The organism is Oceanobacillus aidingensis, assembly GCF_042654105.1.
GTDB lineage: Bacteria > Bacillota > Bacilli > Bacillales > Amphibacillaceae > Oceanobacillus > Oceanobacillus oncorhynchi.
On sequence record NZ_JBHSFT010000041.1, the window covers coordinates 1 to 42,057 of the forward strand.

General features: G+C 39.6%; 31 protein-coding genes. 8 read left to right on the plus strand and 23 right to left on the minus strand.

The features are described 5' to 3' along the window. Positions 1-379 precede the first annotated feature (379 nt). A complete protein-coding gene (locus ACFO3P_RS15195; RefSeq protein ID WP_226895124.1) occupies positions 380-1,495 on the plus strand; it encodes a nitric oxide synthase oxygenase in 1,116 nt (371 codons plus the stop codon). A gap of 108 nt (positions 1,496-1,603) precedes the next feature. On the opposite strand, the gene ACFO3P_RS15200 is transcribed toward ACFO3P_RS15195, so the two are convergent. The 10 genes from ACFO3P_RS15200 to ACFO3P_RS15245 all read right to left on the minus strand — a co-directional run bounded on the left by ACFO3P_RS15200 (position 1,604) and on the right by ACFO3P_RS15245 (position 17,350). After that, positions 1,604-2,419: a flagellin N-terminal helical domain-containing protein gene (locus ACFO3P_RS15200; protein ID WP_193064860.1), complete on the minus strand. Its 816-nt coding sequence runs from the start codon at positions 2,417-2,419 to the stop codon at positions 1,604-1,606. Positions 2,420-2,637: 218 nt separating this feature from the next. Continuing rightward, positions 2,638-3,951 carry a Na+/H+ antiporter family protein gene (locus ACFO3P_RS15205; RefSeq protein WP_193064861.1) on the minus strand — a complete coding sequence of 438 codons (1,314 nt, stop codon included), beginning with the start codon at positions 3,949-3,951 and terminating at the stop codon, positions 2,638-2,640. Between the two features lie 300 nt (positions 3,952-4,251). Then, positions 4,252-5,775 (minus strand): histidine ammonia-lyase, encoded by a 1,524-nt coding sequence (hutH, locus tag ACFO3P_RS15210; protein WP_193064862.1) that lies wholly within the window; start codon positions 5,773-5,775, stop codon positions 4,252-4,254. Between the two features lie 156 nt (positions 5,776-5,931). Continuing rightward, positions 5,932-6,369 carry a hut operon transcriptional regulator HutP gene (gene hutP / locus ACFO3P_RS15215; protein ID WP_042529899.1) on the minus strand — a complete coding sequence of 146 codons (438 nt, stop codon included), beginning with the start codon at positions 6,367-6,369 and terminating at the stop codon, positions 5,932-5,934. A 217-nt stretch (positions 6,370-6,586) separates the two neighbouring features. Then, positions 6,587-7,924: a YjiH family protein gene (locus ACFO3P_RS15220; protein WP_052484903.1), complete on the minus strand. Its 1,338-nt coding sequence runs from the start codon at positions 7,922-7,924 to the stop codon at positions 6,587-6,589. A gap of 392 nt (positions 7,925-8,316) precedes the next feature. Continuing rightward, positions 8,317-9,315 (minus strand): agmatinase family protein, encoded by a 999-nt coding sequence (locus ACFO3P_RS15225; protein WP_193064864.1) that lies wholly within the window; start codon positions 9,313-9,315, stop codon positions 8,317-8,319. Next, complete coding sequence (gene hutI / locus ACFO3P_RS15230; protein WP_226895131.1) at positions 9,312-10,541, minus strand: imidazolonepropionase; 1,230 nt, start codon at positions 10,539-10,541, stop codon at positions 9,312-9,314. Before hutI ends, ACFO3P_RS15225 begins: the two co-directional genes overlap by 4 nt. A gap of 147 nt (positions 10,542-10,688) precedes the next feature. Next, the gene (gene hutU, locus ACFO3P_RS15235) at positions 10,689-12,356 is read right to left on the minus strand and encodes a urocanate hydratase (protein WP_256705043.1); all 1,668 of its coding nucleotides are present in this window, start codon (positions 12,354-12,356) and stop codon (positions 10,689-10,691) included. 212 nt (positions 12,357-12,568) lie between these two features. Beyond that, complete coding sequence (locus tag ACFO3P_RS15240; RefSeq protein WP_193064867.1) at positions 12,569-13,852, minus strand: helix-turn-helix transcriptional regulator; 1,284 nt, start codon at positions 13,850-13,852, stop codon at positions 12,569-12,571. Between the two features lie 507 nt (positions 13,853-14,359). Then, entirely contained in the window at positions 14,360-17,350 is a 2,991-nt protein-coding gene (locus tag ACFO3P_RS15245; protein WP_289585350.1) for a leucine-rich repeat domain-containing protein, read from the minus strand. A 583-nt stretch (positions 17,351-17,933) separates the two neighbouring features. Between ACFO3P_RS15245 and ACFO3P_RS15250 the strand changes: the two genes are divergently transcribed. Then, positions 17,934-18,251: a LysR family transcriptional regulator substrate-binding protein gene (locus ACFO3P_RS15250; RefSeq protein ID WP_354005238.1), complete on the plus strand. Its 318-nt coding sequence runs from the start codon at positions 17,934-17,936 to the stop codon at positions 18,249-18,251. A gap of 278 nt (positions 18,252-18,529) precedes the next feature. Here ACFO3P_RS15250 and ACFO3P_RS15255 read toward each other — a convergent pair whose 3' ends face one another. Both ACFO3P_RS15255 and hag read right to left on the minus strand, forming a co-directional pair. Beyond that, positions 18,530-21,070, minus strand: coding sequence for a YheC/YheD family protein (locus ACFO3P_RS15255; RefSeq protein WP_289585351.1), 2,541 nt, complete (start codon positions 21,068-21,070; stop codon positions 18,530-18,532). A 137-nt stretch (positions 21,071-21,207) separates the two neighbouring features. Continuing rightward, on the minus strand, positions 21,208-22,017 hold the full coding sequence (gene hag / locus ACFO3P_RS15260; protein ID WP_289585352.1) for a flagellin Hag: 810 nt from the start codon (positions 22,015-22,017) through the stop codon (positions 21,208-21,210). Positions 22,018-22,446: 429 nt separating this feature from the next. On the opposite strand from hag, the gene ACFO3P_RS15265 reads away from it, so the two are divergent. Further along, positions 22,447-22,617: an aspartyl-phosphate phosphatase Spo0E family protein gene (locus ACFO3P_RS15265; RefSeq protein WP_289585353.1), complete on the plus strand. Its 171-nt coding sequence runs from the start codon at positions 22,447-22,449 to the stop codon at positions 22,615-22,617. 709 nt (positions 22,618-23,326) lie between these two features. Here ACFO3P_RS15265 and ACFO3P_RS15270 read toward each other — a convergent pair. The 5 genes from ACFO3P_RS15270 to ACFO3P_RS15290 all read right to left on the minus strand — a co-directional run bounded on the left by ACFO3P_RS15270 (position 23,327) and on the right by ACFO3P_RS15290 (position 32,584). Then, positions 23,327-25,300 (minus strand): methyl-accepting chemotaxis protein, encoded by a 1,974-nt coding sequence (locus ACFO3P_RS15270; protein ID WP_289585354.1) that lies wholly within the window; start codon positions 25,298-25,300, stop codon positions 23,327-23,329. 340 nt (positions 25,301-25,640) lie between these two features. Then, entirely contained in the window at positions 25,641-26,114 is a 474-nt protein-coding gene (locus tag ACFO3P_RS15275) for a DUF4365 domain-containing protein (protein ID WP_289585355.1), read from the minus strand. Between the two features lie 97 nt (positions 26,115-26,211). Further along, positions 26,212-28,185 carry a methyl-accepting chemotaxis protein gene (locus ACFO3P_RS15280; protein ID WP_289585356.1) on the minus strand — a complete coding sequence of 658 codons (1,974 nt, stop codon included), beginning with the start codon at positions 28,183-28,185 and terminating at the stop codon, positions 26,212-26,214. 237 nt (positions 28,186-28,422) lie between these two features. Next, on the minus strand, positions 28,423-30,384 hold the full coding sequence (locus tag ACFO3P_RS15285; RefSeq protein WP_042529885.1) for a methyl-accepting chemotaxis protein: 1,962 nt from the start codon (positions 30,382-30,384) through the stop codon (positions 28,423-28,425). Between the two features lie 229 nt (positions 30,385-30,613). Continuing rightward, a complete protein-coding gene (locus ACFO3P_RS15290; protein ID WP_289585357.1) occupies positions 30,614-32,584 on the minus strand; it encodes a methyl-accepting chemotaxis protein in 1,971 nt (656 codons plus the stop codon). A 469-nt stretch (positions 32,585-33,053) separates the two neighbouring features. Here ACFO3P_RS15290 and ACFO3P_RS15295 point away from each other — a divergent pair, with 469 nt between their 5' ends. Further along, on the plus strand, positions 33,054-33,305 hold the full coding sequence (locus tag ACFO3P_RS15295) for a GlsB/YeaQ/YmgE family stress response membrane protein (RefSeq protein WP_042529881.1): 252 nt from the start codon (positions 33,054-33,056) through the stop codon (positions 33,303-33,305). A gap of 98 nt (positions 33,306-33,403) precedes the next feature. After that, the gene (locus tag ACFO3P_RS15300) at positions 33,404-33,772 is read left to right on the plus strand and encodes a hypothetical protein (RefSeq protein ID WP_042529879.1); all 369 of its coding nucleotides are present in this window, start codon (positions 33,404-33,406) and stop codon (positions 33,770-33,772) included. Between the two features lie 61 nt (positions 33,773-33,833). On the opposite strand, the gene ACFO3P_RS15305 is transcribed toward ACFO3P_RS15300, so the two are convergent. Then, complete coding sequence (locus ACFO3P_RS15305; protein ID WP_289585358.1) at positions 33,834-34,574, minus strand: tyrosine-protein phosphatase; 741 nt, start codon at positions 34,572-34,574, stop codon at positions 33,834-33,836. 28 nt (positions 34,575-34,602) lie between these two features. Further along, a complete protein-coding gene (locus ACFO3P_RS15310; protein ID WP_042529877.1) occupies positions 34,603-35,010 on the minus strand; it encodes a secondary thiamine-phosphate synthase enzyme YjbQ in 408 nt (135 codons plus the stop codon). Positions 35,011-35,213: 203 nt separating this feature from the next. Between ACFO3P_RS15310 and ACFO3P_RS15315 the strand changes: the two genes are divergently transcribed. Both ACFO3P_RS15315 and ytvI read left to right on the plus strand, forming a co-directional pair. Further along, positions 35,214-36,539 carry an alpha/beta hydrolase gene (locus ACFO3P_RS15315; RefSeq protein ID WP_289585359.1) on the plus strand — a complete coding sequence of 442 codons (1,326 nt, stop codon included), beginning with the start codon at positions 35,214-35,216 and terminating at the stop codon, positions 36,537-36,539. Positions 36,540-36,645: 106 nt separating this feature from the next. Continuing rightward, positions 36,646-37,740 carry a sporulation integral membrane protein YtvI gene (ytvI, locus tag ACFO3P_RS15320; protein ID WP_042529875.1) on the plus strand — a complete coding sequence of 365 codons (1,095 nt, stop codon included), beginning with the start codon at positions 36,646-36,648 and terminating at the stop codon, positions 37,738-37,740. A gap of 107 nt (positions 37,741-37,847) precedes the next feature. Here the strand turns inward: ytvI and ACFO3P_RS15325 are convergent, their stop codons facing one another. The 3 genes from ACFO3P_RS15325 to ACFO3P_RS15335 form a co-directional block, all read right to left on the minus strand. Next, on the minus strand, positions 37,848-38,693 hold the full coding sequence (locus tag ACFO3P_RS15325) for a Cof-type HAD-IIB family hydrolase (RefSeq protein WP_289585360.1): 846 nt from the start codon (positions 38,691-38,693) through the stop codon (positions 37,848-37,850). Positions 38,694-38,789: 96 nt separating this feature from the next. Next, positions 38,790-40,145, minus strand: coding sequence for a tripartite tricarboxylate transporter permease (locus tag ACFO3P_RS15330; RefSeq protein WP_042529870.1), 1,356 nt, complete (start codon positions 40,143-40,145; stop codon positions 38,790-38,792). Positions 40,146-40,168: 23 nt separating this feature from the next. Then, on the minus strand, positions 40,169-40,612 hold the full coding sequence (locus tag ACFO3P_RS15335) for a hypothetical protein (RefSeq protein ID WP_042529868.1): 444 nt from the start codon (positions 40,610-40,612) through the stop codon (positions 40,169-40,171). A 486-nt stretch (positions 40,613-41,098) separates the two neighbouring features. Here ACFO3P_RS15335 and ACFO3P_RS15340 point away from each other — a divergent pair, with 486 nt between their 5' ends. Next, on the plus strand, positions 41,099-41,464 hold the full coding sequence (locus ACFO3P_RS15340) for a GNAT family N-acetyltransferase (protein ID WP_289585374.1): 366 nt from the start codon (positions 41,099-41,101) through the stop codon (positions 41,462-41,464). An 83-nt stretch (positions 41,465-41,547) separates the two neighbouring features. Here ACFO3P_RS15340 and ACFO3P_RS15345 read toward each other — a convergent pair. Continuing rightward, positions 41,548-42,057, minus strand: a 510-nt coding sequence (locus ACFO3P_RS15345; RefSeq protein ID WP_379542508.1) for a 3D domain-containing protein, incomplete at its 5' end; no start/stop codon positions are given.

Genomic DNA, 42,057 nt, shown 5'->3' on the forward strand with positions numbered 1-42,057 from the left:
TGTTTTTTCATGTTTAAAATCTGTGTCAAGCAACCTACTACAGTAGCTACAAGTACTTGAGCTTATTGATTTTATTAAGTTTTTCTAGGTGCGAAAGTTGAGTTAAACCTAAATTAATTTTTCAATTATCGTATCATTTTTTGACAAAATCCCATAAAATACAGCGTATATTCTATTAATAATGATTTAACCATCCAGCAAATCAGTACGCACATTTTTAAAAAAGGTAACTACAATTTACTTTATCATGTGACAGACAATTGAACAAAGGTCTTTACTCCTCTTTTCATTTGTCGAATAACATAGAAATTCGTCTTACTCTTCGCTACAATGGAAAAGAAAGCATACGATCCATTGTGAACAGCTGGAGGTCATTCCGTTGAATAAAGATGAAATGCAGCAGGAAGCGGCACGTTTCCTGACAACCTACTATACAGAAACTGGTGCTCCTGCAGAAAAATCAGCAGAACGAATTAAAGAAGTTACAGCCGAGATAAATGCACATGGCACTTATACCCAAACCTATGAGGAAATGGTGTATGGAGTAAAGCTCGCCTGGCGAAATTCAAACCGCTGTATCGGCAGATTGTTCTGGGAACGCATCGACGTGGCAGATGCCAGACAGGCAACAACAGAAGAAGAGATATTCGAATTCCTGTTCAGTCATTTAAAAAACGCCTTTAATCAAGGTAGAATCAAACCCTACATCACCATCTTCCCTGCCTCCTCAGCCAAGGAAGAAACCGTGAAAATCTGGAATCATCAGCTGCTGCGCTATGCAGGCTATGAAACAGAAGAAGGAATTATCGGTGATTCCGATTCCCTGGAATTCACCCAAATATGTGAGCGGCTGGGCTGGCAGGGGGAAGGAACACATTTCGATATTTTGCCGCTTGTTATTCAAATCGGTGCTCATCCCCCTGTCTGGAGAACCATTCCCGAGGCATTCATCCCTGAGATTCCTATGGAACATCCAGAATATGAAGCGGTAGCAGACCTGAATTTGAAATGGTATGCCCTCCCGATTATTTCAGATATGCGTCTGGAAATCGGCGGGCTGCATTACATATCTGCTCCCTTCAACGGCTGGTATATGGGAACAGAAATCGGCGCCAGAAACTTTGCAGATGAGCACCGCTATAATTTACTGCCAAAAATAGCTGAAATCATGGGGTTATCGACAAAACATGCCAGTAATTTATGGCAGGACCGTGCCCTGATTGAATTGAATGAAATGGTGCTCCACTCCTTTAAAAAACAAGGTGTATCCATTGTCGACCATCACACCGCTGCATCCCAGTTCCGCATTTTCGAAAAGCAGGAAGCAAAAGCCGAACGGGAGGTAACCGGAAAATGGACCTGGCTTATTCCTCCTGTCTCCCCGGCAACCACGCATGTCTGGCATCAGCCCTACAGCAATGAGCTGAAAAAGCCAAATTTCTTTTATCAGGATAAGGCTTATCGGCAAGGAAAAGGCTGCCCGTTTCATGGGTAGAGATAAAGTGTTCTTACTTTTAGTGAGAGCGCTTTTTATTTAATTTTTCACTATATCTATGTTTCTCATAGACTGCAAAGATATTTTTTCAGGTTCTCATTTTTAAAATTAATTCTGTAAAAGCTGCAATATCATCCCCGGCTGCTGGTTTGCCTGAGCCAGCATAGCCATGGCAACCTGTGCCAACAGGCTGTGCTTGGTATAAAGCATCATCTCTTTTGCAATATCCGCATCCCGAATCCGCGATTCTGCCTGTGTCAGGTTGGTTACTGTATTGGAGAGGTTATTGATCGTATGCTCCAGCCGGCTCTGTACAGCTCCAAGACTGGAACGCTGTGAGGATGCCTTCTCTATCGCTTCATCTAAAATCCCGATGGCTGTATCTGCGCCTTCTTGTGTCGTAATATCGATTTCATCTATACCCAGCGCAGCTGCCCGTACATCGCCAATTGAAATTTCAATATATTGCCCCGCATTGGCACCAATCTGCAAGCGTTTATTGGTAAAGGAACCGTCTAATAGAGACTGTGTATTAAATTTGGTATCCCGTCCAATCTGCGATAACCCTTCCCGGAGCTGATTCATCTCATCCTGCATGATTTTCCGGTCCGATTCCGAATACGTTCCATTCGCTGACTTCACACTCAGCTCCCGCATCCGCTGCAATATCGCATGCGTTTCATTCACCGCACCCTCCGCCGTTTGCAATAGCGAGATGCCATCCTGCGCATTCCGAATGGCCATATTCAATCCGCGAATCTGCGCACGCATTTTCTCGGAAATAGCCAGCCCTGCCGGATCATCTGCAGCACTGTTAATCCGCTTGCCCGTTGCGATACGAAGCATTGATTTCTGAGCCATGGCAAAATGATTGTTCATATTATTGTAAATCGTAAACGCCATTACATTATTGTTGAGACGCATCGATAATAACTCCACCTTTCCTAAGGTGTATCTTACTTGTTATTAGGTATATCGGTTGATTGGGCGGGTAAGTGAAGTGATTGAGGAGTTTTTTTATTATTTTGGGTTGATTTTAAAGAATTTAAAAAGAGTCCTAATTGGGATGTAAGATTCAACCTCAAAAGGACTCTTTTTAGATACAAAAACTGGTCAAAGAAATTCATCTGGAAAATTTCATTTTATAAAATTACTGCTGCAATTACTCCGCATATAAATAATGGAATATTATAATGCAAAAATGTAGGGACACACGTATCCCATATATGATTATGCCTTCCATCAGCATTTAACCCGGCAGTTGGTCCAAGCGTACTGTCAGAAGCAGGTGATCCCGCATCTCCTAGAGCACCTGCTGTTCCAATAAGTGCTGCAGTTGCCAACGGGGATAAACCAGCGGCTGCACAAATCGGGACATATAATGCTGCCAGAATAGGAATTGTGCCAAATGATGTACCAATTCCCATTGTGATAAACAATCCAACCACCAACATCGTCGTAGCAATCAGAAACGATGATGTGCCAACCATGGAAATTGCCTGTTCAACAAGCTGTTCAATGCCTCCCGTTTCCTGTAGCACAGTCGCATAACCGGAAGCAACCAGCATAATAAATGCTATCATCCCCATCATTCCAATACCTTTTTGGACCACTTTTTCATTCTCGTTCATCTTTATTACTCTCGTTGCAAACAGGATAATAATTCCAGCTAATGCACCAAGAATAAGTGATTCCGTCATAAGCTGTGTTACCAATGCTGCGATAATCGCGATAATTGTCATCCATTGATAAAAACCCCAATTTCCTTTTTCTTCTGTGTACGCAACTTCTATATTTGCTTCATCCGGCTGGCTTTCCTTAGGCAGATGATCTTTACGGTACGTGATAAAAATAGCTACCAATAATCCGACTACCATTCCCGCTCCGGGTATTAACATAGAAATCGTTACCTCATTCAAGGTAATGGGCATGTTATTTGCGATCATTTCATCTCGAATAATCCCTTGAAATATTAATCCGAAACCTACTGGTATTGTCATATAAGGAGCTTTAAGTCCAAAAGTTAATGCAGCAGCAACTGCCCGTCTATCTAATTTCAATTTATTAAACAGACCTAACAATGGCGGAATTAAAATAGGTATAAAAGCAATGTGTACAGGTACGATATTTTGTGACAAACAAGCAATTACAGCAAGACTCAAAACAAGTGCCATTTTTTTACCTCTAAAAAGTGTTAACATCTTATTTACCAGGATTGTAGTAATCCCTGATAAACCAATCATTACAGCAAATATTCCCAGTAGAACATAGCTTAATGCTGTGTTTGACTGTCCCCCCATGCCCGACACCATCAGTTCCGCTGCTTCACCCAAACTCATTCCAGACATTAAACCAGCCGTTAAAGCAGCAAGAATAATGGCAAACAAAACATTGACACGAAATAAACTTACCACTACCATCACAAGCACACTGACTAAAACTGCATTTGTAAGCATCTCCTAACTCCCCCTTTATTTTTCAATCTTTTATGAGGTATCACACGAGTTAAAATAATCTCGATGATAACACTGCCGTTTTCATAAAACGAAACTTCATTTAGTGGGAGTTTTTCTTTTCTCCCACTGAATGATTAGTTGAGTAATTCAGGGAGTTAGCACCCGTTATCTCCGGCCTAAATAAATTTATTCCCTCTCCTTTATTTGGAGCCGAGAGTTTCACGGGCGCTTCTCCATGATAAATATGAAGAGGCAGCTTTATACCCTTCATAAAAACTGATAAATACTGCCTCTTTTTCTTTATTTAATAGAAATTTCTTTTTTTAAAAAGTTATTGTTATGATACAGCGGGTGCAATGTCTGATTAAGCTTCTCTATATCCTCTGAAAAAACTCTGTCTTCGGTAATGCTCGGGACAACATGACGCATCTTCTCCCATTTTTTCTTTAATTTTGGCGACAGATTTTCCACGCCTTGATATTCCGCTGCCTGCAGGGAACAAATACATTCAATCGCCAACACACGCCGGGCATTCTGTATCATCATTCCTGCATGTCTTGATGCCGTCGTCCCCATACTAACATGATCCTCCTGATTGGCAGAGGAAGGAATGGAATCCACGCTTGCAGGATGCGCTAAGGTTTTATTTTCCGAGACAAGGGATGCCGCAGCATATTGCATAATCATTGCTCCCGATTGCAAACCGGGTTCTGAGCTTAAAAAGGCAGGTAAATCATTTAGCTGTGGATTCACTAACCGTTCAGTACGGCGCTCTGATATATTCGCTAATTCTGCTACTGCAATTTTTAAAAAGTCCATTGCAAATGCGATTGGCTGACCATGAAAATTCCCGCCTGAAATAACCACCTCTCCTTCATCAAAGATAAGCGGATTATCCGTAGCTGCATTCATCTCAATCTCTAGTTTTTCCTTCACGTAATCAAGTGCTTGCCAGGACGCACCATGTACTTGGGGAATACAACGCAAAGAATACGCGTCTTGTACCCGCTTTTCACCCTGTCTTGTAATCAGTTTGCTTCCGTCTAACCATCCCCGCATTCTTTTTGCCACATCTATTTGCTGCGGGTATCCCCTCGCTTCATGTATTGCTGGATGAAAAGCATCTACAATTCCTTCCAGCCCCTCCATTGTCATTGCAGCAATCCATTCACTATCAAAAGCAAGCTGTTCCGCTTCAATATAATTAACTATCCCCATAGCAACCATTGCCTGCGTTCCATTGATAAGTGCCAACCCTTCTTTAGCCTGCAATGTAATCGGACGAATTCCTTTTTCAGAAAAAACGGAAGCTGAATCAATTACGTTTCCGGACTCACCATAGACTTTTCCCTCTCCAATTAAAACAAGTGCTAAATGAGCCAATGGCGCCAAATCGCCAGATGCCCCTAAAGATCCCTGTTGTGGAATGACTGGATGGATTCTTTTATTAATTAATTCAGCTAGTAATTCCACCAACACTCCACGAACACCTGAAAATCCTTTTAGTAAAGCATTCAATCGAAGTACCATCATGGCACGTGATACAATTTCCGGAAAAGGTTCACCAATCCCGCATGCATGGGAACGGATTAAATTTAATTGTAAATTTTCAACATCTTTTTGATTGATAATCACGTCACTAAATTTTCCAAAGCCTGTATTAATTCCATATACCGTTTCTCTATTTGCTACAATTTGTTCAACAGCACATCTGCTATCATGAACTTCCTCCATGCTTTTTTCGGAAATGGATACTTTTTCATTATCGAGCAAAATTCTTTTTAGTTGTTCAATCGTTAAAGTATGGCCTGTTAATTCAATCATTGTTTCTTCCTCCTTCTTAACGGATTTTCTATGGTCCGCTACACTATTGACTTTCTCTAAAAAAACAGCAAAAAGAGGCGATAACGGCATACTGAAGTAAGCCATCATCACCTCCTAACGTCTCGTTACTATAGGTCATGATTTCGTATTTATTTGTTAAATATGATTAATTCCAAGACCAACCGCTTCATGTTCCAATCCTTTTATAGGTGCTCCAATTGTCCCGTAAAAGGCGACGGCAATCCATTCTCCTTCTTTTTCCTCTTTATACGGTTTCCCGCGTACAACAGCAAAGCGAAGACCTACTGTCCGCATTGTCTCTCCAATCGCCAGTTGTCCTCTGGTTATCCCTTCAAGCGCCTCAACAATTGTATGATATAATGCGTGGGTTTCTCGATAAACCCCTTCTTCAATTAATCCGCTTCTCTTAACTGCTGTTTCCACTGCGGAAATAACCTTCTGCATATTCATGGACCCGACTTTTCCAAGGCATGTATCCACCTCGTCAAACATGGATTCAAAGGAGCTGTATTCACTTTCATCTAACATAGCAAGCAGTGTGGCAATTTTACCAATGCGAATTTTTTGCGGCATGTAAGCGCTCCCTTTTATCTCAAAAATAAAACTTTTTACTAATAGCTATTTTGATTATAATCTGAATAGTGGTAATAGTCAATTATTTTTCTGGCATTTTATATAAAATGAAAAAGAATTTTATATGCCAACCTGTTATATTTATTATATGATCACTTTTCTTTTTTGATAACCTGTCAAAAACAACAACATTGTATGAAAGGGAATAGCTTTCTCCTTATAGTAATAAATATCCAACCGGTGCAGCAATTAAAATAGTTAATACAACTCTTTCAAACCATATTACAATTAGTTTTGGAATACTAATTGGGATGTCTGTTGATAAAATAACTGGCACAACAGCTGAAAAAAAGATGATAGAAGAAATACATACCACAGCTATTACATATTTCGTTATTAAAACTGCTTCCGTCACCATTAAAGCAGGTAAAAACATTTCTACAATTCCCATGGAAACGGCTTTTGCTGCTAATAAAGGTTCAGGTAATTGCACTAACCATGTGAAAGGGTAAAAGATATAGCCAACAATATCAAAGATCGGTGTATATTCGGCTAACACAAGTCCTAGTAGTCCAATAGACATAATGGATGGTAGAATTGCCATCGTCATTACCATTCCATCCTTTAAATTCATTTTAATATTTTCAAATAAACTGGGAGCATTATCAGCAACTTTCATCGCTTGTTCCCACGCTACCTTTATGCGATTTTCTGTAATTATTTCCTCATATTGAGGTTTAGCCCCATCGTAGTATTCATTACTCATTTTATTCAGCGGCCATAATCGTACGGTAATTGCCGTTACTAAAAATGTGATGACAAGTGTTGACCAAAAATACAGATTCCAAATACCCATTAAATCTAATGTATTAGCAACAACTACCATAAACGTTACAGAAACAGTAGAGAATCCAGTTGCGATAATGGAAGCCTCTTTTACTGAATACTTCCCTTCTTTGAACACACGATTAGTTATTAGTAATCCAATTGAATAACTGCCAACAAATGAAGCAACTGCATCAATCGCAGAACGGCCGGGAGTTTTCCAAACAGGTCTCATAATTCTTTGCATTAATACCCCAATAAATTCAAGGAGTCCATAACTTACTATAAGTGCAAGGAATACTGCACCAATGGGAACTAGAATGCCAACAGGTGTAACTAGACTATTGAATATGAAAGGTCCCATATCTGGATTAAATAACCATGCTGGCCCAATATTAAAAACAATCATTAGTGCAGCAACTAATCCTAAAAGCTTAAAAAAAGATAGAACTGTATTTACGTTCCCTTTATTCCATGTACCTCTAATAAACGGATAAACGGCACCGAGAGCAATAACAATTAATAAGTAATAAGGTACAAACGCGGGAAAAGTATTTCGAATGAAAGTAACCATATGATCCAGCATAATAGAAGCGTTTCCGTTAATCGTTATGGGTATAAAAAACATAAATCCACCTATCAAACTGTAAATGCTAAATTTGACAATATTTTTCCGATTATTTTTATGATCATTATCAACATCATATTTAGTCGTTTGAATCTCACTCATTTGACACCCAACCTTTTTTATTTGAATTTACTCTATTAGTAATACATTCCCATAACAGAAACATTTATCGCAGTATTACTGGCTGGGACGGAGGCTGCGATTACTTCCCCCATCGAAGGGCTTTGTAATACTCCCACTTCAAGAAATGAAAGAGATATGTTATTTCTAAGTGGGAGATAGAACAGCCAGTAACAGCCTGGCTCGTTCCAGCCTGCAGAAGGTAGGTCACAAAGGCATCTGAGACAACTATTTTGCGAGGTTATGACAAGTAATCAACCTCATTCCCACGACGTCATGAACTTAGTCCTTATTCCTTTAATCTACAGTGGTAAATGAAATCCCCCACTGAAAGAAGTTTCACTTTATCACCATTGGCTTAGTTATTGCGTTAACTATCCTTTATTTCTCCTCTTACAATACCCTGTTAAAAACGACAACATCGTATGAACGGCATTTTTCACCGTAATTTGCGCTATATCTTTTCTCGGATCCAGACACACAATATCCATGGCTTTGACTTTCGGATGTTCTCCTGCAAGCTGAACAGCATCAAATAATTCTTCTGTGTACATTCCGCCTGGAGCTGCAGCAGGTGTTCCAGGTCCATGTACAATATCTAATACGTCCATATCCACCGTTAAATAAATTGTATCTACTTGTTGATTCAACTGTTCTAATGCATGCGCAATAACTTGCTGTATTCCTTCTTTACGCGCTTGTTTCATAGTCGTATAACGAATCCCATTTTGATCTGCAACATCTTTTAGTTCTTTAGCGTTAAAGAAACCATGCAGCCCAATGGTGTGAATATGCTCTCCTTTAACCGTCCCACTCTCAATGATATTTCGAATCGGGGTGCCATTTGCCGGTCCAAATATTTTCAGATCACGTAAATCAAAATGGGAGTCAATTTGTAAAATTCCAATTGTCTCCTCAGGATGCGTCTTTTTCCATCCCTTTACCAGCATAGCCGTGATGGAGTGATCACCGCCCATCGTAATCGGCAAAGTATGCGGGTGATGACTTCTTATCGCTGCCATTGCCTCTTCAATATTTTGGTGGGAAGAAGCGATGTCTGTTACATGCTGCTTCACATCTCCTAAATCAACTGCCTTTAACGCCGCCAAATCTATATTTTCATCCAGATTGTACGTTCCAAAGGATTTCCACGCTTGCCGCATCGCATCTGGATTTTCACTGGCTGCCGATGTACTGATAGAGGATTTAGAAAGCGGAACACCAAGAATCGTCACATCATAAGGAGACCAGTCCACCTCGGTATCTCCAATCGTTTCAATCCATTCATGAACCTTTAAATCTATTGTTTGCTCTGTCTGTTTGGACCATATCATGTTGGGCTTATGGAGCATTGGGTAAGGATAATGGCTCATTGTAACCGCCCCTCCACTACAAGCTGCTTCCCGGATTTTATAACCGTATCCACATGATTCATGCCATATTGATACGATAAAGTTAAATAATTAGGAACATCAAAAATCGTAATATCTGCCTTTTTCCCTGCTTCCAGGCTCCCTGCTTCACCCGCACATCCAATAGCATGCGCTGCATTAATCGTCGTCGCAGTCAATACTTCTTCTGGTGTCATATTCATCTTCAAGCAGCCTAAATTCATGATGAAAGGCAAGGAAATCGTTGGAGAAGACCCAGGATTTTGGTCTGTTGACAATGCAACAGCAACCCCTGCATCAATCATCTTCCTCGCTGGAGCAAATTCTGCCATTAAGAAAAACGCTGTACCCGGCAATAGAACACCGACAACTTCCTTTTCCGCCATCGCTTTAATCCCTGCATCGGAGGCTTTCAGAAGATGATCCGCCGAAATGGCACCCACTTCTGCCGCTAATTCCGCTCCAGCATATGGTTCAATCTCATCGGCATGAATCTTAGGGGTAAGTCCATACTGTTTACCAGCTTCCAGTACACGCTTGGATTGTTCTGGTGTAAATACACCGCGCTCACAAAATACATCATTAAATGTAGCCAGTTTTCTTTCGGCTACTTCCGGAATCATTTCCTCTACGACACGTGTAACAAACGCTTCCGGATTCCTTTTTTCATCCAGCGGCACCGCATGTGCTCCCATAAATGTAGAAACAATATCTATTGGGTGGTTTTGGCGCAGCTGCTCTGCCACTTTCAGCTGTTTTAATTCATGTTCAAGCGTTAATCCATAACCGCTCTTTGCTTCAACGGTGGTAACACCATGTAATAAAAACTTATCTAAACGTTTTTTTGACGCTTCATATAATGTTTCATAGCTGGCAGCTTGTGTAGCACGGGTTGTAGCATGAATCCCACCGCCAGATTCCATAATCTCCATATAGGTTTTTCCTTTTAAACGCATAGCATATTCATTTTCACGTGTTCCCGCATGAACAAGATGCGTATGTGGATCAATCAAACCAGGTGTGACAGTTTTGCCCGATGCATCAATTTCAGTTACAGAATCAAGTTGCCCTTGGTATTTTTCGCGCATTTCTGCGTCTGTACCTACCTCAACAATTTTGCCATCTTCTATCCAGATACTCCCATGTTCCAAAATTGTTATGTCGGACATCGCCTCTTTTTTGGCAGGCTTATCAGAATGCCCGGCCATGGTAACTACTTGGTTTGCATTTGAAATAAACAGCTTTTGTGTCAATGTTTTTCCCTCCTGAAGTTACATTCTATCTATTTACTAGTACCATTGAAAATAGCACTCCCCAGTAGAAGAACTGCTTTTCCCTGGGAGTTGCTATCCACATTATTGATCTTTTAACATCGGAATATTTACGTTCTTCTTGCGGGCTGTTTCCTGGGCTAACGCATATCCAGCATCCGCATGACGGACAACTCCCATTCCTGGATCTGTTGTTAACACACGATCCAGCCGTTTTTCTGCATCCTTTGTTCCATCCGCTACAATGACCATGCCGGCATGAAGGGAATATCCCATTCCTACCCCGCCACCATGATGGACACTGACCCAGCTTGCTCCACCAACACTATTGATCAGAGCGTTTAAAATCGGCCAATCCGCAACTGCATCACTTCCGTCCTTCATCGCTTCTGTTTCCCGATTCGGCGAAGCAACAGAACCGGAATCGAGATGATCACGACCGATAACGATTGGAGCACTTATTTCACCACTGGCAACCATTTCATTAATAATTTTCCCAAAACGGGCGCGTTCTCCATAGCCAAGCCAGCAAATACGTGAAGGCAACCCTTGGAAACTCACCTTTTCACGTGCCATACGTATCCAGTTGCATAAATGCTTATTATCACTAAACTCCCGCAAAATAACTTCATCTGTTTTATAAATATCTTCTGGTTCTCCTGATAATGCTACCCAGCGAAAAGGCCCTTTCCCCTCACAAAATTGCGGACGAATATAAGCTGGAACAAAACCAGGAAAATCAAAGGCATTCTCCACTCCTTCGTCTTTTGCTACTTGACGGATATTATTTCCATAATCAAAGGTAACAGCCCCCTGTTTTTGCATTTCCAGCATTGCTTCAACATGCTTTGCCATGCTTGCTTTGGAAAGCTTCATATATGCTGCTTCATCTTTTCCTCGTAAATCAGCAGCTTTCTCCAGACTAAACCCTTCAGGAATATAACCATTTAACGGATCATGTGCCGAGGTTTGATCTGTTAACACATCTGGGATGAGCCCTTTTTCAATCATTTTCGGTAACAATTCTGCAGCATTTCCCAACAAGCCAATAGATAACGCTTTCTTTTCTGAACGGGCTTCATTAGCAAGACGAATGGCTTCATCCAAATCATCGGTATACGTGTCTAAATACTTCGTTTCAATTCGGCGATTAATTCGATGCTGATCTACTTCAATCGCGATACAAACTCCGCCATTCAAAGTTACCGCCAACGGCTGCGCACCACCCATTCCACCGAGACCCGCCGTCACTGAAATAGTTCCAGCCAAATCGCCATGAAAATGCTGCTTGGCACATTCGGCAAATGTTTCATAGGTTCCTTGAAGAATCCCCTGGCTTCCAATATAAATCCAGCTTCCTGCTGTCATTTGTCCATACATCATTAATCCTTTTTGATCCAGCTCATGAAAGTGGTCCCAATTTGCCCAAGCCGGTACAAGATTTGAATTGGCAATTAAAACTTTCGGTGCATCTTTATGAGAAGGTAAAACCGCTACGGGCTTACCAGACTGAATTAATAATGTCTCATCCTCTTCTAAAGCTTTTAAGGAAGCAACAATCGCTTCATAACACTCCCAGTTTCTTGCTGCTTTTCCTATTCCTCCATAAACGACTAATTCATCCGGGTTTTCTGCTACATCCGGATGCAAATTGTTATTTAACATACGTAATGCTGCCTCTTGAATCCATCCTTTTGTATTTAATTCTGTACCTCTGTATTGCTTTACTTCTTTTGATTTCGTCTCTTTCATCACACATTCACTCCTCGTTGAAGTCTTCTGATAATTCTTATTTTATCAATGAAGAGAAGTGGAATATAGATAATGGAATTTCGAAATACAATAAAAATTTTAGGTAACTATAAATCATTTTATAAAACGCTTTCATTTTATAGAAAAAATATTAGATTGTTATAAAAATATATGATTATTAACTACTTTTCATTACATTAAGATTTTCGCACTTATCGTAATCTCCATTCACGAGGAGTGAGCCCCGTATATGATTTGAACACACGACTAAAATAATTCGGATTACGAAATCCAACAGAGACTGCAATATTTTGAATGGACTCGTCCGTTGATCCAAGCAGTTCTTTTGCTTTTTGCAATCGGATATAAATCAGCATTTCACGAAATGATTGATGATACTTTTTGGTTAGGATGTGACTTAAATGGGATGGACTGCGACCAACATGTTCTGCTACTTCTGTCAACGAAAGAGTTGCATAATTATAATGATTTTCCATGTAGCTAATAGCTGACTCGACAACATCTGCCTTCGCATACATCTGTTGCTCTTTAACCGTTTGAAACAAATAATGAATAAATAGAATCAACTCTTGAACAATACGATATAGAACCGGACCATATAAGATAATCTCAAATACCTTCTTATAATAAACTTCACTATCTTGATTTGTTATCCCTTTGCGAAACATAAAACGACGTACCTGTGCCAATATACTCGTTAAACGTGTACGAAGCAGTCCTGGTTCAAGATAAGGAGATTGCATATCAAAAAATTCCTCATACAACCATGTCTTTAACTTATCTCCCTGTCCCTCATCTAGCATAAAAATCAAATTCCTTTGTTCTTCCATTGTTAGAAAAGGATCTATCTCCACCCAATCTTGTGCGTCTTCTGCAAGCAGCACTTGCTCGTAACCAATAAAAAATGTTGTTTCCATCATACGAATTAGTTTCATATAAATTTGAAAAAGTGAATCTTCACTCCCCGTATGTACAACTATCACAATAGAACCTGCTTCTACGTGTTTCCATTCTCTTAAAAATCTCTGTGCTTGTTTTAACGGTTCTGGGAAATCATGGCGGAATACAAGAATAATGCAATTATGAGTTGAGAATACTGATGGTTTATAATCAAAATCAAATTGATTAATAAAAGCCCGTAAATCATTCAGTGTTTCTCGATGTTCAGCCTCTAATAAGTAGACTGGGTAATGGAAGGGTACGTAATCATCTATAAATAAAGATTCATATCGAATAACCTGTTCAAATTCAATTTCTGTATTTTTCTTACGAATGGCTGTTAGGTTACCAACTGCTTGTTGTATGGCACGTTTCATACGTGAAGGCGATAGTGGCTTCACCCACAAATCAACTGCCTTTATAGACATCGCTTGCATAGCTCGTTCAAAAGTCGCCTCTGCAGTAATCGCTATCACCTGCCCTGAATACCTGTAAATAAAGGTTTTTACTACTTCCCACTTATTCTCTGGTATCATATCTAATTCAACACATAGAATATCAGGAAGTTCATTTTCGAGATTTGTTAGAACATCGGTTATTTGGTCAGTTAAGCTAATATTTGTTATTGGGAATGAATATTTAGATAGTAACCAACGAATGCCTTGAAGTTCTTCTTTATCACGATCGGCTAATAGTAGTTTGTAAATGTTAAAAACCTCCCCTCGTGATTCACATATTCTTATTGTATTATAAGTGTTTGTTATTGAATATAGTTTTACGATTCTATTAAACATGTGTAAAAAAATGAATTATAAACAAAAAATGGAAGTATTTCTATGGTATTAAAAAATTGTCTCCAACATAGAATTACTGTTAATCATTTCAGGTGGGCTTTTGAACATCATCTATAAATATCATTATTGGAGAAATTTATATAATATTTAAGAATAATTTCGTCCACTCTTAAAATGATAAATTAGTGAAAAAAGCTACTCTCATTCCTGAAATTTTGCAAGGGAGAGAGAGTAGCTTCTTTCGTCTTACTATCCGTTATTTATTCTGTTTCTGTATGCATAAAAAATCAACATATAGCTACCAGCGAAAAGGAATATCGCTCCAGCCAAGAACCAATTATACGCATTGGTTGATGTATTTGGCAGCTTTTCCGCTGTCGTTTCCCCGCGTACATCACTTTGGCTTTCCTCAGCGGTGGAATTGTTTCCAGATTCTCCGCTGCCTCCTGTTGTTCCAACTGCATTTGGAGCGGCATTATTTGCTTCTCCATTGCCGCCTTCTGCTTCGGTGGGAGTTGGCGTAGCATCTTCTGGGTTTCCAGTTCCTTCTTCGTTTTCTACTGGAGTTGGAGTTTCATTTTCTGAATTTCCGGTTCCTTCTTCATTTTCTTCCGGATTTGGAGTTTCCTCTTCTGCACCTTCGTTTTCTCCATCGTCGCCTTCTGGAACTGGAGTATTATTTTCTTGTTCCTCATTTCCTCCTTCATTGTCTTCAGGGGCCGGCGTATCCCCATTTGTTTCTCCGTTTTCATCTCCGCTTCCTTCAGAGTTTGGTGTATTGCCTTTCCCTTCTGGATCGATGTAATCATCATCTGGGTCAGGTGTTTCTGTTTCGTCTTCTTCATCACCCTCTGTAGAGTAATAGCCGACTATAGCACCATTATCACGTAAATATTGGATTGTATCATCATCGTTGAAATTATTTCCATACAGAGAAATATACATATCCTTTAAGGATAACTCTTTTAGTGGAGTAATATCATTAATTGCATTATCATCCAAATGTAAAGTCTCTAAATTTTTTAGATCCGATAAAGGAGTGAGGTCTTCAATCGCATTATTATCTAAATCTAAATAAGATAGATTTCTCAAATTTTCCAACGGCGTTATGTCGCTGACATCGTTATCCCATAAAGTTAACTCTTCTAAATTTACTAAGTTGGATAAAGGCGTTAAATCGCTAATGCCGTTCGATATCAATTTTAACTCTCGTAAATTCTCTGCATACTGTAATCCTTCCAGAGAGGTTATGGATTCCGAATCGGTTCCATATGCGGTTAATTCCGTAAGCTTAGCCATGTCTTCCTCCGTAATCGGCCGACCTTCTACACCTAATTCTTCAGCAATTGCTGCTTCTAATACCCCATCTTCAAAATATACCTCTGGTGATTCCTCTTCCCAGTCGTAATTAATGGTAGCACCATTATCCCGTAAGTATTGAATGGTCTCTTCGTCATCGAAATAATTCCCGTATAAAGAAATATACATGTCCATCAAGGATAATTCCTGCAACGGGGTAATATCTTCAATTTCATTATAAGACAGATATAAAGTCTCTAAACTGGTTAGATTAGTTAAAGGTGCGAGGTCTTCTATATAATTCTCATCCAAGTCTAAATAAGATAAGTTTTCCAAGCTGCTTAGAGGTGTCAGATCGCTAATAGCGTTATCCCAAAGAGTTAAGCTTTCTAAATTCTTCAAACCTGACAAAGGTGTTAAATCGCTAATATTGTTTCCCATCAAATCTAAAGTCATCAAATTTTCTGCATATTGTAATCCCTCTAAAGAAGTGATTGGACCAAAGTCAGAGTCATAATCATTAGCATATAAATCAGTTAGTTTTGCCATGTCTGACTCCGTAATCGCTCGACCTTCAATTCCTAACGTATTTGCAACTGCTTCTTCCAATACTTCGTCCTCAAAATAAACCTCAGGTGAATCGGTATCGTTATAATAACCTACTGAAGCACCATTATCCCGTAAATATTGGATCGCAGCTTCATCGTCGATATGATTCCCATACAAAGAGATATACATGTCTGCCAAGGTTAATTCTTGCAACGGGGTAATATCTTCAATCGCATTATTATCCAAATATAAAGTCATTAAGTTTTTGAGATTGGCCAAGGGCGTAAGATCTTCAATATTATTATCATCCAAATCTAAATAAGATAAATTTTCCAAGCCACTTATAGGTGTCAGGTCGCTAATATCATTATCCCATAAAGATAAATCAACTAAATTCGTCGCATATTGTAAACCTTCCAGAGAGGTAATTCGTTCAGAATCATAACCATTGGCATATAAATTGGGCAGTTTTGTCATATCCGCCTCAGTAATAGCCCGACCATCTATTCCCAATTCTTCCGCAATCGCTTTTTCCAACACCGCATCCTCAAAATAAACCTCCCGCGAATCAATACCAAACTCCCCGCTCTCCTCTTCGGCTCCTTCTTCATCTGATTCCGAGCCATTTACAACATCGTCACCATCATCTTGTGAATCCCCGCCATCATCCTGCGCCGGGTTACCATCCAAATTTAAATTCTCTAAGTTTGGCAAATCCGATAAGGACGAAATATCCTCTATAAACGTATAGGCCAGGTCTAGATCCCTTAACTTTTCCAAATTTGCTAAAGGAGCAACATCATTAATAGGATTTCCAAACAAATTCAAACTCTCTACATTCCCCAGATTGGATAAAGGCGCCAGGTCATTAACCGAGCTGTAAGCCAAATCTAAAGACTGTAAATTCCCCAAGTTAGATAGCGGAGAAATATCATTGAGATCATGCATCGGCAAATGTAATCTTTCCAAATTCTTCGCAGATTGCAGCCCTTCAAGAGAACGTATCGATGCAGCACCAACTGCTCCCTGCTTCTCCAATTCTACTAATTGCTCCATATCAGCTTCTGTAATCGGCTGCCCTGCTTCTTTCCCTAATTCTTCCGTAACCGCTTCCGCCAATACGTCATCTGTAATATAAACCTCCCGCGAATCTAACTCTTCCGCATCATCGGATTGATCTTCCTCTGTCCCCTCATCATCCTCCGAATCCTTCAAAGAAAGAAGAGCTTGTGTCGGCATTTCAACCGCATCTAGTTCGTTTGAATCATTTTGCGTATCTACAAAACGTTCACTGTCTTTTTCCGCGCTTACTGTCTGTAACGGTATTGCCCATGTGAAAATTGTAAAAACAGCGGCGATAAAAAAGACACCCCATTTGTACTTTCTATGCATTTTTCGGTTCTCCTTCTTATGTATTTTAATAGATTTACAGCATACGCCGATTCGTATGGAGTAAGATATACTTCCCCTTCCTGTCTGGCAGGGAAATCCGGAACATCCACCTCTTTCCTTTAGTATAAAAAATATAGTCTGAATAAAACAATAAAACAGAACAAATAAACTAAGTCTATTATACCATGATTTGAAGACTATGGAATGGAAACATTTATAGGATGTATGTTTTTCCGGAGACTTTATATCCTATAACGTTTCCCATGTTTAAGACAGGAGTTATCTGGATCACCTAGAGACACTTGTTAAAATACGGAGCAAAAAAAAAGCCGCAAAATATAATTCTACGACAGTTTTCCTTTCAACCCTGCATGATAGAGTTGTTATTTCTAAATATGATAAAGAAGAAGAGGATACATATTTTAATCAAAAATGATACATTGGACTAGCTAAATAAATTAATCGTCGTAATGATAACCGGCACTACAAAAACATCAATTAAGAAGGCACCGCACCTACCAAAAGAATCACCCTCTTCAATCTAAAACTTCACTTACGATAGAAAAAACAGTACCTGCCCTTCATTTTATGCAAAGAGGGATATCAAACACGGATTGATATCATAAAGGCTTTTCAAGACGCAAGTATCCATCCTAATATTCAATTCGAAATTGAATGCTTTGAAACAGCTTATCACCTTGTGGAAAGCGGCCTTGGAATTACCATTGTTCCGGAAAACTATGTCAATGCATCCAACCATCCAAATGTGCATATCAAAAAGCTGGAAGGCCCGATGTTAAAAAGAAATGTATATCTTGTTAAAAATCGTTCGAGATATCTACCGCCTGTGATTCATAAGTCTATAGAGACTATTTGTGCGTTTCATGAGGGGGGATTTTAAATTCTGAATAGGCATAGTAAGAGTCAATGAAATCGGGTCCAATAATCTGCAAGAATCATTTCTTCCAGCCCATCAATAAATATAATTAATAATTAGCGAGAATTTACGTACATTTATTTTTTATTGGTTATAAGTTAATAATATACGAGAGTATACTTTTATAGTTTTTTGCCTTCACAAAAAAACTGTTGCACAATCAGTTCCCTGATTGTGCAACGGTTCTTACTTATCATACGTAATTGATTATCTACTTACACTTGCTTAAACCTTTAAATTACTTACTCAATATCTGTTGATATATCTGAATCTATAGCAATCATTCTTTTCTGCTTTTCAAACTCCGCTAAATAAACACTATAAGGTATCGCATGTTTAGCTACTTCAAATTCATAATAAATAATTCCTGGTTTATTAACGTTAACTTCAATCAAGTAAACAGTAGAATTTTTTTCTATTGCTAAATCCAATGCTAACTCACTTAATTCATTCTTATATAAATCTTCAAAACTAGCAGCAATGTTTAAAGATATTTTCTCTATTTTTTGCTTTAACTTTGAATCATTATCATTGAAATTTCTATTTAAAAATCCCTCTAATCCACCAATATAGCCCCCGTTTCCAGTACTTGAAATGGTAGCATAATTAATACCAATTCTAGGATAACTATTAGTAAAAGACCATTCACCGTTACCATCTTTCATCATATGGACTCTTATATCAAATGGATTTCCTTCTTTCGTTCTAGTTTCTATATATCTTTGAACAATAAACGTATCTTTTCTTATCATACTTCTTAAATAATCTGATAAAGAAAATTCACTATGATAAGTTTCTTTATCTCCATCCACTACAAAGTATTTATTCATTTTAATTTTTTGAATAAGATGCACTCCTTTAGCAAAGGAGCCTATTTCTGGTTTAACAATAACTGTCCCATATTTCTCAATAAAACGAAATATATCTCTTACTTTACCAACCTTTTGATACGGAATAATTACATCGTCAACTGATTTAGCTTTCGTTAACTTATCATAAACCTCCAGCTTACTGATTGAATTCCCATAAAATTCATTGGTAAAAGGAATTCCTTCTAATTCTTCATATATGGTATTATGCCCTTTTACTCCTCTTAATCTGAGACGGTCATAAATGACATCTGGATAATTTACTACTTTCGAAATCCATTCTTTATCTTCATAAAAATATCCTTTGATAAACATTTCATCATAATCTATATCCTTCGGCGAAAAGTAAAAGAAGTCAACATCTTCATATTTGGCTACATATGCACATGCAATAGCCAGCTCATTTTCTCCTTGTTCCGGTACAAGCATGCCAATACTTGTTTTTTTACTTAACTCGGCCCAAGGTAAATTGGTATTTCTAGCATTAAATTGTCCCTTACTAGTTAACCGCTGCGAGCTATTGGTTAAATAAATTCCATTTTCTGCAATATACTTTGCATACCCAATAGTATTCACTGCCCGTTCTTTCTCATGATAGGTAGATTGTGGTCCCATATTCACTTCATGCAGCCAGAAACGTCCTGTTTTATCAATGGTTATATCTAACCCTAGTTCATCAAGTACTAATCCATATATTTTATCTAAATGCTGTGTTAAATCAAATGATAGTTGCTTTAAATCTTTGTTATACTGTTTTCCTTTTTCTCCAAATTCATGTATTAAAAAAGCCTCTAAATCATCTGTTTTACCACCGCGGCTAATATTGCTTAAAATACTCTTTTTATTTCCAATACGCGGATATATCTTTGTGATTTGCCATTTCCCTTCTGCATTTTTTTGAACATGCGATCGAATATCAAATGGCTCTTCATTTTTAGTCCGAGCTTCGACATATTGTTGGACCATATAATGACGACCTTTACGCAAAGCAATTTCATATATCCAGTTTTTTAATTCCGCTTGATTAAATCTGCGCTCCTTTGTATCATCTTGAACAATATAATGATTTTTATATTTTTTAACAAAGTAAATTTCTAATCCTCTTCTCCCTACAATAGGTTTTAACACAGCTTTTCCATTCTCATTTACAAAGTCTATTACAATGGATTCATCTGTAACCATTTTGAAAGGCACCAATAAATCAGCAAACGTCAAATACTGCAGCATTTTCTTAGGTAAATGTAATTTATTCTCCACACCAAAACTTGTAAATGGTAATTTTCTTCTCAATTTTCTTTCTGTTAGTGATTGTCTTATCCTTGGAGTAATTCCAACATTATGAATAACATCAGGAAAAGAATGGGAAACTTTTTCCCACGAATTATTTATGTACATATCTCCTTTTATTTCTTCTGTTTCAAAGTTAACATCTTCCGAAGAAAAAAATAACAATTTGGCATCTTGTTTTTCCGCTTCTACTACAAGTGCCTTAATTCTAGATTCTGGATAGCTTTTTCTTGGATTGTTCGGGTCAAGATAAACACCAATTGTTATTTTCTGATTAGAATGATCGCCATTACTTTCTTGAAAAGCCTTTTTTAATTTTCTTAATTGCGGCTGTAAAGAGAAGCGGGTTATTTCGGATACTTTTGAAAAATTGTTTTTCTCCATTTCTCGTGCAATGAATAATAATGGCTTATTGATTTTCTCTGTTTCTATATCGTCTATCTTTATTTCAGCTCTATTAAGTAAATTTTCAATTGCGGTTGCTCCTTCTACAATAGAATTGAATATAAATATACTTTGATGGAGTTCTTTTTCTTTGATTAATTTAGAAAAATGCTCGGTTGCTTCTAATAAGGTATCAATAATATTTTTTAGTTGAAATATTTGTTTATCTTCTAATTTATGCATTATGAAAACTCCTTTACTATTTCTACATAGCATGCAAAATAACTCTATATATAATATCGGATGAAAAGTCTACTTTATGAAGTTCGTTATAAAATAAAAAAAGACCCCCAACTGGGATCTTTTTTTATAATCTTTTCTTATTGAAGTAATTGAAGTACACCTTGAGGTACTTGGTTTGCTTGCGCAAGCATCGATTGAGCTGCCTGAGAAAGAATGTTGTTCTTCGTGAATTCCATCATTTCTTTTGCCATATCAACGTCACGAATTCGAGATTCTGCTGCTGTTAAGTTTTCAGCAGATGTACCTAAATTATTAATTGTGTGTTCAAGACGATTTTGCACAGCACCTAATGCCGAACGTTGTCCAGAAACAGTTTCAATTGCACTTTGAATAGTTGTAATAGCAGCATCTGCGCCTTCTTGTGTACTAAGATTGATTTCACTTATTCCTAATGCCTCTGCATCCATAGCATCGATTGCTACTTGAATGCTTTGTCCTTCATTCGCACCGATATGGAAGGTTACTTCTAACTCTCCGCCTAAAAGATTTTGCGTATTAAACTCAGTTTGACCAGCAATTCTATCCACTTCATCCAATAATGCTGTCACTTCTTTTTGAATTTCAGCACGGTCTTCATCTGTATTTGTATCGTTGGAAGATTTTACAGCTAGTTCACGCACGCGTTGTAAAATGTCATGTGTTTCATTTAAAGCGCCCTCAGCAGTCTGAATCAAAGAGATACCATCCTGTGCATTTACAGATGCTTGCTCCAACCCACGAATTTGACCACGCATTTTTTCAGAGATTGCCAACCCAGCAGCGTCATCCCCTGCACGGTTGATTTGAAGACCAGAAGAAAGCTTTTCTAATGACCCTTGTACACCGTTTTGGTTTACTCCCAATTGACGATGTGCGTTAATTGCGGAAATATTGTGATTGATAATCATAATAACTTACCTCCATGTAATTTAAAATTTTTGAGCCACATCCTTGTGATCTCATTTATATTAACCATTCAGGTCAATATCAAAATAAATAATAATCGTTAAGGCCCTAACGAATCATCCTTTGATGACCTATTTCTTATATCGGCAAGGGGGACAAATTGTTTAAGCTTTTTTTATAATTTTTTTTAATTCTTTTTTTTTATTCATTCCCCTCCATCTTTCGCCGCAAAAACCTTGTACCTTTTTATAAAATACAGGATATTTTTAATATAAACTTACTATTTATAACTACCTTCCCATTAATTAGAACAGTTGATTTATTTTATTTTTCTTACGTTTCCTGTTAGAATTCTGCTTAAAGCCTTATCATATCTTTTTATGCCATATCCAAATTAACTTCTATTTGGTAATTGGAGAGGGCGTGAGAGTATGTCGGAAATTGATGAATTGAACAAGCAGATTGAAAAGAAAAGAAAAGAAATGTATGCAGTTTATGAGAAGAATCCAAACGACCCGAATTTATTAAAAATATCACAATCGCTGGATAAATTACTGAACCAATTAGAGCAGATTTTAAAACAAAGTAGCAAATCGACTTAACAACTAACGCAGGATTGCTTTCATTAGGACAAGCACTACTCGTCCTATCAACATCGGTGCACTTATATGATTGTTCTTAAGTTTTAGAAAGGTTGAAAATACTTGTATGGGATTACAGTTACCAATGTTGTCAGGTTAATAAAATATATTAGGTATGACATTTAATAACACAAATGTACGCGAAGCTTTCTAGCGGAGGAAAAACACGTAGACTCCTGCGGGAAAGCGCAGTGGGAAGACCCCGCAGGGAAAAAGTGCTCTTCTTTTTACCGAGGAGGCTGAGCTCAAGCCCGCGGAAAGCGTAGTGTTTTTCCGCAGCGGTCATATTAACCTGAAAACATTACTACAGTTACTCACCCGCCCAAAACAATCGCTAAAATAATTAACTTTCCTATAAGTAAAAATATACCCATTCAACGAAGACGCTGATAGCTCATAGCGATACTGGCTGATAATTGTTCACTGCTGTATTTCTTGTAAAAGCAAAACAAATTGCCATGTTCTACTAAGACAACATATGAATGGATAGTATGTATAGAAAGAATAAGGCTGTACTCCATCTTTTTGGTGTAGACAAACGATAGGGTTTGTCTACATCAAAAATGAATATGAATTCAGCTTGACAGCTAAAAATATGGATGTGCAAGTATCATACAAAAAAAAGAAGGGTTCCCTTATATAGGAAATCCTTCTTTTTCTATCAACTTTCTTAATATTTATATTCTGCAATTTTCCCTGTTAAATCCTCTGCCATCGTTGACAGTGATTTAGCGGATGCAGAGATTTCTTCCATCGATGCGAGCTGCTCCTCAGTAGATGCAGCGACTTCCTCTGAAGACGACGCATTATTTCTGGCAATGGAAGCAAGGTCATTGGCAGTGGCTGTTACCTGTTGAACTGCTGCAGACATTTGCTCAGAAATGGCCATGACTTCTTCCATTTGCGGTTTAATATCTCCGCTGGAACGCAGGATTTCTCCAAATTTATCAATGGCGTCATAGGATACGTCTAAACCATCATTAACATTAGCTGTCACCTGAGACATTTTTTCCACAGCCTTTTGGACATCGTTCTGTATACCATGGACGATGGAGCTGATTTCTCCTGCAGATGTTTTGGATTCCTCTGCTAATTTACGGACCTCATCCGCTACCACAGCAAATCCTTTCCCATGCTCACCGGCACGCGCTGCTTCAATCGCTGCATTAAGCGCCAATAAATTCGTCTGCTCCGAAATATCGGTGATGGCATTTAAAATCGTACTTACTTCCTTCGAGCGTTCCAATAAGGATGCGATATTCAGGTTCGTATCATCAACAGACGATTGGATCGATGTCATTTGATTTAAGGTATCGCTGACCGCTTTTCCTCCAACTTCTGCCTGTGTACTCATTTGTGTCACCATATCCGAAACCTTTGTGGAGCTGTCAACAATTCTGCCAACACCGGTAGATACTTCTTCTAACGAATTCGCACTCTCTTCTGTACCGTGCAGCTGTGTTTCCGAGCTGGAGGAGACCTCCTGGATAGCCAGCGATACCTGTTCAGACGAGCTTGTCATTTGATCGGCATTCGCATTTAACTCCTCTGCCGATGCGGCAACCTGCTGGGCATTATATTCGACATCACGAACCAGCGTTTTCAAGCCCTCCTGCATTTCGTTAAAAGCTTGTCCCAGCTCGCCGATTTCATCCGTTGTGTTTATTTCAATCGAATGTGTCAGGTCACCGGTACTGATGACTTTTGCATTTTCCTTCAGTCTCTGAATCGGACGGGTGATGGAACGGATCAAGAATAGAATAATGATTGTTCCCAGCACTAAGGTAATGACAATAATTGTTATCATCGTCGTTAAGGTTGATGCTGCCTCTCCTTTGATTTCATCGTAATCAATGGTTCCTGCCAGCTTCCATCCAGTTAAATCATTTGTCTGGTACACCATGATTTTTGATGTATTATCATGGCCATATTCATAGCTTCCTGACGCATCTTCAAACATCGTTCCTAATACGTCGCCTTCCACTTCTTCCCCTGTTTCAAAGGTTGGATGGTATACGTATTTTTGCTGTGGATCAATAATGACAGCATAGCCATTCTCTCCAATTGAAACTTCTGAAGCCAGCTGCTGGATAGAATCGATATAGAGACTTACTCCCATCACACCGGAACCGTCGTCCAATGTTTTGGTGATGCTGACTACTGTTCCTGTTTCGCTGGCACTTTCAAATGGATCTGAAATCTGTACCTCGCCAGGGTTATTCACCGCATTGATAAACCAATCACGTTCGGTTGCATCGAATCCCTCCGGCAGTTCTGTATCCGGCTGTCTATAAAATAAATCGCCGTCATTGGAAGCCATATATACCTCAGAGACTTCCTCATTCATCTCCTTATATTGTCCTAATACCTGTTCTAAGGTCTCTTCATCATCCTCTATCTGCCCGCTGTTAAATTGCGCAGCAAATGTATTCAAATCACTTATCCTTAATTCCAAGGCATTATTTACTGTCTGGTTCAGCAGCTCTGCAGTGTCTTTCACCTGCTCTGTTTGCTGTTTCTCTAGTGAATCGATGGAACTGAAATAGGTCATTATTCCAATTGCTACTCCTGGAATCAATAACATGAAAAAGAAGGATACTACTAATTTAAATCGAATTCCTTTTGGTTTTGTTAATTTCTTCACAACTGACTCTCCCTCGCTGTTATATTTCATTCTGGTGATGTATATATCATTTTTTTATGCAATAATGTATCGAACCAGTTGTTTATACAATCAGGTCAAACATTCTCTGAGATGCTTACGACGAAGGCCGCCAGCATTCCCAATTATTGAAACAAAATAAGCATGCAGTATCTATTGACTCATTCCTCACTCCTTTTTCTGCAAATACACCGTATAATTCCCTAAGATTTCATACCTATTATTTATCGGCTATTTTTTCATGAATTAAATATTTTTTAACTATTTTATAACTTTTATTCTATTTCATACCATTTATATTGTGAGCAAATACCCGCTTTTTTTATTCTTTCTTTTTCAGAAAATCTTGAATGGAATCTTCAAATCTGTAACCTTCAAGTTGGAAGTAATTTTTTCGAGAGATGTTAATTCCGTACTCTGGAGCACTTTTTTGACCTTCTTTGTCATAATTTTTATCAACGAATATCTTGTCAGGTATTTCCCATACCGCACTTGGTATAAGAAATACATCTGGCATTTTCCCGGAATGAAATAATAATAGAGTCAGATATAGATTTTTATTTGTAATGTCAAATTTACTTTTTTGCATAAATACGTACCCTGTCCCTCTAAGTGATTTAACTTGTATCTCACAGAAACGTCCATGATTGTCTCTTACAACAAAATCTATCCCCCTGTCATCCACTTCTGTTGTATAAACCTCTAATCCATATGAAGCGAACTCCATTTTCGCAAAATATTCAGCATACCTTCCTAATTGTAATCTATTCAATTTGGTCCAATCCGTATTTGGCATTGCTACTCCTCCATCATTTTTTTAATAACATCTCAGTAAAGAGTAATTAAAAAGCGAAAAAATCACTTCCCATTTTTGGGAAATGATTTTTCTACCCTTAATATTTATAAATCTTTATCTTCTCCGTCAAATCCTCTGCCATAGAAGATAAGGACTTCGCAGCCGCCGTAATTTCCTGCATCGATGCTAATTGTTCCTCCGTAGAAGCTGCTACTTCTTCTGAGGATGCTGCATTATTTCTGGCAATGGATGCTAAACCATCTGCCGTTGAGGTCACTTGTTCCACAAGAGCAGACATTTCTTCTGAAGTAGCTGTCACTTCTTCCATCTGTGGTTTAATCGTTTCGCCTGTCCGTATGATTTCGCCAAATTTATCAATCGCGTCATAGGACACATCAAGGCCATCATTTACAGAGGTCGTGACCTGTTTCATTTTCTCCACCGCATTTTGAACATCCCTTTCGATGCCTTGGACGATAACACTGATTTCACTGGCAGATGTTTTCGATTGTTCGGCAAGCTTACGTACTTCATCTGCGACCACAGCAAATCCTTTTCCATGCTCCCCGGCACGTGCTGCTTCAATCGCTGCATTTAATGCGAGCAGATTGGTCTGCTCGGAAATATCGGTAATCGCTTTGAGAATCGTACTCACTTCCTTCGAGCGTTCTAACAGAGAATGAATATCCTTATTTGTATCTTCTACCGATGATTGGATGGATGTCATTTGATTCAATGTGTTGCTTACAGCCTGTCCGCCTACATTCGCCTGCTCATTCATCTGATCTACATAGCCAGAAACGCTGGTCGTACTTTCTACGATTCTTCCTACTCCTGTTGACACTTCTTCTAACGAACGAAGACTGTCTTCTGTTCCATCTAACTGATTTTCTGCGCTTGATGATACTTCCTGAACAGCGAGCGATACCTGTTCGGACGAGCTTGTTAATTGATCAGCATTTGCAGTCAGCTGCTGCGCTGACGCTGCGACCTGCTGTGCATTCATTTCCACATCGCTGATTAGTTCTCTTAAACTATGCTGCATGTCATTAAATGCATTGCCAAGCTGCCCGATTTCATCGTTTTTGGCCACTTTGATCTCTTCCGTCAAATCTCCGGTGCTAATCACCTGTGCCCTTCTTTTCAAACCATTAATCGGACGGAGGATGGATTGAATCGTGACTGCATTTATCCCTGCACCAATGAGAAAGGCAACAATCATCACGATGATAAGTGTTTTTATAATGGAAGCTGCATTATTTTTAACCTCGCTGTAATCAATACTTCCCGCAAGTGTCCAGCCTGTATGGTCATTCGAATCGTACACTAAAATTTTATCTTCATTATCCTGCTCATATTCAAGAACACCTGACTCCTGTTCCAATATGGAAGAGGTAAACGCTTCTTCCAGCTGTGTCCCTACTTCATTGTCAGGATGGAAAATAACCGTTCCTTCTCTATCTAATAAAATCGGGTAACCGTTTTCACCAATTTCAACAGTGGATGCCATATTCTGGACAAAATCGATTGTTAAGTCAATACCCGCAACACCGGAACCATCCGCTAATGTTTTGGAAAGCGTAACAACCATTCCTCCATCGACCGCTGTAGTTTGATACGGATCAGAGATAATCAGTTCCCCCGGGTTCTCCATTGCATGTATGTACCAGGATTGATCACGCGGATCAAAATCTTCCGGGACCTCTGTTTCCGCATCAATCAAAAAGGTGCCTTCCTCTGAACCAAAGAAAACTTCTTCTACTTCTTCATGAAAATGTAAATATTGATGCATAATAAGGGTCAATTCATCGTCTGCCTCTTCTATCTGATCTCCTCTAGTATTTTCGGCAAATACATCAATATCCCGGCCCTTCAGATCGAACGTCTCATCAATGTTCTGTCCCATCAGGGTGATGATTTCATTTACCTGCTCCTCCTGCTGTGCTTGCATGGAATTGACAGAGCTGTTGTACGTTAAAAAGCCAATGAGAACAATCGGTATAATTAAGATAGATGAAAAGGATATCACTAATTTTCGCTTCACTCCATTTGTTTCTTTTTTCTGCTTCATTCTTTCCAGCCTCCTTTTTTTACTAAATTCTTCTAATTATTTATCGGCTGTATTTATGTTAAATGAATCATTTTTCCTTGTTTCCCTACTTCGATTCTAGAGTAAAGTTAATTGAATAAAACAAAATACCTACTATTCTTTATCCATCTAATGCATTACAGCAAATAAAAAACCGGACCTTATTCCAGCGCTTTGGAATAGAAAGGTCCAGTTCTTCATGATGAAAATTAGTCTTTATCAGTATTTATATTGATTGATTTTCTCTGTTAAATCCTCTGCCATCGTAGATAATGATTTGGCAGATGCAGAGATTTCTTCCATGGAGGCAAGCTGTTCTTCTGTAGAAGCTGCTACCTCCTGAGAAGATGCCGCATTATTTCTGGCAATTGAAGCCAGGTCATTCGCTGTGGAAGAAACTTCTTGTACCGCAGCTGCCATTTGCTCAGAGATGGCCATAACTTCCTCCATTTGCGGCTTAATATCCGTACTGGATTGGACAATTCCTTTAAATTTGTCCATCGCATCATCGGACACTTCCAGACCTTTATCTACATTGGCGGTTACTTGGGACATTTTTTCAACAGCATCCTTTACATCCTGCTGAATCCCTTGAACGATCGTACTAATTTCTCCAGCGGAGGTTTTCGATTGTTCAGCCAGCTTCCGTACTTCATCTGCAACAACAGCAAATCCTTTTCCATGCTCTCCGGCGCGGGCTGCTTCAATCGCTGCATTTAACGCGAGCAGGTTGGTCTGTTCAGAAATATCCGTAATGGCCTTCAGGATCGTGCTTACCTCATTTGAACGGGCCATTAACGAGGTAATATTGACATTTGTATTATCTACGGAAGATTGGATCGATGTCATTTGATTCAACGTATCCGTAACCGCTTTGCCGCCGATTTCTGCCTGATCGCTCATCTGGTTTACCAATTCTGCTACGTGAGAGGAACTGTCAACGATTCTGCTGACCCCTGTCGAGACTTCTTCTAATGAATTCGCACTGTCTTCTGTCCCATTCAATTGTGTTTCCGAGCTGGAGGATACTTCCTGAATAGCCAGAGACACTTGTTCAGATGAGTTTGTCATCTGGTCGGCATTCGCATTTAATTCTTCTGCAGATGCAGCAACCTGCTGAGCGTTGAATTCAACATCACGAATTAATTCTTTTAAGCTGCCCTGCATTTCATTAAAAGCGATGCTAAGCTCACCAATTTCATCCTTTGTTTTCACTTCAATTGATTGCGTCAAATCACCTGTGCTGATAATTTGCGCTTTTTCTTTCAATTCTTTGATTGGCTTCACGATGGAACGTACAATCACTGCTGTCACAGCCAGCCCAATCACAATAGCACCGGCTAATACAATCAATAATGTGTTAAAAACAGAAGCTGCCTCTGACTGAATTTCACTATAGTCAATCGTTCCGGCGATTTTCCATCCTGTTAATTCATTAGTTCCATAAACCATAATTTTATCGGTGTCTTGATAATTATATTCAAATTCGCCAGTATTTGATTCATAAAGATGATCATAGAAAGATTCATCTGTTTCATTGCCAATATCTACTGTCGGATGATAAATGAAATGCTGCGTTTCGTCTAATAGCATCGCATAGCCATTTTCACCAATTTGAATTCCTGACGCTACTTCCTGAATAAAATCAATCGATAAATCGATACCGACAACGCCTGAACCATCCTCTAATGCTTTCGAAACGGTAACGACCATGTCACCATCTGCTCCCGCTGAAATATAAGGCTCTGAAATAATAATTTCTCCCGTGCTCTCCATTGCTTCTATGTACCACGTACGTTCACGCGGATCATATTCTCCCTCTATCACATCCGTTGACGCTTCCATAAATGCTCCGTCCTCAGAACCGGCATAAACGGATACTACCTCATCATGCAGGTTAAAATATTGATCAAAAGATGCAGCTATCTCCTCGGATTCGTTATCTACCGATTCACCTTGAATCTGTCCCGCTAATACTTCTGCATCTCTGCTCTTTAAAGTAAATGTATTATCAATAGTTTGATTCATAATCGTGATAATTTCTTCTACTTGGTTCTCTTGCTGCGTCTGTAATGTATTCAAAGAGCTGTTATACGTCATAAACCCAATGACAACGCCCGGAATCAATAACATACAAACAAATGATACAATTAACTTAAATCGAATTCCTGTATTCTTCATGGTTGTCCTCCCCTACTGCTAAAAATGCTTCTATACTTATCTATCGGCAAGAAAATGATAATTTGAATACTTTTTTCGTTAATTAGTCCTGTAAATATTTTTACAATTATGTTTAATTACCTAAAAAATGACATAAAAAAAGTGCAGCAATTTCTCACTACTGCACTTTTTTATTAAGGTAAAAATTAATTCAGTTTAAGGGTTTCTTCTTAAGATAGTGTTAAAACCTTTAATATTTATACTTTGACACTTTCTCCGATAAATCCTCTGCCATGGAAGAAAGTGATTTCGCAGATGCCGAGATTTCCTCCATGGAGGCAAGCTGTTCTTCAGAAGATGCGGCTACTTCCTCAGAGGATGCGGCATTATTGCGGGCGATGGAAGCCAGATTATTCACGGTTTCCATTAACTGCCCAACTGCGGCAGACATTTGTTCTGAGATGGCAGTTACTTCTTCCATCTGCGGTTTAATGCTTTCGCTGGAGCGGAGAATTTCACCGAATTTATCGATGGCATCATAGGATACATCCAGTCCGCTGTTGACATTGGAGGTAACCTGCCCCATTTTATCTACTGCATTCTCAACGTCTGTCTGGATTCCTACAATGATTTCCCTGATTTGCGTAGCGGAAAGCTTCGACTGTTCAGCCAGCTTTCGCACCTCATCTGCCACAACTGCAAAGCCTTTCCCATGCTCTCCTGCCCGGGCTGCTTCGATTGCTGCATTTAATGCGAGCAAATTCGTCTGTTCTGAAATATCGGTAATGGCATTTAAAATCGTGCTGACCTGCTTCGACCGTTCTAATAAGGATGAAATATTTTCATTGGTATTTTCGACAGATGATTGAATCGAGGTCATCTGATTTAATGTGTTGCTCACAGCCTGTCCGCCGACCTCTGCCTGTTCATTCATTTTTTGCACGAATTCCGTTACTTGGGCAGAGCTTTCAACGACTCTGTGCACGCCTGTAGACACTTCTTCCAGCGAATTCACTCCATCTTCCGTACCGCTTAACTGATGCTCTGCACTGGAGGATACCTCTTGAATAGCCAGGGAAACCTGCTCCGATGAGCTTGTCATCTGATCAGCATTTGCATTTAATTCCTGTGCAGAGGCGGCTACCTGCTGCGCATTATATTCCACCTCGCCAACCAGCTCCCGCAGGCTCTCTCCCATTTTATTAAAAGCAGTGCCCAGCTCGCCAATCTCATCATTTGTTTTGACTTCCACAGACTGCGTTAAGTCTCCCGTACTGATGACTTCTGCTTTTTCTTTTAAATCCTTGATTGGGCGGATAATCGAACGAATCAGAAATAAAATAATGACTGTTCCGATGACTATCGTCAAAGCCTGTACAATGGTAACCGGTATAGAGATAGACCTGGCTGCAGCTTCTACTTCACTTTGGTCAATGGTTCCTCCCAATTTCCAACCCGTTAAACTGTTCGTATCATATACCATAATTTTAGACATATTGTTGTAATCATAGTCAAACGTCCCAGAATCATTTCCATACATATTCTGATAGAAAGCTTCTTCTGCGTCTTCTCCAGCTTCTGTTTCCGGATGATAAATAAAGTTTTGATTCGTATCCAGCAGGATAGCGTATCCATTTTCTCCTATGCTCATTTCTGATACAAGCTGCTGAATAAAGTCCATGGATACATCAATACCGATGGCTCCCGAACCATCTTCCAGTGCTTTCGAAATACTGACCGCTATCTGCCCGTCCCCGCTTGCTGTCAGGTATGGATCAGAAATAATGACTTCTTCCGGATTTGCCATGGCTTCCAGATACCAGTCACGCTCTCTTGGATCGTAGCCTTCCTCCATCTCTAAGTCCGGCTGCATATGGTAATCGCCGTCTGTCGTTCCAAGATAAAATTCCGGAGCCTCTTCATGAATCTCTATGTACTCAGACATTCTTCGATCTAATTCGTCAGTATCTTCTATGACGTCGGCTGTAATTACGCTTGATAAGACTTCCATATCCCTCTGCTTCAGATCAAATGTATTATTGATTGTCTGATTTATCACCGCAGTTAATTCCTGCACCTGATCCCGCTTCTGCTGCTCTACAGTATTTGTTGAAGTAAAAAATGACATCGTACTTACGATTATTCCCGGGACGAGTAGTATTAAGAAAAAAGATAAGACTAACTTAAACCGGATTCCTTTGGCTTTAAATAATTTCTTCATTTTTTCATCTCTCCTAATTGTCTATAATTATTTATCGGAAGAAAACTGAAAAAATGTATCTAAATACAATAAATATTATAAAATATTTTTACTAATTCCATTAAAAAGAAATAAAAGGAATATAAAGTAAATTTATCATTCTTTTAGAATCAAATCATAAAATAAAAATAACCCTTTAACATTAAATCAAAAAAACTAAATACTTCTTATAAGATAAAAGTTCCATGTATGAAAGATTGATTTTAATAAAACATCCATGATTTTCACAGGGGGAACACACCTTATTACCTATTAACCTTTTCATTTATAAAAGTACTTTCAACCTAAAAATTATAGCTGTATTTCATTTTCATTTTCCATACTAGGAATTCTGAAGCATTTTTTCTATTTTTTGTTAAAAAAAGAAGGATTTCTCGTTTTAAAGTTTATATAGTTGGGGATAAATAAAATATAGAAAGGAATGATTTTTATGCTAAGTTTTATTTGGAGTCTAATCGTTGGTGGAATTATCGGCTGGGTAGCCGGATTAATAGTAAGTAAGGATTTGCCGGGCGGAATCATCGGAAATATTCTTGCCGGTTTCATTGGAGCCTGGCTCGGTACTGCGATTCTTGGAGAACTAGGTCCGGAAATAGGCGGGTTCTCTATCGTACCTGCTTTAATTGGTGCGATTATCCTTATTCTTATTGTCAGTTTCATCATGCGACTATTCCGCCGTTAAGGACCGGATTCTAAAAGACGATACAGAGGAATGGGTGAACATAATTGAAGCAGCTGCATAAGTTAGGTATATAGCTTATGTAGAAAAGAGGAATGTATATGCACTCTGACCCAAATCATGGGTATTCTCATGCAGATGAATATCAGGTGATGGATTATCAGCATCCGGATCAGTTTGATATAACTGCTTCACCATATAATGCATACCCGGGACAGCCATTTAATCAGCATGCGCCAGAACAGCGTGCGTTCTTTTTCCCGTTCATCGGCGGATTAGCCGGCGGTTTATTGGGCAGCGCTTTTAGTCCTGGCGGAGGCCCGGGATATTATGGTCCTCCCGGGCCGCCCGGACCTCCAGGACCGCCTGGGCCAATGGGATATTATGGCCCGCCGGGTCCGCCTGGCCCTCCTGGACCGCCCGGACCACCTGGTTATTATAACGGCTACCCCTATCCACCGTACTATTAGAAAACAGAAAAAAAGAGAGAAGAACGGCATAAATTTCAACCGTTCTTCTCCTTTTTTTATGCTATCCTTCCTCTATAAAATCATCTCGCAAAGCAGTGATTTCTTCCTCTCTCAAACCAATCACTTTCAGAAAATCAGCCGCACTGCCATATTCTTTATACAAATAGTCCAAAAATGCTTCCATGTAAGCAGGTTCACAGCTCAACATCGCTTTAAATTGATTCCGTGACATCAACGGCGGACGATGATGAAGCTCTTCATCCGTTATCTTCTTATACTCGCCCGTCAGCGCATAATCCTTCACGATAATATCTCTTGGCACGCCTGCTAAATCTAATAAAATAGCGGCCAGGACACCTGTACGATCCTTTCCAACCCGGCAATGGAACAGAACCGGATTTCCTTTATTTTCAAGAAAAATATCCATGATTTGTTTAAATTTCGGCTTGCTGGTCTCTAGCATCAAGATATACATTTCCACAAGACTTTTCGGCATTTTAGTCGTAAATGTAGCCGGGTCCAGCAAGGGGATATTATAAAAATCATAACGTGCTTTATCCTCTTTTCGATATTTCCCTTCCATGCTCATGCGTAAATCAATAACGGTATGAATGCCTCTTTCCTTTTGCAGAAAAGCATGCCCCTCAGGGCTCACCTGATGCAGCGAATCTGCCCGATAATACTTTCCCCATTTTGTTTGCTTGCCATCCTTCGTTGGATAGCCTCCCAGATCACGAATATTTTGTGTCCCTTCTAATGCAATATGTCTTGCCGGATTAAACAATAAAGTTTCTGTTGTCACGCTTCTGCCTCCCCTTTAGTCACAAACCTTACCCTTCTATTATCTTCACGTACACCGTCCGTGTTCTCGGCCCGTCAAATTCACAGAAATAGACACTCTGCCATGTTCCCAGAATCAGATGACCGTTGGAAATAATCAATGTTTCGCTGGCACCGACAACCGATGATTTCATATGTCCGTCCGAATTGCCTTCCATATGGACATAGGCTTCTTTATTTGGAAAGGTTTCGTTCAAGCCAAGCGATAAGTCACGCCGTACATCTGGATCAGCATTTTCATTAATTGTAATTCCGCCGGTCGTATGCGGACAATATACCAGCATGATTCCTTCCTGCACACCGCTCTGGTCTAAAATTTCCTCCAGCTGGCTATCCAAGAAAACAAATTCCTGCTTCTTCTTTGTTTTTATTTGAAATTCGATTGCATTCGTAGTCATGTCCTCCACCTCTTCCCATAAAAATCATTCTATCATGCGTTCTTTCAAGTATAACCCTATCTTAACGAAATATGGACAAACCAACAAATAATTAGGTAGTTTTGAAACATAACCCCTTCGTAAATCGTACAATAGGGTATAGGCTTTGTATGCTCTTCCATTCATTTGAGATAAACACATAATTTATGAAAAGGGTGATGATGTTGCGCAAAACATACATAATTCTGGCTGGTTCAGCCTTTTTTCTCCTCTCTGCCTGTTCGAGTCAGGAAAGCACAGCAGAAGAGAACGCAGAAGAAGTGCTTCAGCAGTTGCAGGAGGAGGAATATCAGCAAATTACCGACCAATATTTCTCCGCAGCACTGCAGGATGCATACCCTGCAGATGAATTACGGCTGTCCTGGGAAGCTAATCGCGGAAGTACATTTGAAGAAATTAACAATCTGGAAGCAACCGCAGATGATGACGAGACAGCTGTTTCCGGTGAAGTCATTTTTGATGATGCACGAATGGAGGTAACCATGGATTGGAATGAAGAAGAAAAACTGGAGAGCTTACAAATAGCGCGCCCAATGGAGGATTTAGCCCTCCCTGATGATGCTGTGGAAGAGGATATCACAATAGAAGCGGATGACGGCTACCCCCTAAATGGAAAATTGACCCTGCCCGATGAGGAAGGCGGACCATATCCAGCTGTGGTGCTTGTACATGGATCTGGTCCAAATGATATGGATGAAACTATTTTTAGCTACAAACCCTTTCAGGATATTGCTTATGGATTAGCAGAAGAAGGAATTGCGGTGTTACGTTATGATAAGCGTACGTATACACATGGAGAAAAAATGGTGGAAGAGCTGGGAGCGGCACTGACCGTTAAGGAAGAAACGGTGGATGATGCTGTGGAAGCAGCCCGCATGCTGCAAGCGGACGACCGAATTCAGACGGATCAAGTATACATCAATGGACATTCTCTCGGGGGAATGCTGGCGCCGCGCATTGACGACGAGGCAGATACAGCTGGCATGATTCTTTTAGCAGGCTCTCCCCGGTCATTATGGGAAATCCTGTACAATCAGCAATTAGATTTAGCTTCTGATAATCTGAGTGAAGAAGCACGAGAACAGCTGCAGGAACAAGCAGATGCATTTAAAGAGCTTGCCGAAAGCTTTCAAGATATGTCTCCAGAAGAAGCCATGGAATATGACATTGGCGGAATGAGCGGATATTATCTTCAAGAAATGGATCAATACGATGTCGGCCAAATTGCTCTTGATTCCAATAAACCACTGCTTATTCTTCAGGGGGAAGCAGATTTTCAGGTCACCGTGGAGAATGACTTCGCTGCATGGGAAGATATTTTTGCAAATGAATCGCAGGCAACATTAAAAACCTATCCGGACCTTAACCATAACTTTATTCTATCCCAAGGGGAAAATAAAGGCACGATAGCTGAATACAATATTCCTGGTCATGTGGATGAACAGGTTATCAAGGATATCAGCGATTGGATTCATGAACAGGCGGAATAATACAGCAATAATTCCTGAACTCCACTAATCCGGTTTACAATTTGAAAGCCGGATTATAAAATGATATTATGATATTTTATTGTGTTATTCGGCAGGGGGAAAGCTTTTGTTAAATCAATCATTAATCAAAAAAATTATTATCGGCATCTTACTTATAGCACTAGCTGTATTTTTATATTTTTACTTTTCGGTATTTATACCTGTCCTGCTGGCATTATTAACAGCAATTATTTTTGAACCGCTTGTGAAGCTGCTGCAAAAAGTATTAAAACAAGAAAAACGAATCTGGCCGGTTACCATTGTTTTTACGACCTTCGTGGTAGTGGCTTGCGGATTAATTTATGTCATGCTCACAAGTACCATCAGCCGTATCGTGGAATGGAGTTATAATGTTCCCAGATACGGAAGTGAAATTCAGACCATCATCACTGAAATTATTAACAGGTTCAATGATTTAATTGCTGATTTGCCGCAGCGTGATGCGATTATCAGTGAACTGGAACGTCAATCAGAACGGCTGTTAAACACAGGATATGACTTAGTAGAGAGTTTGATTGGCATGCTTGGTTCCTGGGTCCAATCCATTCCTAATCTGCTTTTTGTATCGCTTGTCTACCTGATTACTTTCTTTTTATTCAGTCTGGATCTGCCAAAGCTGTTCCAAGCTTTTTTCTCTCTGTTTCCAGAGACAACATCTACAAAATTAAAGACCTTCTTCCAGCGTTTAAAAACGGTTTTCTGGGGATACTGGAAAGCGCAATTCCTGCTTAGTGTAATGATTTTCATACTTACCTATGTGAGCTTATTATTTATCTCACCTCGGTTTGCGCTCTTAATGACCTTTATTATCTGGCTCGTAGACATTATTCCGCTGTATGTCGGTCCGGCATTAATTCTGGTTCCCTGGGGAGGACTGATGATGCTTATCGGCGACGTTCCAACCGGTCTGCAGCTGATGGTATTAGCCTTATTTCTCCTGGTCATCAGACGGATTACGGAGCCTAAGGTGCTCGGTGATCAAATGGGGCTCGCGGCATTGCCAACCGTTTTATCCATGTATTTTGGATTTGTCTTCTTTGGTGTGCTCGGACTTATTTTTGGTCCGTTTGTTGTCAGCGCATTTCAAGCAGCCCATGAAGTTGGCTTATTTCAATTCGTGAAGAAGAAGTCGATTGAAAAGGTAGAAGAAGAAAGTATATAGAACAACTAAAATCCGAATCTGTAAAAATCAGATTCGGATTTTTTATTATGGGGAGCCAAAACTCCCACTGCGTGACGTTTCGTTTTATAAGCAAAGCCTCTGCTGTCTTATTTGATGATTTCATTTAATGCATGACCGACACCATTTTCTTCATTACTTCTTGTTACATGGTCTGCATATTCCTTTACTTCCGGTTCAGCATTATGCATCGCTACAGCTGTTCCTGCATATTCAAGCATCGAAATATCATTAAAATTATCTCCAATGCTGACGGTGTCCTTCTGCGGAATTTCATAATACGCTGCCAGCGCTCCTAATGCATTTCCTTTGCTGGCGTCCGGATGAGCAACCTCTAATTTTTGATAGCCCGAGGTGGTGATGGAAATATCCTCTCTGCCTTCCCAGCCTTCCGCAAGCTTCTCCAGCTCCTGGCGACGGAAGGACAAAATAAATACTTTATACGGATCCAATTCGGTTACTCCTGCTTCTAAGTAGTCATCTACTTCTACCATCCCATACTGCATATTTTGTATTCGAATAATATGCCCGGCATTTTCCTTTTCTTCCGGCGTATCAAACAAAGCTTCCTTCTCTTCTTCTAAAATCGGCTTCTTATCCTTTTGAATATAGACGCCTTTATTCGTATAAACCTCAAAATATAATCCTGCACTCGCCACCGTGTCCATGATTTCCGTCAGCTTGTCCGCAACAAGTATCTGGCTGCGGATAACTTCTCCATTCACACTGGTCAACGAACCATTCGCACAAATTAATGGAACCTCTAAATTCGCCGCTTCCGCAATTTTCTGCATATCATGCAATGATCTTCCAGAACAAAAAGCAACGATATCGCCGTTTGCTTGTCTTCTATGAATCGCTTCTTGATTTTCTTCACTGATCTTTCCGTCTTCACTTAGTAATGTACCATCTAAATCAATTGCAATTAACTTCACGTGCTTCACATCCTTCCTGTTGCTATCTTACCATATTTGAAGCCATGTTGATTGACCGGCCTGTTTTGATATATCTGTTCCGCTGTATTTCACACCTTACATACCTAATAACGTTGTTACAATCCAGCCGGAGCCATAGAATATCATAAATTGAACCCCGATTCCCACACCAAGGAAACGATTCAATAATCCGCCGACCATTGCCATGGCAAACGTGACGCTGACGCTCACCAAGCCGCCTTCATAGAACGCAAGCAAGGTAACCACTCCGATAAACATAGCAATAATGGCTTCCTGGTTAATATGCTTTAACACAAGAACCGTCGCTTTCCGCGCAAAATTCATCGAAAATGGATAGGCAATAACAGCCGCAACAATAATTCCAATCAACCCGTATAGAAGAAAATCCATCGGCTCCATTAACGTATGCAGATTATGGACCGGCTCTGTTGTAAATACAGGCGGCGCATTAAATAACGCTTGCGCCGGTCCGATTGCTACCGGACTAAGTGGAATTCCAAAGGCCACAAGCGGAATAATCGTCTCCGCAATATACGTTGATTCCGTTACCCCATTCATCGTAGAAAGGCTGGCCGTTGACTTCTTGTATTGTCCCTTTATCCTGGAACCTACCAGCTCTCCCATCAATGCGGTCATGCCGACAGGACTTAAAGCAAAGGTTAACGAAGATAAAAACGACGTCCCTCCAACCGCTGCTGTTTGTTTTTTCGTTAACACTTTAAATGGATTCGGAAAATATCCCGACCATGATTTCTTTTCTGGAGCTAATTTATATTCATTGGGCTGCTGGCGCTTAATCATCAGCCGTCCGCTTCCGGAGGTTGCTAATAAGATATCGGTAAACATAGGTCCAATTGCAATACCTAAGAAAAAGCTGATTGATAATCCGGTTCCCAGAATCGTGGTGCTGACCATATTCAACCCTTGAATTACAAGGGCAAGTGGGATAATCAAAATAATACTCGCCCAGCGACCTTTGGAAAAATACCCAATCAAAACAGCTGCTAATGTAAATATTAGCCCGGCATTCTCCTGAAAAAATTCTCCAAACTGGCTTAAGAATACAGCAAACGCCAAGGATACAGGAAGCGCAATAAATGCACCAATAATCCCGCCGGAAATCATTTTCCGCAACGCAATATGCGGCAGGCCGATGCGCCGCATAAAGTTCGCATGGTCCAGCATCGGCGTAGCCGTCGTATCTCCAGGAACACCCATTAATGCAGTAGGAATCGCATGCGTGAGATGCTTGGAAAGTACGGCAGCCATAAAAAAGGCAAAAACAGCTTCCGGAGGTGCTCCCAACAGCACTACAATCAATGTAGCGGGAACAAGCACAGCGGTTTCATCGGAGCCGGAAATCAAGCCGATTGCCGTGAAAATCAGCCCGGCTACAATCGCTAATCCGATTGATATCAGTAATACATCCATTTTCGTTCATTCTCCTCTTTCAACTATTTCTTTTCTTTCTCATCGCTTTGCGTTTGCTCATCCAGGATAAACATCTCATAAAATCCTTGTTCCTTCATCTCTGCTGTGGTCACTGGATCATTCAAGATAGAGTCACGCTCCTCCTCCATATCCAGCTGCAGCTTCTCATATATTTCCGACAATTCTGCATTGGTAGACGCCGTTTCATTTAAAGTCCGCTTCGGTTTAAATAAAAACGTGTTCACAAGCAAACCTGTTACACTGCCGACGATGCCTGACAATAGAGAATAAGACAGGATCATTTCTTCTGGAGCAATCCGCGGAAAAATAAGCTCTCTGCCAGCAAAAAAGCCAAGAAAGCTCAACACCACACTGATGGAGATTGTCATGATCAAGTCTTTTCCGACAACCGTATCACCAATGATTTCAACATAGGCTTGAGAACGTTTTTGTTCTGGTTCTTCCATCTTTTTTAAACACCCTTCTATTGAAAATATCTCTGAAACAATTATTTGCAGAATGAAATAACCTGATTATACTACACACAAGCTAATTATACTAGGAGTTATTAGCAGATACTAATCACAGCATAACTTATAACCTGGAAGGCTTACCACCCATATTATCTGTTATACTAAAAGCTGTGAAAGTCGGTTATACCCGAATTAAAATGCAGTGAAAAAGGAGCGGTTTTTATGAAGCTGGAAACAGACAGACTTATCATTACCCCTTGTACAGAACAGACAATGACTTCAGACTATCTATCAAGGTTGTCAAGTTAATGCGACCGCTGCGGAAAAACACTACGCTTTCCATGGGCTTGCGCTCAGCCTCCTCGAAAGAAGAAGTTCACTTTTTTTCTGCGGGGTCTTCACACTGCGCTTTCCCATAGGAGTCTACGTGTTTTTCCTCCGCTAGATAGGTTTAATTACTATCTATATGGTCCTCATATTATCCAGCATTTACATGCATTAAAAGAAGACCCTGCTCTCTTATATTGGGGTGTTTGGCTTGTAAAACGAAAGGCAGATGACAAAATAAGTGGAGATATGGGGTTTAAAGGAAGGCCAGATAAAAATAAAACGGCAGAAGTCGGTTATGGATTTCTGGAAAGCTGTTGGAATAAGGGCTACGTAACAGAAGCACTTGCCGCTTTATTAAATTGGGCAAAACGTACTGCCGAGGTTGATAAAGTTATAGCCGAAACACATTTGGATAACCCTGCTTCCATGCGGGTACTCGAGAAAGTGAATATGCAAAAAGAAAAGCAGACGGAATCGGTGCTTTATTGGAAGTTGGACCTGGAAGATATTCACTGAAATAATCGCTTCATATTCCATAAAAAAAGGAAAGCACCTTATTGCAAAGTGCTTTCCCTCAAATTTTTTCTATTAAGTTTCTATTATTCTACTACAGTCACATTAACTTCACGTACGCCCCAGTTAAGAGCCTCATCACGTGTCGGAACATGAATATCAATTTTATTACCGTTAATTGCACCGCCGATATCGCCCGCTACTGCATGACCATAACCTTCAACATATACTTTTGTACCTAGTGGAATCACATTTGGATCAACAGCAATTACTTTTTCATTCGGGTTTGCGTTTAAGTCAATTCCGGTTGATGTAACACCAGAACATCCTTCACAGTTAGCTGTATATGCGGTAGAAGTTACAGAGATTGTTTCACCGCTAGCTTGTTCTTGTGTGTTGGTTTCCGTTACAGGTTCCTCATTTTCTGTGGAGTTCACAGCTTCTGCCTCTGCTTGCGCCGCTTCTTCTGCTTCTGCCTCCGCTTGTGCTGCTGCTTCTGCTTCTGCCTCCGCTTGTGCTGCTGCTTCTGCTTCTGCTTCCGCTTGCGCCGCTTCTTCTGCTTCTGCCTCCGCTTGTGCTGCTGCTTCTGCTTCTGC

Excerpts from the sequence above, each read along its gene's own strand:
- ACFO3P_RS15200 (WP_193064860.1), bottom strand. The coding sequence starts at position 2,419 with ATGCGTCTCAACAATAATGTAATGGCGTTTACGATTTACAATAATATG.
- ACFO3P_RS15205 (WP_193064861.1), bottom strand. The coding sequence starts at position 3,951 with ATGCTTACAAATGCAGTTTTAGTCAGTGTGCTTGTGATGGTAGTGGTA.
- hutH (WP_193064862.1), bottom strand. The coding sequence starts at position 5,775 with ATGATTGAATTAACAGGCCATACTTTAACGATTGAACAACTAAAAAGA.
- hutP (WP_042529899.1), bottom strand. The coding sequence starts at position 6,369 with ATGCCGCAAAAAATTCGCATTGGTAAAATTGCCACACTGCTTGCTATG.
- ACFO3P_RS15220 (WP_052484903.1), bottom strand. The coding sequence starts at position 7,924 with ATGAGTGAGATTCAAACGACTAAATATGATGTTGATAATGATCATAAA.
- ACFO3P_RS15225 (WP_193064864.1), bottom strand. The coding sequence starts at position 9,315 with ATGAGCCATTATCCTTACCCAATGCTCCATAAGCCCAACATGATATGG.
- hutI (WP_226895131.1), bottom strand. The coding sequence starts at position 10,541 with ATGGCCGGGCATTCTGATAAGCCTGCCAAAAAAGAGGCGATGTCCGAC.
- hutU (WP_256705043.1), bottom strand. The coding sequence starts at position 12,356 with ATGAAAGAGACGAAATCAAAAGAAGTAAAGCAATACAGAGGTACAGAA.
- ACFO3P_RS15240 (WP_193064867.1), bottom strand. The coding sequence starts at position 13,852 with ATGATACCAGAGAATAAGTGGGAAGTAGTAAAAACCTTTATTTACAGG.
- ACFO3P_RS15245 (WP_289585350.1), bottom strand. The coding sequence starts at position 17,350 with ATGCATAGAAAGTACAAATGGGGTGTCTTTTTTATCGCCGCTGTTTTT.
- ACFO3P_RS15255 (WP_289585351.1), bottom strand. The coding sequence starts at position 21,070 with ATGCATAAATTAGAAGATAAACAAATATTTCAACTAAAAAATATTATT.
- hag (WP_289585352.1), bottom strand. The coding sequence starts at position 22,017 with ATGATTATCAATCACAATATTTCCGCAATTAACGCACATCGTCAATTG.
- ACFO3P_RS15265 (WP_289585353.1), top strand. The coding sequence starts at position 22,447 with ATGTCGGAAATTGATGAATTGAACAAGCAGATTGAAAAGAAAAGAAAA.
- ACFO3P_RS15275 (WP_289585355.1), bottom strand. The coding sequence starts at position 26,114 with ATGCCAAATACGGATTGGACCAAATTGAATAGATTACAATTAGGAAGG.
- ACFO3P_RS15280 (WP_289585356.1), bottom strand. The coding sequence starts at position 28,185 with ATGAAGCAGAAAAAAGAAACAAATGGAGTGAAGCGAAAATTAGTGATA.
- ACFO3P_RS15285 (WP_042529885.1), bottom strand. The coding sequence starts at position 30,384 with ATGAAGAATACAGGAATTCGATTTAAGTTAATTGTATCATTTGTTTGT.
- ACFO3P_RS15290 (WP_289585357.1), bottom strand. The coding sequence starts at position 32,584 with ATGAAGAAATTATTTAAAGCCAAAGGAATCCGGTTTAAGTTAGTCTTA.
- ACFO3P_RS15295 (WP_042529881.1), top strand. The coding sequence starts at position 33,054 with ATGCTAAGTTTTATTTGGAGTCTAATCGTTGGTGGAATTATCGGCTGG.
- ACFO3P_RS15300 (WP_042529879.1), top strand. The coding sequence starts at position 33,404 with ATGCACTCTGACCCAAATCATGGGTATTCTCATGCAGATGAATATCAG.
- ACFO3P_RS15310 (WP_042529877.1), bottom strand. The coding sequence starts at position 35,010 with ATGACTACGAATGCAATCGAATTTCAAATAAAAACAAAGAAGAAGCAG.
- ACFO3P_RS15330 (WP_042529870.1), bottom strand. The coding sequence starts at position 40,145 with ATGGATGTATTACTGATATCAATCGGATTAGCGATTGTAGCCGGGCTG.
- ACFO3P_RS15335 (WP_042529868.1), bottom strand. The coding sequence starts at position 40,612 with ATGGAAGAACCAGAACAAAAACGTTCTCAAGCCTATGTTGAAATCATT.